54 protein-coding genes (2 of these 54 running past the window's edge) are annotated in these 57,671 nt (G+C 54.3%); 33 read left to right on the top strand and 21 right to left on the bottom strand.

The features are described 5' to 3' along the window. The 8 genes from ydfG to TU92_RS13815 form a co-directional block, all read right to left on the bottom strand. Positions 1–595: the 5' portion of a bifunctional NADP-dependent 3-hydroxy acid dehydrogenase/3-hydroxypropionate dehydrogenase YdfG gene (gene ydfG / locus TU92_RS13850; protein WP_112167803.1), read on the bottom strand. The gene continues 155 nt to the left of window position 1, outside the view; only the first 595 of its 750 coding nucleotides appear in the window; its start codon is at positions 593–595; its stop codon lies beyond the left edge, outside the window. 123 nt (positions 596–718) lie between these two features. Next, on the bottom strand, positions 719–1,774 hold the full coding sequence (locus tag TU92_RS13845; RefSeq protein WP_112167802.1) for an aldo/keto reductase: 1,056 nt from the start codon (positions 1,772–1,774) through the stop codon (positions 719–721). Positions 1,775–1,821: 47 nt separating this feature from the next. After that, the gene (locus TU92_RS13840) at positions 1,822–3,267 is read right to left on the bottom strand and encodes an MFS transporter (protein ID WP_112167801.1); all 1,446 of its coding nucleotides are present in this window, start codon (positions 3,265–3,267) and stop codon (positions 1,822–1,824) included. Between the two features lie 105 nt (positions 3,268–3,372). Next, positions 3,373–4,461 carry an ABC transporter ATP-binding protein gene (locus tag TU92_RS13835; protein ID WP_112167800.1) on the bottom strand — a complete coding sequence of 363 codons (1,089 nt, stop codon included), beginning with the start codon at positions 4,459–4,461 and terminating at the stop codon, positions 3,373–3,375. Then, positions 4,462–5,430 carry a carbohydrate kinase family protein gene (locus TU92_RS13830; RefSeq protein WP_244207791.1) on the bottom strand — a complete coding sequence of 323 codons (969 nt, stop codon included), beginning with the start codon at positions 5,428–5,430 and terminating at the stop codon, positions 4,462–4,464. Positions 5,431–5,434: 4 nt separating this feature from the next. Further along, positions 5,435–6,274, bottom strand: a complete 840-nt coding sequence (locus TU92_RS13825) for a carbohydrate ABC transporter permease (RefSeq protein ID WP_112167798.1) — start codon at positions 6,272–6,274, stop codon at positions 5,435–5,437. Beyond that, a complete protein-coding gene (locus tag TU92_RS13820; RefSeq protein WP_112167797.1) occupies positions 6,271–7,173 on the bottom strand; it encodes a carbohydrate ABC transporter permease in 903 nt (300 codons plus the stop codon). Before TU92_RS13820 ends, TU92_RS13825 begins: the two co-directional genes overlap by 4 nt. Before the next feature lie 73 nt (positions 7,174–7,246). After that, positions 7,247–8,497: an extracellular solute-binding protein gene (locus tag TU92_RS13815; RefSeq protein ID WP_112167796.1), complete on the bottom strand. Its 1,251-nt coding sequence runs from the start codon at positions 8,495–8,497 to the stop codon at positions 7,247–7,249. Between the two features lie 307 nt (positions 8,498–8,804). On the opposite strand from TU92_RS13815, the gene TU92_RS13810 reads away from it, so the two are divergent. The 10 genes from TU92_RS13810 to TU92_RS13765 all read left to right on the top strand — a co-directional run bounded on the left by TU92_RS13810 (position 8,805) and on the right by TU92_RS13765 (position 19,537). Further along, the gene (locus TU92_RS13810) at positions 8,805–9,977 is read left to right on the top strand and encodes an ROK family transcriptional regulator (protein ID WP_208640470.1); all 1,173 of its coding nucleotides are present in this window, start codon (positions 8,805–8,807) and stop codon (positions 9,975–9,977) included. A gap of 117 nt (positions 9,978–10,094) precedes the next feature. Then, positions 10,095–11,429, top strand: coding sequence for a guanine deaminase (gene guaD / locus TU92_RS13805; RefSeq protein WP_112167794.1), 1,335 nt, complete (start codon positions 10,095–10,097; stop codon positions 11,427–11,429). Then, positions 11,426–12,064: a TetR family transcriptional regulator C-terminal domain-containing protein gene (locus tag TU92_RS13800; protein WP_112167793.1), complete on the top strand. Its 639-nt coding sequence runs from the start codon at positions 11,426–11,428 to the stop codon at positions 12,062–12,064. The genes guaD and TU92_RS13800 overlap by 4 nt, the downstream gene beginning before the upstream one ends. Continuing rightward, positions 12,061–13,485: a xanthine dehydrogenase small subunit gene (gene xdhA, locus TU92_RS13795; RefSeq protein WP_112167792.1), complete on the top strand. Its 1,425-nt coding sequence runs from the start codon at positions 12,061–12,063 to the stop codon at positions 13,483–13,485. The genes TU92_RS13800 and xdhA overlap by 4 nt, the downstream gene beginning before the upstream one ends. Then, positions 13,478–15,868, top strand: coding sequence for a xanthine dehydrogenase molybdopterin binding subunit (gene xdhB / locus TU92_RS13790; protein ID WP_112167791.1), 2,391 nt, complete (start codon positions 13,478–13,480; stop codon positions 15,866–15,868). Before xdhA ends, xdhB begins: the two co-directional genes overlap by 8 nt. 11 nt (positions 15,869–15,879) lie before the next feature. Then, entirely contained in the window at positions 15,880–16,674 is a 795-nt protein-coding gene (xdhC, locus tag TU92_RS13785; RefSeq protein ID WP_112167790.1) for a xanthine dehydrogenase accessory protein XdhC, read from the top strand. Between the two features lie 126 nt (positions 16,675–16,800). Next, positions 16,801–17,451, top strand: coding sequence for an NAD(P)H-binding protein (locus TU92_RS13780; RefSeq protein ID WP_112167789.1), 651 nt, complete (start codon positions 16,801–16,803; stop codon positions 17,449–17,451). Between the two features lie 219 nt (positions 17,452–17,670). Beyond that, complete coding sequence (locus tag TU92_RS13775) at positions 17,671–18,366, top strand: GntR family transcriptional regulator (RefSeq protein ID WP_112167788.1); 696 nt, start codon at positions 17,671–17,673, stop codon at positions 18,364–18,366. Positions 18,367–18,665: 299 nt separating this feature from the next. After that, positions 18,666–19,100: a type VI secretion system tube protein TssD gene (gene tssD, locus TU92_RS13770; RefSeq protein WP_112167817.1), complete on the top strand. Its 435-nt coding sequence runs from the start codon at positions 18,666–18,668 to the stop codon at positions 19,098–19,100. Then, positions 19,097–19,537 (top strand): hypothetical protein, encoded by a 441-nt coding sequence (locus TU92_RS13765; RefSeq protein ID WP_112167787.1) that lies wholly within the window; start codon positions 19,097–19,099, stop codon positions 19,535–19,537. Before tssD ends, TU92_RS13765 begins: the two co-directional genes overlap by 4 nt. Before the next feature lie 93 nt (positions 19,538–19,630). On the opposite strand, the gene bcsG is transcribed toward TU92_RS13765, so the two are convergent. From bcsG to bcsE, 3 genes are read right to left on the bottom strand one after another with little or no spacing between them, the layout of a single operon-like run. Continuing rightward, positions 19,631–21,274, bottom strand: coding sequence for a cellulose biosynthesis protein BcsG (gene bcsG / locus TU92_RS13760; protein ID WP_112167786.1), 1,644 nt, complete (start codon positions 21,272–21,274; stop codon positions 19,631–19,633). Then, a complete protein-coding gene (bcsF, locus tag TU92_RS13755; RefSeq protein WP_112167785.1) occupies positions 21,271–21,501 on the bottom strand; it encodes a cellulose biosynthesis protein BcsF in 231 nt (76 codons plus the stop codon). Before bcsF ends, bcsG begins: the two co-directional genes overlap by 4 nt. A gap of 1 nt (position 21,502) precedes the next feature. After that, positions 21,503–23,104 (bottom strand): cellulose biosynthesis protein BcsE, encoded by a 1,602-nt coding sequence (bcsE, locus tag TU92_RS13750; RefSeq protein WP_112167784.1) that lies wholly within the window; start codon positions 23,102–23,104, stop codon positions 21,503–21,505. Positions 23,105–23,306: 202 nt separating this feature from the next. Here bcsE and bcsR point away from each other — a divergent pair, with 202 nt between their 5' ends. The 5 genes from bcsR to TU92_RS13725 are packed head-to-tail and all read left to right on the top strand — an operon-like array spanning position 23,307 to position 32,508. After that, the gene (bcsR, locus tag TU92_RS13745) at positions 23,307–23,516 is read left to right on the top strand and encodes a cellulose biosynthesis protein BcsR (RefSeq protein WP_112167783.1); all 210 of its coding nucleotides are present in this window, start codon (positions 23,307–23,309) and stop codon (positions 23,514–23,516) included. A gap of 2 nt (positions 23,517–23,518) precedes the next feature. Next, entirely contained in the window at positions 23,519–24,244 is a 726-nt protein-coding gene (gene bcsQ, locus TU92_RS13740; protein WP_112167782.1) for a cellulose biosynthesis protein BcsQ, read from the top strand. Further along, entirely contained in the window at positions 24,241–26,853 is a 2,613-nt protein-coding gene (bcsA, locus tag TU92_RS13735; protein ID WP_112167781.1) for a UDP-forming cellulose synthase catalytic subunit, read from the top strand. The genes bcsQ and bcsA overlap by 4 nt, the downstream gene beginning before the upstream one ends. Further along, positions 26,853–29,189, top strand: coding sequence for a cellulose biosynthesis cyclic di-GMP-binding regulatory protein BcsB (gene bcsB, locus TU92_RS13730; RefSeq protein ID WP_112167780.1), 2,337 nt, complete (start codon positions 26,853–26,855; stop codon positions 29,187–29,189). Before bcsA ends, bcsB begins: the two co-directional genes overlap by 1 nt. A gap of 4 nt (positions 29,190–29,193) precedes the next feature. Beyond that, complete coding sequence (locus TU92_RS13725) at positions 29,194–32,508, top strand: cellulose synthase subunit BcsC-related outer membrane protein (protein WP_425272543.1); 3,315 nt, start codon at positions 29,194–29,196, stop codon at positions 32,506–32,508. Between the two features lie 89 nt (positions 32,509–32,597). On the opposite strand, the gene TU92_RS13720 is transcribed toward TU92_RS13725, so the two are convergent. Further along, on the bottom strand, positions 32,598–34,136 hold the full coding sequence (locus TU92_RS13720) for a YdgA family protein (RefSeq protein ID WP_112167778.1): 1,539 nt from the start codon (positions 34,134–34,136) through the stop codon (positions 32,598–32,600). 134 nt (positions 34,137–34,270) lie between these two features. Beyond that, the gene (gene manA / locus TU92_RS13715) at positions 34,271–35,452 is read right to left on the bottom strand and encodes a mannose-6-phosphate isomerase (protein WP_112167777.1); all 1,182 of its coding nucleotides are present in this window, start codon (positions 35,450–35,452) and stop codon (positions 34,271–34,273) included. A 247-nt stretch (positions 35,453–35,699) separates the two neighbouring features. Here manA and fumC point away from each other — a divergent pair, with 247 nt between their 5' ends. Then, positions 35,700–37,097, top strand: a complete 1,398-nt coding sequence (gene fumC, locus TU92_RS13710) for a class II fumarate hydratase (RefSeq protein ID WP_112167776.1) — start codon at positions 35,700–35,702, stop codon at positions 37,095–37,097. Positions 37,098–37,165: 68 nt separating this feature from the next. On the opposite strand, the gene tus is transcribed toward fumC, so the two are convergent. Further along, on the bottom strand, positions 37,166–38,101 hold the full coding sequence (gene tus / locus TU92_RS13705) for a DNA replication terminus site-binding protein (protein WP_112167775.1): 936 nt from the start codon (positions 38,099–38,101) through the stop codon (positions 37,166–37,168). 249 nt (positions 38,102–38,350) lie between these two features. Between tus and TU92_RS13700 the strand changes: the two genes are divergently transcribed. After that, positions 38,351–38,920: a DNA-3-methyladenine glycosylase I gene (locus tag TU92_RS13700; RefSeq protein ID WP_112167774.1), complete on the top strand. Its 570-nt coding sequence runs from the start codon at positions 38,351–38,353 to the stop codon at positions 38,918–38,920. Between the two features lie 19 nt (positions 38,921–38,939). Here TU92_RS13700 and TU92_RS13695 read toward each other — a convergent pair whose 3' ends face one another. Then, entirely contained in the window at positions 38,940–39,896 is a 957-nt protein-coding gene (locus TU92_RS13695; protein WP_112167773.1) for a GlxA family transcriptional regulator, read from the bottom strand. A 115-nt stretch (positions 39,897–40,011) separates the two neighbouring features. Between TU92_RS13695 and TU92_RS13690 the strand changes: the two genes are divergently transcribed. Then, positions 40,012–40,653, top strand: a complete 642-nt coding sequence (locus TU92_RS13690; RefSeq protein ID WP_112167772.1) for an HD domain-containing protein — start codon at positions 40,012–40,014, stop codon at positions 40,651–40,653. 46 nt (positions 40,654–40,699) lie between these two features. Here TU92_RS13690 and yqfB read toward each other — a convergent pair whose 3' ends face one another. From yqfB to TU92_RS13675, 3 genes are all read right to left on the bottom strand, one after another. Further along, positions 40,700–41,005, bottom strand: a complete 306-nt coding sequence (gene yqfB / locus TU92_RS13685) for a N(4)-acetylcytidine aminohydrolase (protein ID WP_112167771.1) — start codon at positions 41,003–41,005, stop codon at positions 40,700–40,702. A gap of 181 nt (positions 41,006–41,186) precedes the next feature. Beyond that, on the bottom strand, positions 41,187–41,552 hold the full coding sequence (locus tag TU92_RS13680) for a cupin domain-containing protein (RefSeq protein WP_112167770.1): 366 nt from the start codon (positions 41,550–41,552) through the stop codon (positions 41,187–41,189). Positions 41,553–41,679: 127 nt separating this feature from the next. Continuing rightward, positions 41,680–42,285, bottom strand: a complete 606-nt coding sequence (locus TU92_RS13675) for a transglycosylase SLT domain-containing protein (protein ID WP_112167769.1) — start codon at positions 42,283–42,285, stop codon at positions 41,680–41,682. Positions 42,286–42,493: 208 nt separating this feature from the next. Here TU92_RS13675 and TU92_RS13670 point away from each other — a divergent pair, with 208 nt between their 5' ends. The 3 genes from TU92_RS13670 (at position 42,494) to TU92_RS13660 (ending at position 45,205) form a co-directional block, all read left to right on the top strand. Continuing rightward, positions 42,494–43,471, top strand: coding sequence for a GlxA family transcriptional regulator (locus TU92_RS13670; protein ID WP_112167768.1), 978 nt, complete (start codon positions 42,494–42,496; stop codon positions 43,469–43,471). Between the two features lie 78 nt (positions 43,472–43,549). Further along, positions 43,550–44,560 carry a type I glyceraldehyde-3-phosphate dehydrogenase gene (gene gap, locus TU92_RS13665; protein WP_112167767.1) on the top strand — a complete coding sequence of 337 codons (1,011 nt, stop codon included), beginning with the start codon at positions 43,550–43,552 and terminating at the stop codon, positions 44,558–44,560. A gap of 234 nt (positions 44,561–44,794) precedes the next feature. Then, positions 44,795–45,205, top strand: a complete 411-nt coding sequence (locus TU92_RS13660; protein WP_208640467.1) for a lysozyme inhibitor LprI family protein — start codon at positions 44,795–44,797, stop codon at positions 45,203–45,205. Positions 45,206–45,245: 40 nt separating this feature from the next. Here the strand turns inward: TU92_RS13660 and TU92_RS13655 are convergent, their stop codons facing one another. After that, positions 45,246–45,659 carry a VOC family protein gene (locus TU92_RS13655; protein ID WP_112167765.1) on the bottom strand — a complete coding sequence of 138 codons (414 nt, stop codon included), beginning with the start codon at positions 45,657–45,659 and terminating at the stop codon, positions 45,246–45,248. 118 nt (positions 45,660–45,777) lie between these two features. Here TU92_RS13655 and TU92_RS13650 point away from each other — a divergent pair, with 118 nt between their 5' ends. The 4 genes from TU92_RS13650 to TU92_RS13635 all read left to right on the top strand — a co-directional run bounded on the left by TU92_RS13650 (position 45,778) and on the right by TU92_RS13635 (position 50,456). Then, a complete protein-coding gene (locus tag TU92_RS13650; protein WP_112167816.1) occupies positions 45,778–46,842 on the top strand; it encodes an FAD-binding protein in 1,065 nt (354 codons plus the stop codon). A gap of 138 nt (positions 46,843–46,980) precedes the next feature. Beyond that, the gene (locus TU92_RS13645) at positions 46,981–47,439 is read left to right on the top strand and encodes a MarR family winged helix-turn-helix transcriptional regulator (protein ID WP_112167764.1); all 459 of its coding nucleotides are present in this window, start codon (positions 46,981–46,983) and stop codon (positions 47,437–47,439) included. A gap of 189 nt (positions 47,440–47,628) precedes the next feature. After that, positions 47,629–49,359, top strand: a complete 1,731-nt coding sequence (locus TU92_RS13640; protein ID WP_112167763.1) for an MFS transporter — start codon at positions 47,629–47,631, stop codon at positions 49,357–49,359. 47 nt (positions 49,360–49,406) lie between these two features. After that, positions 49,407–50,456, top strand: a complete 1,050-nt coding sequence (locus tag TU92_RS13635) for an HlyD family secretion protein (protein ID WP_112167762.1) — start codon at positions 49,407–49,409, stop codon at positions 50,454–50,456. Here the strand turns inward: TU92_RS13635 and TU92_RS13630 are convergent, their stop codons facing one another. Together TU92_RS13630 and TU92_RS13625 are read right to left on the bottom strand one after the other, a co-directional pair. Continuing rightward, the gene (locus tag TU92_RS13630) at positions 50,457–51,470 is read right to left on the bottom strand and encodes an isopenicillin N synthase family dioxygenase (RefSeq protein WP_112167761.1); all 1,014 of its coding nucleotides are present in this window, start codon (positions 51,468–51,470) and stop codon (positions 50,457–50,459) included. It lies immediately after the preceding gene. A gap of 197 nt (positions 51,471–51,667) precedes the next feature. Continuing rightward, positions 51,668–52,564, bottom strand: a complete 897-nt coding sequence (locus TU92_RS13625; protein WP_112167760.1) for an NAD(P)-dependent oxidoreductase — start codon at positions 52,562–52,564, stop codon at positions 51,668–51,670. 217 nt (positions 52,565–52,781) lie between these two features. Here TU92_RS13625 and TU92_RS13620 point away from each other — a divergent pair, with 217 nt between their 5' ends. The 8 genes from TU92_RS13620 to srlR form a co-directional block, all read left to right on the top strand. After that, positions 52,782–53,153 (top strand): YebF family protein, encoded by a 372-nt coding sequence (locus TU92_RS13620; protein WP_112167759.1) that lies wholly within the window; start codon positions 52,782–52,784, stop codon positions 53,151–53,153. 143 nt (positions 53,154–53,296) lie between these two features. After that, complete coding sequence (locus TU92_RS13615) at positions 53,297–53,734, top strand: VOC family protein (RefSeq protein WP_112167758.1); 438 nt, start codon at positions 53,297–53,299, stop codon at positions 53,732–53,734. Between the two features lie 642 nt (positions 53,735–54,376). Further along, a complete protein-coding gene (srlA, locus tag TU92_RS13610) occupies positions 54,377–54,925 on the top strand; it encodes a PTS glucitol/sorbitol transporter subunit IIC (protein WP_112167757.1) in 549 nt (182 codons plus the stop codon). Between the two features lie 14 nt (positions 54,926–54,939). Continuing rightward, a complete protein-coding gene (gene srlE, locus TU92_RS13605; protein WP_112167756.1) occupies positions 54,940–55,929 on the top strand; it encodes a PTS glucitol/sorbitol transporter subunit IIB in 990 nt (329 codons plus the stop codon). A gap of 9 nt (positions 55,930–55,938) precedes the next feature. Next, positions 55,939–56,301, top strand: coding sequence for a PTS glucitol/sorbitol transporter subunit IIA (srlB, locus tag TU92_RS13600; protein WP_112167755.1), 363 nt, complete (start codon positions 55,939–55,941; stop codon positions 56,299–56,301). Between the two features lie 21 nt (positions 56,302–56,322). Continuing rightward, positions 56,323–57,102, top strand: a complete 780-nt coding sequence (srlD, locus tag TU92_RS13595) for a sorbitol-6-phosphate dehydrogenase (RefSeq protein WP_112167754.1) — start codon at positions 56,323–56,325, stop codon at positions 57,100–57,102. 54 nt (positions 57,103–57,156) lie between these two features. Beyond that, positions 57,157–57,519: a transcriptional regulator GutM gene (gene gutM / locus TU92_RS13590; protein ID WP_112167753.1), complete on the top strand. Its 363-nt coding sequence runs from the start codon at positions 57,157–57,159 to the stop codon at positions 57,517–57,519. An 81-nt stretch (positions 57,520–57,600) separates the two neighbouring features. Then, positions 57,601–57,671, top strand: partial view of a glucitol operon DNA-binding transcriptional repressor SrlR gene (gene srlR / locus TU92_RS13585; protein WP_112167752.1) — the beginning only. It continues 703 nt past the right edge of the window; only the first 71 of its 774 coding nucleotides appear in the window; the start codon lies at positions 57,601–57,603; its stop codon lies beyond the right edge, outside the window.

Raw genomic sequence — 57,671 nt, 5'->3', positions numbered from 1 at the left:
TGCTGACTTTCTCATCGTCACCTTTAAAGCGCACGCTGGAGAATTCAGTGCCGCCACACAGGCCCGGCTCGATGTTGGTGACACGCACGTGGGTGCCGTGCAGGTCGGTGCGCAGGTTCAGGCTGAACTGACGCACGAACGCTTTGGTGGCACCGTACACATTGCCGCCCGCGTACGGCCAGTTACCGGCGGTGGAGCCGATGTTGATCACGTGACCGATATTACGTTCAACCATGCCCGGCAGAACGGCGCGGGTCATGTACACCAGACCTTTGGTATTGGTGTCGATCATTTTATCCCAGTCTTCCAGCGATGCTTTGTCGGCTTTTTCCAGACCGAGCGCCAGACCGGCATTGTTCACTAGCACGTCGATGTTGCGCCATTCGGCAGGCAGGCTGTCGATGGCATCCTGAATAGATGCGCGATTAGTGACGTCCAGTTCGACAGGGTATAACGCGTCTCCCAGTTCGGTTTTCAGATCATCCAGACGCTCTTTGCGGCGGCCGGTGGCAATGACTTTATGACTTTCTTTGACAAACTTACGTGCGATTTCTGCACCAAATCCGGCGGTGGCGCCGGTAACAAAAATAATCATCCCGGTATTCCTCTGTTTTAAGCAAAGTGCGCCTGTGGCACACAAAAAGACGCTGTCAGTATTAACACAAAAATAACGAGACCGGCAGGGTAAGCCGGTCTGCGTTGGTATCATTTTATTGCATTACTTTTTCAGATAAGGCGCGATCAGCGATAAATCCGCCGCAGAGAGGCGGTCTGACGCCGTCTGTGCCTGATGCCAGTAAGGATACAGTAACGGCAACTGGCTGACAGCATTGAGTTTTTCAGTCTCTTCTGTTGTGAGCGTGATGTCGGCCGCCTTCAGATTGTCTTGTAACTGGGTATCGTTGCGTGCGCCGACGATCACCGACGTCACCTGCGGTCGTGCAATCAGCCACGCCAGCGCGATTTGCGCCGCAGAGACGCCACGGGTTTCGGCGATGTCTACCAGCACATCCACCACGTCGTACAACGCATTTTCATCACGCACCGGCGGCTCGCCCCAGTCGGCCAGATGGCGGGTGCCTTCTGGCGCGGCCTGATTGCGACGATATTTGCCGGAGAGCAATCCACCGGCCAGCGGGCTCCAGACCAGCGTGCCGAGGCCCTGATCCTGCGCCGCAGGCAGTAATTCGTATTCGGCTTCGCGCGCCTGCAAGGTGTAATGGATTTGCTGGCTGACCGGGCGGATATAATGGCTGGCTTGCGCGACGCCCAGCGTTTTCATCACATGCCACGCGGAAAAGTTCGAGACACCCACGTAACGCACTTTACCGCTACTGACTAAGTCATCGAGCGCGCGCAGTGTTTCTTCCAGCGGCGTCTGGCCATCCCACTGATGCAGCTGATACAAATCAAGATAGTCAGTGTTCAGACGCTTCAGGCTGGCTTCGCAGGCGCGCAGGATGTGATGACGCGATGAGCCGCGATCGTTCGGGCCATCGCCCATCGGGAAGCGGGCTTTACTGGCGATCAGCACGTCGTTGCGTTTGCCGCCCAGCGCTTTGCCAAGAATGACTTCAGATTCACCGCCTGAATAGACGTCGGCGGTGTCGAACAGGTTGATGCCTGCGTCGAGACACAGCCCGATCTGGCGTTGTGCGGCTTCGACGTCAGTCTGGCCGGTTTTGGCGAATTTCCCCTGGCCACCAAAGGTCATGGTGCCGAGGCTGAGAACTGAAACTTTCAGGCCGGAGTGGCCTAATAAGCGGTATTCCATGGTATTTCTCCATTTTTCGGATACTGAATTTCAGTCTGGCTGCGCCTTTATTTATCCGACGTAGCCGGTTGGGGTACAGATTCTTTTTTCTGTCGCAGTTCATCACCCGCTGTCTTATCCAGCGTCAGGCTGTCGAGCGTGCCTGCCAGCGAAAACACACCGATAATGATGAAAGCAATGTGGAACGTCCCCACCTGCAGCGGGTCGCTGGCGGGTAAAAAGTGTCCGGCAATGCGCAGCGAGAGCGCACCAATAGCAATGCCGAGGCCGGTGGACAACTGTTGTGCGGTGTTAAACAGCGTGTTGGCGCCGCCCATCTGCTCACCGGGAACCTGAGAAAATGCCAGCGTATTGAGCGCCGTGAACTGCATCGACCGGGTCATGCCGCTGACGAACAGCAGTAACAACGTCAGCGCAGTGGGCACTTCGGGCGTTAACAGGGCGCAGGCAAAAATCGTCGCCGAATTTAGCAGGCCGTTAACCAGCATAATCGACTTAAAGCGGAAGCGGTGCAAAATCGCCGAAGTAAAAGGCTTCATCGCCAGATTTCCGGCAAATACTGAAAGCACCAGCAAACCCGCATCAAAGGCGCTCATGCCGTAACCCAGCTGGAACATCAGCGGCAGCAGGAATGGCAGGGCACCGATGGCGATACGAAACAGTGAACCACCGTAAATCGTGACAGCGTAACTTCTGATTTTCAGCGCCACCAGCGGCAGCAAAGGATGTGCCGTGCGCTTTGAATGCCATACCGCCAGCGCACCCGCAATCAGTGCGCCACCGACCATCACGACGGGTTTCCAGTCGATCTGACCTTCGTTGAATTTATCCAGCCCGAAGATCAACCCCAGACAGGCCATGCCGGTGAGTACAAAACCGGTGACGTCAAACGGCACGCCTTTCTGCCCCGGCGCCTGCGGGATCAGCCTGCGGGCGAACAGCAGCGCCACCATCCCTAAAGGAACGTTGAGGATAAATATCCAGTGCCACGAGGCATAAGTGGTAATAAAACCACCGAGCGGCGGTCCGAGGATCGGGGCGACCAGACCGGGCCAGGTAATGGTGGCTATCGCGCGGATCAAATCCGATTTTTGGGTATTTTTCAGCACCACCAAACGCCCGACGGGCACCATCAGTGCACCGGCAAAACCCTGCAACATGCGCGCTGCGGTAAAGGTTTCGAGGCTGACGCTGGCGGAACACAAAATCGAGGCGAGGGTGAAAAGAACAATCGCCAGCGAGAAGATATTGCGCGTGCCAAAGCGGTTAGCAATCCAGCCGCTGGCGGGAATAAACACCGTGAGCGTCAGAATATAAGCCGAGACGCCGATGTTCATGTCTACCGGATGCACGCCGAAGTCTTTCGCCATTTGCGGCAGTGCCGTGACGATCACCGTTGCATCGAGATTTTCCATGAAGAATGCCCCTGCGACCAGCAGCGGCAGCGCGGAACCCGGGGGCAGCGAGAATTTTTTGATGGGGAACAAGCTCATAGAAGGTAAGCGCGCTAATTAATCAGGCAAAGTCTGAGCATAGCGCATCGGGGAGAGGCGTCAATGACAGAAACACCTTCCCCGCATAAGGAAGGCGTTTAAAAATCACTCCTCCGCCAGCCGTTCTCCCGTAGTGGCATCAAACAGATGAATGGCGTCGCTGTTGGCTTCGAGATACAGCGGCTGATCGGCGCTGACGCGCGCCCGACCGGCAAACTGAACGTGCAGCGGGAAGCCGCTCCAGTCGATGTGCAGCAGGCTGCTTTCGCCGGTGACTTCCAGCAGGCGCAGCGTCGCGGCGGGCTGGGCGCTGTGTTGCACCGGACGGAGATCGTGCGGGCGCAGGCCGAGCGTGACCGGCAGTCCTTCGCAATGCCGCGCCTGCAATGCCCATTTCTGCGGCAGCGCGAACCACAACTGTTCGCAGGTGACACCCGGCTTTCCATCGATGCTCTGGAACACGCCGCTGAGTAAGTTCATCGGCGGAGAGCCAATGAACCGTGCCACGAAGGTGTTTACCGGTTTATCGTAAATGGACAGCGGATCGCCCTGTTGCACGATAAACCCGTCTTTCATCACCACGATATTGTCCGCCAGCGTCATCGCCTCTACCTGATCGTGCGTCACATACACCGTGGTGGTGCGAAACTGCTGATGCAGCGATTTGATTTCGGCGCGCAGCTCCATACGCAATTGTGCGTCGAGATTGGAGAGCGGTTCATCGAACAAAAACACTTTTGGATTACGCACCAGCGCGCGACCCATCGCCACACGCTGACGCTGGCCGCCGGACAGATCTTTCGGTAAGCGTTTCAGCAGATGGTCAATGCCCAGCACTTTCGCCGCCTGCTGAACTTTCGCCTGCTGTTCGGCTTTGGGCACTTTTTTTACCTGCATATGGAACGCCATATTCTCGGCCACGGTCAGGTGCGGATAAAGCGCATAGCTTTGAAATACCATTGCGATGTCACGATCGGCGGGGTCGAAATTATTAATCTGCTGTTTATCGAGCAGAATATCGCCGTCCGAAAGGGACTCCAGACCGGCCAGCAGGCGCAGCAGCGTCGATTTCCCACACCCGGACGGGCCGACCAGTACGGTGAAACTGCCGTCAGGAATGGTCAGATCCAGCGGTTTCAATACCTGCACTTTGCCATAACGTTTGGCGACTTTTACCAGTTCTACCAGAGCCATTTAGAGTTTCTCCACAAGGCCAAAAAGCGATTGCCAGTCAGGGTAACGGCGCGGGGAACTGCTGATCGCACAACCGGCGACGCGCACCCCCCATTGCAGCGCCGTGGCAGGCGGCAGGCCATAAATCAGCGCGGATAAAAATCCGGCATTAAAACTGTCTCCGGCACCGATGGTATCGACGACGTCCACCAGTTCGGCGTGCTGATACAGGGTCAGCGCGGCTGACCACAAACGCGCACCTTCAGGCCCACATTTTGCAACACAAAAGGCACCGTCTGCCATCTGCGAAAGCAGGCGGTGAGCGGCGGCGTCGAGCGTGACGTCATCTGCCAGACCGAGCGTTTCGACTTCATTGAGCAGCAGTGCATCGCAGAACGGCAGCCAGTTTGCAGCCTGTTCGCGCAGCGCGTCGCTCCAGTCCTGCGGCGGCCAGCCGCTGTCGACGGCGACGTGATAACCGCGCTGTTTAAGCGTGGACAGCAGCTGCGGATAGTCCGCGTACAGCGCGGTACACAACCAGGTGCCACAGAGCAGTACCCAGTCGCCGGGTTGTGCGGTTTCCGGTAACTGTCCGAGCACGTCCTGCATCGAAAGGCGAACGATATGCCCCTGATTGCTAAAGAATGTGCGTTCATGATCCGGATGCGTCACGCCGAAGGTCAGCGAGGTTTCGCAATCGGCGGTTGGCCAGCCGGGCGCGCTTTCTGGAAACAAACCCGCAAGCCAGCCGGTGAATTGATCGTTACCCTGATTGGCGACCAAACGGTGCGGCGTATCGAGCGCCGCCAGCGCCAGTGCACAGTTACCGGCGGATCCTCCGGGGCGCAGCGAACTGCTGTCGAGCATCGCTTCGGTGCCTTTTTTCGGCCATTCGTGCAGCGTGCTCATGATCAGATCCACGTTGATATTACCGACCACGAACAGCGTGGCGGATGAGTCAGGTTTCTTCATTCTTGTCACGTTTCCCATGGGCTTACCCCTTGCTGCCGCCAGCGGTTAACCCGCTGACCAGTGTTTTTTGCAGCCAGAGTGCAATAAAGAGCGGCGGAATGGCCGCAAGAATGCCGACGGCGGCAATCAGCCCGTCATCGGTGGCGCGCCCGGCGGTGAAACCGGCGATGGTGACCGGCAACGTCTGGGCGTCGATATTGTTGGTAAACAGCAGCGCGTAGAAGAATTCATCCCACGCCAGCAGCCAGCCGAACATCGCCGAGGCACCGAGCGCCGGTTTTGCCAGCGGCAGCGTAATGCGCAGCAGCACCTGCCAGTAACGCAGCCCGTCGAGGCGTGCGGCCTGTTCGATGTCAATCGGCAGGGCGTCGAACTGGTTTTTCAGCATCCATGTCAGAAACGGCAGAATCATCGAGCAATACACCAGGATCAGCCCGAGATGCGTATTGAGCAGCGAAAGCTGTTGCAGGATGAAGTACAGCGGCAGAACGAACGCCACCGGCGGCACCATGTAAATCGCCAGACTGCCGAACAACCAGCCGTCACGGCCAGGATAGCGCGAGAAACTGTACGCCGCCGGAATGGCCAGCAGCAGGGAGATGAGCGTTGCACCGCAGGCGACCAGCAGGCTGTTGCCGAGCGCGTGTAAGAACAGCGCGCCGGGCTGCCCGGTCTGCAAAGTCAGCAGGCTGGCGTAACGGCTGAAATCCCAGTGGCGCGGCAGCCATTCCAGTGGAATGCGGGTCAGATCGGCCGCCGAGCTGACGCTCATCAGGAACATCCACACCAGTGGCGCAAGGATCGACGCGGCCAGAACCAGCGCGGCGAGATAGCGCAGAATAAGCCGGATTTTCTGTTTCATTCGACGCTCCCTGAACGGCGCTGACGCAGCAGCATCACCATGTAAATCAAAATGAGCAGGGCACAAATCAGCGTCATGAGTATCGCGTAAGCGGCACCGCTGCCTGCGCGCAGATAACTGAAGGATTCCTGATAGACAAAGAAACTGACGGTTTTGGTGCTGTCGAGCGGGCCGCCGCGGGTCATGACATAAATGATGTCGAAGATTTTAAACGCGTCAATGGTGCGCAGAATCAGCGCCACCGCCAGCGGTGCGGCAATGGCCGGTAAAGTGATTTTACGAAAACGCCTGAACGCGGATGCGCCGTCCAGACGCGCTGCTTCAAACAAATCCTCCGGTATCGTCTGCAACGCCGCCAGCACCAGCAGGGTGATCAGCGGATAGTTCTTCCAGATATCCGCGAACATCACGGCGTTAATGGCCGATGACGGGTCACCGAGCCAGCTTCGGTAGGTGTCGATCAGGCCAAGCTGCGTGAGCAGGGCGTTGATGCTGCCGTAATCGGGATTGAAATTCAGCCGCCACATGGTGGCGTTGACGATAGTCGGCAGCGCCCACGGCAAAATCACCAGGACGCGCAGGGCGCTGCGCCCCCAAAACTGCTGATTGAGCAGCAGGGCAACCAGCACACCGATAAAGCCTTCAATGATCACCGAGACCACGGTGAAATAGAGCGTGCGCCAGAGTGCTTCGCGAAAATCCGGATCGGTCAGTGCGTAAAGAAAGTTGTCGCTGCCCACCCAGTTGGGCGCAGAGCCGTCACCGATAAGTCCGGCGTCGGTAAAGCTGAGCCACAGCGTGCGGGCCAGCGGCCAGGCGGTCAGCAGGAACATCATCAGCAGCATCGGCGCGAGGAGCACCCAGGCCTGACGACGTTCACGTTGCGGTAATGTAAGCATGCTTGATTCCCGGCCCGTCATCATGAGGAGATGACGGGCTGTAGTGTTGGCTTAAGAGTATGGTTTAAAGCAATTAACGTAAACGGTCGGCGGCTTTGGTTGCGGCTTCCATACCGTCTTGCGCCGGGGTTTTCCCCTGCAATACCGCCTGAATGTTTTGCTGCAAAATGTTCGACAAACGGGAGTAATCCGCCGTCACCGGACGCGACAACATCACATTTAGCGACGTTTTAGCGGCGGCGATCAGCTGTTCCTGATCTTTCTGCACGGCCGGATCGTCATAAGAGGATTTCCAGATTGGCAGGCTCAGTTTGGCGTATTTGTTCTGCACCGGCTGGGAAGTCATGTAGCTGATAAATTCCCACGCCTGATCCGGATGCGCACTGGCTTTAGCGATGCCCAGCCCCATCGAACCGTTGACGCCGGATGCGCCACCCGCTTCACCCCCCGGAGCCGGAACTACGCCAACGTCACCCGCCACTTTGCTTTGTTTCGGGTCATTGGCCATGTTGTACATGTACGTCCAGTTCAGCGCGAACGCCGCATCGCCGTTGGAGAAGGATTTACGCACGTCCTCTTCCAGATACTCGCGGGAGTTCGGGTTGGTCAGCCCTTTATCCAGCGTCTCTTTCATGTAGTTGATGGCTTTCATGGCGCCGGAATTCGTGAAGTTAAGCTTACCGTCTTTATAGAAATCGCCTTTGAAGGCGGAGACCAGCGTGGTGTAGTCGCACAGCAGCGCTTCAGACTGCGACCAGCTCCACACCAGCGGATACTTGACGATGCCTTTTTCTTTCAGGATAGCCGACTGCTTCTCAACATCAGCCCAGGTTGCCGGTGGCGTCGTGATCCCGGCTTTTGCCAGCATGGCTTTGTTGTAATAGAGATATTTGGTGTCGAGGATCCACGGCATACCCCAGCGTTTATCTTTGTAGGTCACGGTGGAAATGGCACCGTCGAAGATCTTGTTGCTTTCCTCTGCAGGAATACGCGCAGTGACGTCCTGCAACAGGCCATATTTGTTGAATTCGGCAGGCCAGATAGCATCGAACAGCACCACGTCATACCCTTTGTCACCTGCACCGCGTGCGGCGACGATTTTGTCGTGCAACGCTTCGTACGGCACAAACTCCAGATTCACTTTGATGTCCGGATGCAGCCTGGTGAAATCAGCAGTCATCGCGCGGATATCCGCTTCGCTGTACGCCGCCTGAGTCATAAACAAGGCGCTGAGGGTGGTGTCCGCCAAAACGCTGGCCGAATAACCGAAAGTAAGGGCAGAAAGGGCGCACAGGGTCGCCGCTGGGGTAAGTCGCAGGCTCATCGTCATTCTCCGAAACAGGGTTAAATTTATTAAATCAATTTGATTGCTTTAATCGGCTAAAAAAAATGGGAAGGCATATTTCTGCCAGTCCCTGCGTCCCTGCCGGATTGTGCTACTGGGTCTGAAGGTGAATCTCAAAAACGTCTGCAAGTGAATAGTGACTGGCGATTATTATTAACATGCCAATAACATTCAAAGCTGTGATGACACCGTCAAATTCATATACTGATATTTATAAAATCAATTTGATTGCTGTAATCACTCTCCGCATACTGCCCGCAAGGTCTTCACCGTGGAGAGGGATGTGATTACAACGTCGGGTACCAATCTTGAGCACGCCCGTGCTCACAATCGTCGGGTCGTGATTGAAGCTATTCGCCTCAACGGTGAGCTGACCCGCGCCGAAATTGCCCGGCTGACGTCGCTCACGCCACAAACCGTGTCCAACATCGCCACCGAGCTCGAACAGGCGGGGATCCTCTCCTCCCACCTGCCGCGCCGCGCGGGCGGACGTGGTCAACCAGCAACGCCACTGACACTCAATCCTGACAGCGCCTATTCCATCGGCATCCATCTTGATCATCAGTCGCTGCTGATTGTGCTGGTCGATCTCACCGGAACGGTCCGCTTTCGCAGTCTGATCCGGGTACAGAAACCGCAGCCAGAGCCCACGCTGGCTCTGATTGATCAGGTACTGCAAGAAATGCGCCAACAGGTAAAAATTGACTGGCGGAAAATGTTGGGCATAGGCGTGGTGATGCCGGGACCGTTCGGCGTGGAGGGGATTTCCTCACAGGGCCCGACCACGCTGCACGGTTGGGACGACGTCGATATCGAAGCCCATCTGAGCGCGGCAACGGGGTGGCCCGTGACCCTTGAAAATGATGCCACCGTGGCAGCCATCGGCGAGCGTTTTCACGGCGTGGCCAAGCAATTATCGTCCTTTGTCTATTTGTATATCGGTACCGGTCTGGGCGCAGGCATCTTCACAGACGGTCGAATTTACACCGGTCATGCACACAATGCGGGCGAGGTCGGCCACATTGTGGTGCAACCGGGCGGTCGCGAATGCTATTGCGGCAACAAAGGTTGCCTCGAACGTTACCTTTCTTTGCAGGCGGCTTACGAAGCTTGCGGCCTGGATCCGGCTTCAGCGATGCCGGAAGACCTGCTGAATGTTGATGAAAAACGCTTCGGTCAATGGCTGGATACTGCCGTTGAACCCGCCTGTCAGGCCATCAATATCATGGAATGTGTGTTCGACGCGCAGTGCGTGATCATCGGCGGCACCATGCCGAAACCGCTGGTGGAGAAGCTGATTCAGCGCCTGACGCCGCTCTACAACTCGGTGCGCAGCCGTTATCCGCAGAACGCGCGTATCCGCCTTGGGATGTCCGGCAGTGACACCGCCGCACTCGGCGCCGCCGCGTTGCCCATCTTCGATGAATTCAATCCGCAGTACGAGGTATTGCTGAAGTAAAACTCCCCGCCGTAAAAAACATCCAAACGGTCTGACCGATTGGTCAGATTTGGCATAAGCTTTGCAAATGTTCTGTTATCAGTCATCAATCAGAATGTTGCAGAAAAGGGCTATGCCATGAGTCAAATCATCACCCGCGCGGTTCGCGGAAACTTCTTTGATATCCGTGAACCGGTGTTAAATCCGCACGAACTCGAGGCGCAGGTGCGCTATATCGAAGACGGACTGATGCTGCTGAGCGGCGGGCATATCGTCTGGCTGGGCGACTGGCGGGAAGGCGAGGGGAAGCTGGCGCAGGCGCGGCAGACTGCCGGTCTGGAAATAGATGATTATCGCGATAAGCTGATCGTGCCGGGCTTTGTCGATACCCATATCCACTATCCGCAAACCGAAATGATCGGTGCTTACGGCGAGCAATTGCTCGAATGGCTGCAGCGCTATACGTTCCCCACTGAACAGCAATATCACTGCGCGGATTACGCCAGGCGCATGTCGAAATTCTTCATCGAACAGTTATTACTTAACGGCACCACCACCGCGCTGGTGTTCGGCACCGTGCACCCGCAGTCGGTCGATGCGCTGTTTAAAGAGGCGTCCGACATCAACATGCGGCTGGTGGCGGGCAAAGTGATGATGGATAAAAACGCTCCCGACGGGCTGCTGGAAACGCCGGAACAGAGCGAAGCCGATACGCGTGAGCTCATCGCGCGCTGGCACAACCGTCAGCGGCTGAGTTACGCGCTGACGCCGCGCTTTGCGCCGACATCCTCACCAGAGTTGCTGCAAAAAGTCCGCCTGCTGAAAGAGGAATTCCCGGACGTTTATCTGCATACCCATCTGAGCGAAAACGTCGCAGAGCTGTCTTGGGTGAAGGAGATGCACCCGGCGCATCAGCACTATCTGGATGTCTACCATCAGTACGGCCTTACCGGTGAACGTTGCGTGTTTGCGCACTGTCTGCATCTGGATGACAGCGAGTGGGATTGCCTGCACGACACCGATTCCACCATCGCCTTCTGCCCGACCTCCAACCTGTTTCTTGGCAGCGGCTTGTTCAATTTGCAGAAATCCTGGGAGAAACAGATCCGCGTCGGTATGGGCACTGACGTCGGCGCAGGCACCACCTTCAACATGCTGGAAACGCTGTCGGAAGCTTATAAGGTCGGGCAACTGCAACGTTATCGCTTATCCGCCTTTGAAGCGTTTTATCACGCCACGCTCGGCGGCGCGCGGGCGCTGCACCTCGATGACAAAATCGGGAATTTCAACGCCGGTAAAGAGGCGGATTTCGTGGTGCTCGAGCCGGGCGTCAGCGCACTGCAAAAACTGCGCGCCGCTAACAGCGAAACGCTGGCCGAAAAATTGTTTGTGCTGATGACCCTTGGTGACGACCGCAACGTGTTCTGCACCTATATCGACGGCGAACTGGCCTACGCGAGGGAACGTTCATGATGAATAACGAATCGGGCGGCAAAATCCGCCTGGCACGCGAGCGTACGCTGGAAAATATTCACGCGGCAGCGATTGCGGAATTCAGTGAAAAGGGCTTTCAGGGGGCGACCACGCAGGCCATCGCCCGGCGGGCCGGGCTTAAAAAAGCTCAGCTGCATTATTACATCGCCGGTAAAGAGGAATTGTACGAAGAGCTGCTGCAAAAGGTGCTGAAAGTCTGGGGTGACATCATCCAGTTCGACCCGACACTCAGCGAACCGGACGCGGTGCTTAGCCGGTATATCCGCAACAAGCTGAACTTCTCCTTTGACCAGCCTGAGCTTTCGCGCATTTTCACCAGCGAGGTGCTGGGCGGCGGGCACTATTTGCACAAATACTGGCCGCAGGCGACGGCAAACATTACCGGCAAGGAAAACCTGATCCAGGGATGGATCGCCCAGCAGAAAATCCGTCCGCTGGATGCGCGACTGTTCATCATGCACATCTGGGCGGTGACGCAGTATTACGCGGATTTTGCGGTGCAGGTGAAGCATATGTACGGAGATTTTGAAGGCGATAACGCAGCGCGCGAGCACATCATTGCAGAAGTCACCACGCTGATTTTGAACGGCTGTAAAAAGGGAGAAGGCGCATGATCCAATTTTTAATGAACGGCAGGATCCACACCGAAAACAGTCTTCCGGCCGATACCACGGTATTGCAGTACCTGCGGCAGAACGCCGGTCGCTGCGGCACCAAGGAAGGTTGTGCATCCGGTGATTGCGGCGCGTGCACGGTAGTGCTTGCTGAACCGCAAGGCGATGCGCTCAACTACCGCACGGTCAACGCCTGCCTGACGTTTATGCCTGCGGTCCATGGAAAACAGCTGATCACCGTGGAAGATTTGAAACATCGCGGCGAACTGCATCACGTCCAGCAGGCGATGGTGGAAAATCACGCCTCGCAGTGCGGTTTTTGCACGCCGGGTTTTGTCATGTCGTTGTTCGCTTTAGAAAAAAAAGTTGCGCTGGAAAATCAACGCCCGGTATTTGATGTTGAACACACGCAGCAGGCGCTTTCCGGCAATCTTTGTCGCTGCACCGGCTATCGCCCGATCATGGCGGCGGCGAAAGACATCTGCCAGCAGCCGCAGGCCGATCAGTTTGATGCGGATGCGCTGAATACGCTGCAAAAACTGCGCGCGATGTCTGCCAGTGAAGAACCGACTGATATCGAACAGCTGGCGCAGTTATTTTGCGCAGAGCCGGATGCGCGTCTGGTGGCTGGCGGCACCGACCTGGCGCTGGAGGTCACACAACGCTTCCAGCGGCTGCCGAAACTGATTTCCCTCAGCCATATCGATGCCCTCAAAGAGATTACGCTGACCGGTCAGGCTATTCATATTGGCGCAGCGGCCCCCCTCAGCCAGTGTTTGCCGGTGCTGCGCGAAGAGTTTCCCGAATTCGGCCATCTGCTCGAACGCTTTGCATCGGAGCAGATCCGCAATCAGGGCACATTCGGTGGAAATATTGCCAATGCGTCTCCTGTCGGTGACGGCGGCCCGGTCTTGCTGGCACTGGGTGCTACGCTGCTGCTGCGGCTTGGCTCGCAGCAACGCGAATTGCCGCTGGATCAGTTTTTCCTCGGTTACCGCAAAACGGCATTGCAGCCTGGTGAGTTTATCGAGCAAATCCGCATTCCGCGTGCGACCTCAGCGGCGCGTCAGCTGCGGGTGTATAAAGTCTCGAAACGGCTTGAAGACGATATTTCAGCGGTGTGCGCCGCGCTGCACATCGAAGTGCAAAACGGCGTGGTCATCCATGCCCGTATCGCTTTTGGCGGAATGGCGGAAGTGGCTAAGCGCGCGTCCGGCTGTGAGGCACAACTGCTCGGTCAGCCGTGGCAGACCGCGACAATTGAGCGTGCGTGTCAGGCGCTGGAACGGGATTTCACGCCGATCAGCGATTTTCGTGCCAGCCGCGAATACCGCATACAGGTGGCAAAAAATCTGCTGCGCCGCTGTCACATCGAAATGACCTCTCCTGAAACGCTGATGCGGGTAACTCACTATGTCTGAATCCAAACCTGAACTTTCGCAACAGCAGATGGAAGCGCTGTTCCGCGCCGGTTTACAAAGCGGTGTCGGAAAAAGTCAGCGTCACGAAAGCGCCGATAAACACGTCAGCGGCGAGGCCGTATACGTGGATGATCGTCTGGAATTTCCCAATCAGTTACATCTTGTGCCGCTGCTCAGCCCGCATGCACACGCCGATATTGTGCATATCGATACCGAACCTTGTTATGCCGTGCCCGGCGTGGTGCGGGTGATGACGGCAGAAGATGTGCCGGGCAATCTGGATATCGCACCTCTGACCCATGGCGATCCGCTGATGGCTCTGGGCCGCGTGGAGTACGTGGGGCAGATAGTGCTGGTGGTTGCTGCCACGTCGATGGAGGCTGCCCGCGCCGCCGTCGCGCTGGCGAAAGTGGAGTATCAGGTGCGTGATGCTGTGCTGACCATTAAACAGGCGCTGTCGCTTGAACATTACGTCGAGGAACCCCATCAGCATAAACGCGGCGACGCGCAGATGGCGCTGGCCTCAGCGAAACATCGTTTGCAGGGCGAGCTGGAAATCGGTGGTCAGGAGCACTTTTATCTGGAAACGCAGATTGCCTCGGTGATGCCTGGTGAAGACGGATCGATGCTGGTGTACAGCTCGACGCAGCACCCGACCGAAGTGCAAAAGCTGGTCGCGTCGGTGCTGGGTTTGCCCATGCACAAAGTGGTGGTGGATATGCGCCGCATGGGCGGTGGGTTTGGCGGTAAAGAAACCCAGGCGGCGGGCACGGCCTGTCTGGCAGCGCTGGCGGCACATCTCACCGGACGTCCGGCGAAAATGCGGCTGGCGCGGCAGGACGACATGCTGATCACCGGTAAACGCCATCCGTTTCACGTCAGCTACGATGTGGGTTTTGATGACGACGGCGTGATCCACGGCATCGACATCAAACTGGCCGCCAACTGTGGCTATTCGCTGGATTTGTCCGGTTCTATCGTCGATCGCGCTATGTTCCATTCCGACAACGCCTATTACCTGGGCGATGCGCTGATCACCGGCTATCGCTGTAAAACCAATATGGCGTCGAACACCGCTTACCGCGGATTTGGCGGCCCACAGGGGATTGTGGCGATCGAGCATATCGTCGATCACATTGCCCGCGAGCTGGCGTTAGATCCGCTGACAGTACGCAAGAACAACTACTACGGACAGGAAACCCGCAACGTCACACATTATCATCAGCCCATCGGGCAAAACCTGTTGCAGGAAATGACGCAGCAGCTGGAAGAGAGTGCGGAATACGCCGCCAGACGTGACGCTGTCACTGAATTTAATCGTGTAAATCCGTATCTGAAGAAAGGTCTGGCGCTGACGCCGGTGAAATTCGGCATCTCATTCACCGCCAGCTTTCTTAACCAGGCCGGGGCGCTGGTGCTGGTCTACACCGACGGCAGTATCCAGCTCAACCACGGCGGCACCGAAATGGGTCAGGGGCTGAATACCAAAGTGGCACAGGTTGTCGCCGAGGTCTTTCAGGTGGATATCAGCCGTATCCAGATAACCGCCACCGACACCGGCAAAGTGCCGAATACCTCGCCGACCGCCGCGTCATCGGGTGCCGATCTCAACGGCAAAGCCGCGCAAAATGCTGCTGAAATCATCAAAGGGCGGATGGTGGAGATGCTGATGCGCGTCCACGATGCGGCTGAAACTGACGTGAAATTCAGCAACGGCCAGGTAAGAGTGAAAGATCTGTATTTCAGTTTTGAGCAGGTCGCCACTCAGTGCTGGCTCAATCAGGTGCCGCTTTCCAGCACCGGCTATTACAAAACGCCGAAAATTTTCTACGATCGCAACAAAGCGGCCGGGCATCCGTTCTATTACTTCTCCTACGGGGCGGCCTGCGCCGAAGTCCTGGTGGATACGCTGACCGGTGAATACAAACTGCTGCGTGCCGATATCCTGCACGATGTCGGAGATTCGCTGAATCCGGCCATTGATATCGGGCAGGTTGAGGGCGGATTCGTGCAAGGCATGGGCTGGCTGACCACCGAAGAACTGGTGTGGAATGATAAAGGGCGGCTGATGACCAGCGGTCCGGCGGCTTACAAAATTCCGGCAATCGGTGACATTCCGCAGGATCTGCGCGTGAAGCTGGTGGAGAACCGCAAGAACCCGGAAGACACGGTGTTCCATTCCAAAGCCGTCGGGGAACCGCCGTTTATGCTCGGCGTTTCGGTCTGGTGTGCGATCAAAGACGCAGTGGCCAGTCTTGCCGATTATCGCGTCCACCCGCACATCGATGCGCCCGCCACGCCTGAACGGGTGCTCAGCGGGGTGAATCAGCTGCGATTCTCAGGTGACGTTGTCACGAATATCGTTGATAAAATGGTCAGCTAACGGAGGTTCTCATGCGTACTGATGACTGGGTGACCCGTTTACACGATCTGCAAACCCGTGGCGAACCCTGCGTAGTAGCAACGCTGGTCGATCAGCAGGGTTCGACGCCGCGGGATGCGGGATGCAAAATACTGATCACCGCTGACCAGCTTTTTTACACGCTGGGCGGCGGCAATCTGGAATTTCAGGTCACGGCGATTGCCCGCGAGATGCTGCAAAAGGGCGAACAGAACAGCCGTTTTGAACGCTTTTCGCTGGGCGCACGACTGGGACAGTGCTGCGGCGGAATGGCTTCGGTGCTGCTTGAACCGCTGGGACATCCGCAACCACAGGTGGTGGTGTACGGCGCAGGCCACGTCGGCAGGGCGCTGGTGAATATTCTCAGCACACTGCCGTGCCGCATCACCTGGGTGGATGCCCGCGCCAGCGAATTCCCCGCGCAGGTCGATGCACAGATTACCTGCATCGTAGACGAAGAACCTGAAGGCACGGTGGCGCAGATGCCCGCGGGCAGCTATTTCATGGTTCTGACTCACGATCATCAGCTGGATTTTGCACTGAGCGAGCGGATCCTCAAACGCGGCGATTTTCGCTACTTCGGCCTGATCGGCTCCGAAACCAAGCGAAAACGCTTCGACTATCGTTTATCCGGTAAAGGGATTTCAGCAGAGCAACTGATCCGCATGCGTTGTCCGATTGGGTTGCCTGACGTGCGTGGCAAACTTCCGGCAGAAATCGCCGTGGCGATCGCCGGGGAGTTTATTGCAGCCTATGGGGCGCACGCGCAAATCAATGGCGTTTTTTAAACTCCAAAGTGCCAAAGCACCGGCGAAAGAAGTCACAGTGGCGGCTCCGCTCGCTTACAAAGCGTGAAATTCGATGTGCTACAGTTAAAGGGAAATAAACTGGAATGAAAAACGTCAGGAGGCGTAATGACTAAAGTTGCAATCGTGGGAGCACACGGTCAGATAGGCAAACTGATCATTAAACATTTGCGGGCGCAGGGGCTGGAAGCAATCGGCATCGTGCGTAAACCTGAACAGTTATCGCAGATGGAAGCGCTGGGTGCAGACCCTGTGCTTGTAGATATCGAAAATGCCAGCGCGCAAGAACTGGCGAACGGGCTCAAAGGCGCGGATGCCGTTGTGTTTGCCGCCGGCGCCGGAGGCGGTTCTACAGCTGAACGCAAACATACCGTCGATTACGCGGGCTCTGTCCTTCTGGCGCAGGCTGCGCAGTTGGCAGGGATACGCCGTTATGTGCAGATTTCAGCGATAGGTGTGGATGACCCGCTAAAGCCGGATACCGACCCGGTCTGGAAAGCCTATGTTGAAGCCAAACGCGATGCCGATATCGAACTGCGCAAAAGCGGGCTGGACTGGACGATCATCCGTCCTGGGCCGTTAACCGATGATGCCGCCACCGGGCTTGTCACCTTAAACGAACATGCCGGCAGAGGCGAAGTGACCCGTGAGGATGTGGCGCTGGTGGTGGTCGCCGTACTGCAAACGCCGTCAAGCACCGGCAAACAGTGGGAGTTACGCGGCGGAGATACGCCGGTCAGAGATGCAGTCACCCTTTAACTCTCGTATTCATTTCCCTCCGTTCTGACACTGTCTTCCCGGAAAATCGGGGAGGCAGTGTTTTGATATGTCTCAACGATAAGTTTGGTGAGAGATATGTGCGGGCTTTGTAACAATCCTGTGCATGATTTACGACTGAAATCCTCCCTAAAGAGTGCTAATTTAGGCGCAAATAAAGCGTTGATGTAAAGACCGGCATAAGAGGTTATATCGCATTCCATGAGCACTAACACCACCACTGCTAAACAGCTGGAAGTTCAGCGAATCGCCGAAATTTTATCGAAAGCCATCGCTCAGCAAAGGCTGCGCCCCGGAACACGTCTGGTGGAGTCTCAGCTGGTTGACGCGCTGGGGGCAAATCGCAACCACGTTCAGGTGGCGCTTCAGCGTCTGGCCATGCAGCGCATTGTGACCATCGAACCCAACCGCGGCGCGATGGTGTCTCAGCCTACCGCAAAAGAAGCCCGTGAAGTGTTTATCGCCCGCCGCGCCATCGAGCGGGCAATTGTTGAGAGCATTACACCGGACGTCATGCGCACTCATCGTCAGCGGATCAGTAGTCATATGCGTAACGAACGTGTTGCCACCGCTTCAGAAGACCGCCGCGCCATCGTGCGTGAGCTCAGCGAGTTTCATCTGATCCTCGGTGAGATTTGTGGCAATAGCGTGCTGAGTGAAATCCTGTCGAATCTGATGGTGCGCAGTTCGCTTATCGTGGCGCTTTATCAGCGTAACGAAGTGCCTTCCTGCCAGTGCGATGAACACGAAGCGATCATCAACGCGCTGGAAGCGGGAGACACCGTGCAGGCGGCGGAAATCATGCAGGAGCATCTCGACGATCTGGAAGGTGTGTTAGACCTTGATGATGCGGATGCGGGAGAAATCAACCTGCGGCAGGTCTTGTCCGATTTGTAGCGGTGAGAAGACAAATGCGCCCGCAGGGCCGGGCGCAAATCAGTTTTTAGCCGTTATTGACCTTTAACTCGATTGTTTAGGTTTTATCGAAATAACGTTTAGTCAAAATTTTATACAACAAAGGCCGGATTATTCCGGCCTTTGTTTATTTAAATCAATAACCTCCCCGTTACCGAATTTTCAGGCTGTACAAAAATTGACGCCAATTTGACTTAGGCATAATTTAATTCCACTGCGAAAGCGGCAGGTTAGCCAGCATGTTTCGCGCTGGCTCTCTCTTTAAAATGGAGTTTAAAACTATGGCTATTCCAGCTTATCTATGGCTCAAAGACGACAGCGGCGCGGATATTCGCGGCTCTGTCGACGTTGCGGGCCGTGAAGGCAGTATCGAGATCCTCGGCCTGAATCACGGCGTCACTCTCCCCACAGACAACGCAACAGGCAAACCCACCGCCACCCGCGAACATTCCCCCTACAGTTTTGACAAGGAGATCGACGCTTCCAGTCCCTATCTGTACAAGGCTGTGACCTCCGGGCAGAAGCTCCAATCAGCAGAAGTGAAGTTTTATCGAATCAATGACGCCGGTCAGGAAACTGAATATTTCAGCGCCGTAATGGAAGGCGTGACGGTTGTCAGCGTGGGGCCGATCATGTACGACGTCAAATCTCAGTACGGGGAAAAGCGGAACCACCTGGAAGTGGTGGAGCTGAGGACGGTTGAGGTCGTGCGATGAGGCGGCTCCTACTTCTGAGCCTGTTCCCATGTCTGGTCTGGGCGGGTGGAAATCTTGCAGACTGGCCAGCCACCCTGAAGGGCGTCGAGTCGGGCGAAAAAGCCTGGCTTGCGAAGGTCCCGGAACTTGCGGCCACGGCGGACGTTAAGCAGGCCGCTGGTCTCGAAGATGCACTTTCTAAGGCGTTGCCAAAGAACACCACGGGCGTTCTGGACGCACTCGGCACCATCGACGCAAAAACATGGCCCCATATGATTGGGACCGACATCGTCTGTGGCGTTCCCGTTGAGCTATACACCAGTGACACTATGGTTGAAGATTATTACCAACGAACCCGTCTGGCCCTGCTGGAAACAGACAAAGGAGCAACCTGTCTGTGGATCCTTGAAGCGACATACGAGGAATGGAAAGCAGACAACGCCCGTAAGGTTAAGTAATGTTACCTCCTAAAGTACAAAGCTCGGTCGTCTGACCGGGCTTTCCTCACCACTGTGCTCATTACGGCGATTGTGCAGCGCCATCCCGCACAATCAACTCGGATACGGTACCCAGCCTCCGCCATTCAACCGGATGTAGACTTTCCCCTGATATTCCATCACCACGGCGTTTTCATTTTCTGAAACCAGTGGTGTCTGCGGCAGGTTGGCGCTGAAGGTTTTCCAGTCCATTGACGGGCTGGTAAAGACTTTGCCGTCCACGGCGCGGGACACCATTTCGGCGATGGCCAGATAGCTGCTTGGCGCGTCGATCTTCATCGGTGAGGCACTGTGCGGCGCCTGCATGCCAAAGAATTTCACGCCGACCGGGATGTGCGTGATGCCAGGGCTTGGGATATCGCGCAGGCCGGAAATCTGCATTTTATCGCCAACCAGCGCCGCGCCGTGCTCCGGAACCACCACCAGCATCACTTTACGGCCTGATTTTTCCAGCTGATCCATAAAGGTATTCAGATTGTTGAGCAGGGTTGTGGCACGGCTGCGGTAGTCGGCGCTTTTGTTGCTGCCGACGTAACGGTTGCCGTCATGTAAAGGGATCAGGTTGAAGAACGTCGCAGTGCGCGCGGTACCGGCTTTTTCCTGATTCTCCAGCCAGCGGGTGAATAACTGCCCGTCGTTGAAGATAGGCGAACCGTCAAAAGAGGTCAGCTCATGGCCGAGACCTGCCTGCGACATCAGCGGGGATTTCATGTCGGCGTCGTCGCGCAGGTTGCCGATGTAGTTACCGAACTCGCCGGTGTGATCCATTGCCAGCTGGGAAGTGAAGCCCAGACGCGCCAGATCGTCGAACAGATAGCATTGCTGTCCGGCGGACTGATACAAATTGTGATGCGATGGCTGGCCACAGCTGGCGCGCAGCAGGCGGATGGACGCCGGGCCACTGTAGGCGGTCGCCGAGTTGAAATTGCTGAACACATAATCAAAACGCGACCACAGCGGAGAAGTGGAAAGATTAACCGCGTCCAGATCCGCCCAGGCCAGTGAACAGATATTTATCACCAGCAGATCAAACGGCTGCGCGTCAGCAGGCAGGGCGTCCGGGAAACGCACCGTCCGGCGGCTTTCGTTCTGGTAGAACTGCTCTAAATAGGCGCTGAGATTGGCATCCGTCGGCGGGCCGTTGACTTTATTGTCCGTGCCGGACGCGGCAACGGGCTGTGCGGTTACCGTCGGTTGCACTGCTGCCGTTACCGGCTTTGATGCGAAAAACGGGGTGACGAGGAAGCTCAAATTCACCCACAGCAGCGCGGCGACGGTGAAGGTCGTCAGGCGGATCCACTGTGAGACGAACAGATACCCCACCAGCAGGGCGAAACCGACGCCGATCCACTGCCAGTTGATGAAGCGATCAGCCAGCTCCAGCAAATAGCCCATACTGAAACCGGTAACGTCCGCGCCCTGACTGACAATCGAGCGCCAGCCCGGCAGCCAGGTGTCGTGATACAACAATGCCAGCCCGAATGGCAGGGCAATCCACTGACGCCAGCGGTGCACTCGTAAGGAAGGCAGCGGGAATAACAGCACGGCGGCGAAAATCAGGTTACTTAGCGCATCAAAATTCAGATAACCCTGCCAAAGCAGTACAAATTTGAGCAAAAAATAGTAGTTCCAGGCGCCGAGGCCGCGCCAGGATTGCCAGACCCGCAAACGCGGTGCAGAAGGTTGTGATGCTTTCATAGTGACGTTTTGGATTTCCCTGTAGCAGGAGACGCTTCTGCCTGCGCGGCGCGCTGGCGGTGCTTATTGACCATGCTGATGGTGATGGGTGTTAAATAGCGCGGTTTGAAAAAACGTGCAGCCAGCTGGTTCTTCCAGCGCGGCACACGGCTGCGCAGCGCATAACCCAGCGGGATAAAAAGGATCGCCGCCAGGATAAAAATCTCAATGATGTCGCTGATATTCATGTCAGAGTTCCGGTGTCTTTATCACGGGCGCATCACTGATGGCCAGCGTAATGGGAACGGGCTGATGCACCGGGGCGCGTTTCAGCGGTTCGATTTTGTGAGCGGTATAAGCTTCGGCTGGCAGAACCGGCTGCGGCATTGGCGGTTTGGCAACCAGACGGCGGACCTCGGACTGGATATCCAGTTCCTGACTCCAGAAGGTCTGGCTGGTAAAAACGTCTTTAACCGGCAGATTGAAGAGAAATGCCAGCACGCTGTCGACATCACTGACCAGGCAATTGGACAGGAACAGATAAAGATGTTTTTCCGTGACGGTCAGGATATCCCCGTCGCGGCGCAAAGAACACAGTGTTACCGCCTGCTGCGGGCTGATGCCGATGGCCGGTCGCAGGGAGATAAGGATCCCGCGTGATTCGGTGGCGAGAGAGGCGTGCGTCCAGATATCTTTCATCACACTGCAAAATACCGGCAGTGGCAGATAGCCTTTATGGTGCGTGGGTAAACGGCTGTCGAGCAGCACCTCAATATCTTCCGGAACATGGCGGGTGAAGCTGAGGTTTTGCAGATCGTCGAGCAAAGTCAGAAAGTTGGAGAGGCGCGCTGCGTGTGGAACCACCAGGTTTGCCCCGCAGGCCTGCAACAAACGTTGATCGACATAACGCAGCGAGGAGTTCATTTCGCGAATAACGATTTTCAAACCGTTACCGCGCTGCATGCGCAGGCGATGGATCTGCCGCGCCATAACTTCCACCTCATCGTTTCCGGCCAGGGCAAATATAACCGTTGCGGCACGGGCATGCGCCGCTCTTTCTGCCAGCGCTGCGTTATCCTCAAACAAAAACCAGCGTTCGGAAAGCGAGGGAGCGCCTTCCAGCACGGAGCGTTCAGCCAGTAACATCCACTGGTCATCACCGGTTTGTTCAGCCACTGACGCCGGGGTGTTTTTCAGAATTTCCCAGCCGGTTTTGCGCGCGCTCAGCGGGTAAAGAGTATTGGCTTCTGACACCACATTGTCATGCCACCACGACACGCCCCACTGATTGGGTTCCACATCTGTTTTAAGTTCGGCTAACCCACATATTTGGCGATGGTATAAATGCAGCTGGGTTTTAATCGCATTAATACCCGCGCCATAGCAGAGAATAAGACAGGTGCTGTTTTTGTTATCAGTGGTATCGCTGATTTCACGTACCCAACGGGTAAGTTGTTTATCGTTTAACGTGAGCCATGAACTGGCGGGGAGCAATAAAATCATCAATGAGGATTGCGTATGACGTAAACGGTTAATATCTGCCGGCAATGCCAGAAAGGGTTTCTTTCCATTGGTCAGCTGATAATAAGCAATCTGTTTAGGCGTTTCTTTCAAAGAGGTTAAAAGAACATCATCTTCAGCTAGTCTTTTTTGTGGATCATTGCAAACTAAATTGTGTTCCGAAAAAAGAACATTCACTCGTGCAATGCCTTGCTGTGCCTCAATAACTTGCCCGCACAACCGATACGCGGCCTCCTGACTGTCCGCATTGACCCAGTAAAGACCCCGATTTTGCATTTCCGCTAATCCATTCCAGAATTGCTTCATGCCCAATGAAAAGGAGAGTGCCATAGAGTTAATCTGCTTATATTCGTTTTCGATGGAAACCCACTTGGGACACGTTGATAAATGTGAGTATAATAAATTCTATCATTGCTACATTAAATAATCATAAATCTTCACAATAATGTTTGATACTAAAAAGCCTACAGGGTCGCTGAATTCTGGCCGGAGAAGGGTGTGAGTTTTTGAGTGAATGCAGGAAGGGGAAAGAATGAACGCCAATATTATAGACTCAGACGAATCCGAACCGGGTAAAGACGATGATTTCTTTGCACTGAGTCACCTTTTTTCTGTATCAGAATTAAATTATGTCGATATAGCCCGTAAAGAGAAAATTCCGCAGCTGATGTCACGCTGGCCGTTGCTCGCAGAGCTGGCAAAATTTGACGAACGTTCCCCACCCGACGCGGAGAAAAAATAAGTATGGCAGTTATCGCGTTACAGGGTTTTCGCGGGGGGAGCGGCACGACGTCTGTCACCGCCGCACTGGCCTGGGCTCTTGCGAAGTTGAATGAAAAAGTTCTGGTGATCGACTTCTCACCGGAGAATATGTTGCGTTTGCATTTTGGTATGCCCTTTGACGAGGGGCGCGGGTGGCAGTCTGCTCATCATGCTGACGAGCCATGGCACGCCGCGGCCATGCGTTATCACTCCCATCTTGATTTTTTGCCTTACGGTCACGTTTCGCCTTCAGGCGATCGGGTGGCTGATTTCGACTGGTCACGGGCCATCACACAGCTTAAGAATACCGGTGTGTATGATTGGATCCTCATCGACTCACCGTCTGCGGATCCACTCCCCGCACAATCGGTGGCTGACAGTGCGCTGATTTTGCTGCACGCGGACACGCAGTCGCACGTCCGTTTGCACCAGCAGCCGCTGCCAAAAAATGGCCGCTATCTGGTCAATCAGTTCATCACCTCAAGCCAGTTACAACAGGATATTTTGCTGTTGTGGCAGGAGACACTCGCGCCACTGATTCCGACGATTTTGCACCGTGACGAAGCGATGGCCGAATCCCTTGCGGCCAAACAACCAGTGGGCGAGTGGAATGCGAACAGCAAAATCAGCCGCGAATTAAATACGCTGGCGAACTGGTGCTTACTGCATTTGCGCAGCAAAAACGATCCGCGGAGCGCCAGAGTATGAGCCGCCTGCTGAACCTGTTGCTGTTGCCACCGGTGATATCAGGATTGCAGGCGCGTTATCGTCAGTACCGCAGCCATCACGCATCACGCAGCGCTGCCGCCGTCATGGTGTTTTGCGTTGCTGTGGGCTGGTTATTCTTGCGTTTTGAATCTCCGTCATGGCAGCGCGTGAATTCACAACGCACGCGCTGGTATCCGCAGATTTCTGCCGAACACCCGAAGTTCGCTGACCCGTTGCGCTATATGCTGCAAAGCCTGTGGCTGCTGATCATCCTTCCTTCCAACGGTGTGCGTGAACGTTTTACCTACGTGCGCTGGCCGCAGCAGTTGCGTGACAAAGTCTATGGCTGGCTGGAAGCGCTGCCGGTTAAAGTGGAGCAGAATCCGCTGGAGGCTCGCGTCATCCGCCGTCTGAGTACGCTCAATCGCGCAGTGAAACGAGTGCTGATGCTGCTGGCCGGTATTGTGGCGCTGGTTCTGGCGATGTTTTGTATTTCACAGCCGTTCGGCTACACGGCGCAGTTTGTTTTTGTGGTGTTGCTGTGGAGCATCGCGATGCTTATCCGCCGCATTCCCGGCCGTTTTCCGGCGCTGATGATGATCGTTTTGTCGCTGACCATTTCCTGCCGCTATCTGTGGTGGCGCTATACCTCGACCCTCAACTGGGACGATCCTCTGAGCCTGACCTGCGGCTTGTTGCTGTTGTTCGCTGAAACCTATTCATGGACGGTGCTGGTGCTCGGTTACATCCAGACCATCTGGCCGCTGAACCGTAAACCTGTGCCGATGCCGGTGGATGTGTCGACGTGGCCCACCGTTGACCTGATGATCCCCACTTATAACGAAGATCTCAGCGTAGTGAAACCGACGCTGTATGCCGCACTGGGGTTGGACTGGCCTCGGGACAAGCTGACAATTTATCTGCTTGATGACGGCAACCGGCAGGAGTTTGCCGATTTCGCCCATGAGATTGGAATTAAATACATCGCCCGCGAAACCCACGAGCATGCCAAAGCGGGGAATATCAATCATGCCCTGAAACAGGCGAAGGGTGAGCTGGTGGCGATTTTTGACTGCGACCACGTGCCGACCCGTTCTTTCCTGCAACTGACCGTCGGCTGGTTCTTCAAAGACAAAAAACTCAGCATGTTGCAGACGCCGCATCACTTCTTCTCGCCGGATCCGTTTGAACGTAACCTCGGGCGCATGCGTCGCACGCCCAATGAAGGTGAGCTGTTTTACGGACTGGTGCAGGACGGCAACGATCTTTGGGACGCCAGCTTCTTTTGCGGTTCCTGTGCCATGCTGCGTCGCGATGTGCTCAATGAGATCGGCGGCATTGCGGTAGAAACGGTGACCGAGGATGCGCACACCTCGCTGCGAATGCATCGCCACGGTTACAGTTCGGCGTATATCCGCATTCCACAGGCGGCCGGGTTGGCGACAGAAAGCCTGGCGGCGCACGTCAGTCAGCGGATCCGCTGGGCGCGCGGTATGGTGCAGATCTTCCGTCTGGATAATCCGCTGTTTGGTAAGGGGCTGAAACTGGCGCAGCGGCTGTGTTATGCCAACGCCATGATGCACTTTTTGGCCGGTATTCCTCGTCTTATCTTCCTCACCGCGCCGCTGGCGTTTCTGCTGATGCATGCCTACGTGATATACGCGCCGGCCTTTGCTATCGCGCTGTACGTGCTGCCGCATATGATCCACGCCAGCCTGACGAACTCCCGCGTGCAGGGGAAATACCGTCACTCCTTCTGGAATGAAATTTATGAAACGGTGCTGGCCTGGTATATCGCCAGGCCGACGACCGTGGCGCTGTTTAATCCTCATGCCGGTACCTTTAACGTCACCGCCAAAGGGGGGCTGAATAAGCATGCTTACGTGGACTGGAAAATCAGCCGGCCTTATCAGGTGCTGATGCTTCTCAATCTGGCCGGGCTGTTCTTCGGTATTTATCGCATGATTTACGGCCAGGCAGATGAAGTGCTGACTGTGCTGGTGAGCATGGCGTGGGTGATTTACAACATGATTATTCTGGGCGGCGCGATTGCTGTGGCGTTTGAGTCCAAGCAGGTGCGTCAGGCCCACCGCGTCGAAGCCAAAATGCCCGCATCCTTACTGCGCCCGGACGGCCACCTGTATGTGTGTACCGTTCAGGACTACTCCGACAACGGCGTCGGGCTGGAAACCGACAGTGCCAGCTATTTTAATGCCGGTGACAACGTCACTTTAATTCTGCATCGTGGTTTACAGGAATATGCTTTCCCGGTTCAGGTCAGCCGCGTGTTTGGCAAAAGCATGGGCATGCAGTTGCAACCGTTAACCACACAACAACACATCGATTTCATTCAATGTACGTTTGCCCGGGCAGACAGCTGGGTATTGCGTGAGGACAGTTTCCCGGAAGACAAGCCAATGGAAAGTCTGCGCGAAGTGCTGGGGCTGGGTATTCGCGGTTATTTGCGCATGCTGGATATCGCCCCGCAACGCTACCGTCCGCTGGCCGCCAAAACCCAGTCAGTTGGCAGCTGGCTATTGTCTTTCGCCCCACGTAATCCGCCGCTGTCCGTTCAGCCTGATGAATCAACCCTGATGATGACAAAATAATGAAAAGACTTCCTTTGACGACTTTAGTGGCCTCCGCGCTGATGACGCTGGCTTTGGGTTCTGTGGCGCCCGCGTTCAGTGAGCAGGCTGCGGCCATCGCACCTCAGGCGGACACAAGCGCACCTCAGGTAGCGTTGCCGATGGTTGCGCCTGCGGTCAATCCGATGATTATCCCCGGCGCACCGGTGCGCAGCCTGACGCTGCCGTTTGCCGATGTGGCGCCGACGCCAGGCGCGATTACCTTGCGCGGCATTCAGCCCAACGGGCAGATTGAGTTCGGTGTGCGCAGTGATGAAGTGGTGACGCAGGCCACGCTGAATCTGGAATTCACGCCGTCGCCGTCGCTTATCCCGGTACAGTCGCACCTCAAGGTGTATCTCAACGACCAGCTGATGGGCGTGGAAGTCATCGATAAAGACCAGCTTGGTAAGAAAAACCACCTGCAAATGACGATTGATCCGCGCTACGTCACCGACTTCAACCGCATCCGTCTGGAGTTCATCGGCCATTATCAAAACGTCTGTGAGAACCCGGCCAACAGCACGCTGTGGCTGGAGCTCGGCAAGGGCAGTTCGCTCAGCCTGCAATACCAGAAGCTGCCGCTGAGTAACGATCTGGCGCATTTCCCGGTGCCGTTCTTCGATGCGCGTGACAGCCGTCCGCTGGATCTGCCGATGGTCTTTGCGGCGTCCCCTGATGCCACGCAACAACAGGCGGCGGCCATTCTGGCCTCATGGTTCGGCACCAAAGCGCAGTGGCGCGGTCAGTCGTTCCCTGCGCTTTATAACCAGTTGCCGGACAGCCACGGGGTGATTTTCGCCACCAACGATAAGCGCCCGGATTTCCTCAAAGATCTGCCGCCGGTGAAAGGACCGGTAGTGGAGATGATGAGTCATCCGGATAATCCGTACGTTAAAATGCTGCTGGTTCTCGGTCGCGACGATCAGGATTTGCTGACCGCCGTGAAAGGGATTGCGCAGGGGAATATCCTGTTCCGCGGGCAGACCGTGGGCGTGGATAAAGTCGAACAGATTCAGGCTCGTCAGCCTTACGATGCGCCAAACTGGGTGCGTACCGACCGCCCGATGAATTTCGGGGAATTGAAACAGTACGCCGAACAGTTACAGTCGGACGGAATTCAGCCGAACCCGATCACCCTGAATATTAATTTGCCGCCGGATCTGTTCCTCATCAGCAGTTCAGGCATTGATATGCGGCTTAAGTACCGCTACACCTCGCCGCAGCTGAAAAACACCTCGCGGTTGAGCATCAGCCTGAATAACCAGTTTATGCAGGATCTGACCCTCAAAACCGGTCACGATGAAGATTCACAATTGTTGCATCTGTCGCTGTTGCAGGGGCTGCTCGATGGCAGCAAAGACCTGAATATTCCGGCGCTGAAACTCGGCGCGGTAAACCAGATGCGTTTTGATTTTGATTACACCTCGCTGCTGGCGAGCGGAACGGAAGGTCGCTGCGAAACCTATACGACAGTGCCCAATCATGTGGTGATCGACGACAGCTCGACCATTGATTTCTCCGGTTACCGTCACTTCATGGCGATGCCGGATCTGCGGGCATTTGCCAACGCCGGTTTCCCGTTCAGCCGGATGGCGGATTTGTCTCAGACGCTGGTAGTCGTTCAGCCACAGCCGCAGCCGGTGCAGCTGACCACGTTGCTGAATGCAATGGGGAATATCGGCGCGCTGACCGGTTATCCGGCGCTGGGTGTCGGCCTTACGGAAGATGCAGCGAAAGCTAAAACGACCGATGCCGATTTGCTGGTGATCGGCGCATTGCCTGCCGATTTACGTGATGACAGTATGCGGGATGACAAGAAAGCCAACCTGCTGATTAACGCCGCACGGGATGCAATCAATACGCCAATCCGCCAGACGCCGTTGCCGGATAATACCGCTCCGGCCAGCGACGCCCGCGTCGATGCCAGCGCGCAAATTACCGCGCAGGGGCCTATTGCTGCTGTCGTCGGTTTGCAGTCGCCGTATTTCGATCAGCGCAGCGTGGTGGCCCTGATGGCAAACGGTCAGCAGGGCTTCGACATGCTGAACACGTCATTGCAGGATACCAAACAGCGCGCGCTGATTTATGGCTCCGTGGCGGTAGTGCGTGATTCCGGTACCAGCAGCCTGCGGGTCGGCGATACCTATTACGTCGGGCATCTGCCGTGGTGGGAGCGCGTCTGGAATGCGCTGGCCACCCATCCGGTTTTATTGGCCTTTATGGCAGTGATCGTGGTGATTCTGGCGACTATTCTGCTGTGGACCGGTCTGCGTACGTTAAGCCGTCGTCGTCTGCATGAAGACGATCAGGAATAAGCGCGTGAAAACTTGTCGTAATACGCCGCTCACCTTTAACCGACTGGCCCTGACACTGGGGCTGGTACTTTTGCACACCCCGGCGGGCGCTGCGCCGGTAGTGTCGCCAGAGCAATGGTTGCTGGAGCAGGTGCGGGTCGGCGAGGCCAGCCATCAGGAAGATCTGGTGCGTCAGTCGCTGTTCCGACTCGAACTGATGGATCCGCAAAATCCGCAGGTACTTTCCGCCCGTTTGCGTCTTTTCCTGCGCGAAGGGAATCAGGCACAGGCGAAACAGCAGCTGGAGAAAATTCAGCAGGTTGCGCCGGGCTCTGCCGAATACCGTCAGGCGCAACTGAGCCTGCACATCGCCTCACCGGAAATGCAGCAAAAACTGCAACAGACGCGTTTACTGGCAACGGCCGGACGTCTCGATGAAGCCAAAGCGCAGTACGACACGCTGTTTCAGGGGCAACCGCCGACGCTGGATTTAGCGGTGGAATACTGGCAGTTAGTCGCGCGTCTTCCGGGGCAGAAAGCCCGTGCGCAAGCGCAGCTTCAGACACTGAATAATCAGTATCCCGGTGACGTTCAGCTGCGCCTGCAACTGGCGCAAATGGCCTTTGATGCCGGAGACAATGCCCAGGCGGTCGGTCTGGTCAAACAGGTAGCCACCACCAATGAAGGGCGATCACCGGCGGCGGATCTTTGGCTGGCGCGCATCAAGGCGCAGCCGGTCGGCAATGCCAGCGTCGATGCGTTGCAGCAGTTTATCACCACCTTTGATACCGGCCCGCAGGTGATTGCTGCGCAGCAGGAACTGCAGCGTCAGCAGGCCATGCTGGCAGATCCTCATTATCAGGCGCGCGTCAAAGGGCTGGCGCAGATAGAGAAAGGCGGTTCGACGGCGGCGATTGCACCGCTCAGGCAAGCCTTGCAGGAACAACCGAATGACGCCGAAGTTCTGGGCGCAATGGGACTGGCGTATTCCCGCTCGGGTAACCGTCAGCAGGCGCTCGCGATGTTTCAGCGTGCCAAAGCTGCCGAACAGAATGGCTACAACGCCGACAAATGGAACAGTCTGATCCAGACCAACAGTTACTGGCTCAAAATCGAGCAGGGTGATAAAGCACTGAAAGCCGGGCAGCCTGAGCAGGCAGAGGCTGCCTATAAACAGGCACAACGTACCGATACCCGCGATCCCTGGGCGCAGATTGGCCTCGGTGACGTCGCTGTAATGCGCAAAAACGACCCGCTCGCCGAACAGGCATACCGCCGCGCACTGTCTCTCGAACCCAACAACGGCAGCGCCGAGCGCGGGCTGGTGAATATCTATCAGCGTCAGTCACCGCAAAAGGCGCTCGATTATCTCAATACCCTGTCTGCGACGTCACGAGCCAGACTCAGCGATCGTCAGAAGAGTTTGCAAAGCGATATGCTGACCGCGCAGGCAGAGAAATATGTGTCGGAGCGCCAGTGGCATCAGGCGGCCAACCGATATGCTGAGGTATTGAAACTCAATCCTGATGATGTCTGGAGCACTTACCATTACGCCAATGCGCTGCGCGAAGCGGGGGAACCGGCGAAAGCCGACGCGGCGTTTGCACATCTGGCTGCTAAGAAGCCGGCGGATCCGCAGCAGGTCTACGCTTATGCGCTGTATCTCTCCGGTTCAGATCGCGACGATGCCGCTTTACGCCATTTACACACCCTGCCGGAAACGACGTGGGACGCCAATATGCGCGAAATGGCGCAGCGTATCGGGCTCGATAAAACGTTCACCGGCATTGATACCGCACTGGCATCGGGCAATACGGCGCTGGCGAAACAGCGCTTGCAGCAGGCAAATCTTTCCGCTGAAAGCCTCAGCTTTAATCAGCAACGCCGCATCGCCACCGCCTGGCTGGACGTCGGTGAAACGACCAAAGCCTATGCGTTATTACAGCCACTGAAGATATCTGCACGTTCGCAACCGGCCGGTCAGGACAAGGCGCTGATTTACCGCAATGCGGCGAATGTCGAGCAGCAGCTCGGTCAGCCGGATCTCGCGCGTCAGGATTACGGACAGGCGATGGTGGCCAGCGGGATAACCGACAGCGTGCCGCAAGACAACGACGGCTATACCCGTCTGACCCGTAATAACGCCGCGGACGACTGGTTGAAACGCGGGATACGCGCCGATGCCCATGACTTATACCGTCAGCAGGATGTGAATTTCACGGTGGATAACGATTCCTGGACATCAAGCGGCACGCCGGGAAAATCCGATCTGACGGCCAACACCATGATGTTCCAGGCGGATATGCCGGTCTATCATGGACGCGGATTCCTGCGCGCCGACTGGGTGCGGATGGATGCGGGCACGTTTGACGGTCAGAACGGCAATTATGATGAAAGCTTCGGCACCTGTGGCGACATCAGATCTGAATGCCGCCGTTACCGCAGCCAGAATGCTAACGGCCTGAGCCTGGCAGCAGGCTGGGAAAACGAAACATGGAAAGGGGATTTAGGCACCACGCCGCTCGGATTTGAAGTAGTGGACTGGGTCGGCGGGCTGGCGTACAGCGGTGACTGGCATCAAATCGGCTGGACGACCACCGTTTCACGCCGTCCGATTTCCAGCTCATTACTGTCTTTTGCCGGTGCGAAAGACCCCGGTACGAATACCACCTGGGGTGGCGTTCGCGCAACCGGTGCCAGTCTCGGCCTGAGTTACGACCAGGGTGAGGCCAACGGCGTGTGGGCCGATCTCAGCGCGCATCAGTTGACCGGCGAGAACGTGGCGGATAACACCCGCGAAAGGCTGATGGGCGGCTATTACTACAAAGTCATCAATGAAGATAACCGGCGGGCGACCGTCGGCCTGAGTTCGATGGTCTGGCATTACCAGAAAGATCTCAGCGGCTATACGCTGGGACAGGGCGGTTATTACAGCCCGCAGCAATATTTTTCTCTGGCGGTACCGGTGAATTATCGTCAGCGCACCGAAAACTGGTCATGGCAGCTGGGCGGTTCGGTCTCCTGGTCGCGTTCTTCCACCCGCGATCAGACGCGTTATCCGATCCAAAGTCTGGTGGCGGATACGGTGATGAACAATGAAACGGATAAAACGGCGGTTGATTCAGGCAGCAGCGGTTCCGGTTTCGGTTATACCGTGCAGGCGCTGCTGGAAAGAAGGGTGAGTTCGCACTGGACGGTCGGGGCAGGCGTGGACATTCAGCAGGCGAAAGATTACACGCCGAGTCACTATCTGCTTTACGCCCGATATTCGCTGGGCGGATGGCAGGGCGATCTGGATATGCCTCCGCAGCCTTTAACACCTTACGCTGACTTTAAATAAGACGTAAAAATGAAATAAAAAAGAGGGGGATCGGATGATCCCCCTCTTTCATTTGCAGCTCAGAACGCCTTTTAACAGCGTTGCGTCAGTTACTGAGCCGGAACCGGTGCAACCGGCGGTGCCAGAGGCGCCGGGGCTTCTGTCTGTGGCTGAGCAACAGAACCGCCGAAGATGCCAAACAGACCGGCAAATTCCTGCAACGTCATTTTCTGACCGTTCAGATCAACCTGATTGTCGGCATAGCTGAAGCTGCTGGAAATGGTGTCATCTTTGACCGTGGTCAGTTTAAACATCTGGCCCATGGCTGCGATACCCTGAACCTGCTGCTGTGCCAGTTTGGTGGCATCATCGCCGGTGTAACCTTCCAGTTTCGCGACCTGCGTGGTGACCTCAGTCGCCATTGGCAGCGGTATGGACAGTTTAGCGTCGATCTTGCTGACCAGCTGAGACAGCATCTGGTCCTGAGTTTGTGCAGGCGTTGCGGACGGATCTTTCAGATCCAGCTGCAGGTTGAAGGTACTTTCGCCTTTGCTGTTTTTCCAGCTCAGCGGAGCAATGCTGATGCTCGGGTTACCTTTAAGCAGTAATGGCAGGTTTGCCAGCACCAGGTCAGCAGCTTGTTGTTGATACACCTGCGGATCCAGTTCACCTTGCTGCATCAGCAGGGCGCGCGATTGCTGGTTGTAGTTATCAGCAAACTGTTTCAGAGCCGCACCGTCCAGCTTATCCAGCTTCAGGGACAGTTTTGCAGAACCGAAATCAGCACCCTGAATTTTCAGTGCATCAAGGGTGTAATCCTGCTGGCCGCCAATGTTATTGCCGTTCTCAGAGAATTTGCTCACCAGCTTGAAGTTTTCCAACGAGACGGCGTCTTTACCGTCAACGTTAACCAGGATCTGTTTCACGTTCAGGTTTTGATCGCCCACACCGACCTGGAATTTACCCTGTTGGGTATCGCTGTCCATGTCAAAACCGCTAAGCGTCACTTTCTCAAGCTGGCCCCACTGGTTTTTAGACGTGATCGCTACGCTGTCGATGTTACTTTTCAGCTTCATCGCCGTCAGTTCTTTATCTACATCCACATTCACCGTACCGCCGGAGAATTGCAGCTGGCTGTCTTCTTTCTGGTAAGTCACCGGAATGATGTCGATAGCCGAAGAACTTGCACCGCTGTAGGACACACGGCTGTCTGCGGTGATTAGCGAACGGCCTTTGGTCACGTCAAACAGTGGTTTCAGCGTTGGCGTGTTTTGCAGTTCGGAATGCACCGACGCCATGCTTGGGATCAGGTTGAATTTCTTCAACTGAGCCGCAGGGAAAGGGCCGTGATCGATGGTTTCGATAAACGCGATTTCATCGCCAGTTTTCAACGCGCTGGTACCCGCGGTAGCCGCAGCGGCGTCAGGTTGCAGAACGATGCGCAGTTTGCTGCTGAACAGCCCGCGATGATAATCCTGATAGCTGACTTTCAGACCGGCTTTCGGGAAGGCAGTCTGCAACTGGGTGTTGGCCGCGGCGACTTCCTCATCCATATGCTGCTCAATGAGTTTACCCGTGTACCACGAGACGCCTGTCCAGGCTGCGCCAAGGACCACAATGACGCTTACAGCGACTAACGACTTCTTCATATCTCTGTTTATCCTTATGAAATGTCTCGAAAACAAAAAACGCCTTGCGGCGTTAATAGTCCCCTGAGTGTAGCTCAATCAGTAAATAATTCATCAAATTGAGGCCATTAGCCTCAATTTGTTTAAGTAATTGATCATTTACTGAGGATATTGAACACCCGTGCAATGCGTCCGTTACCGCTGACCGTAACGGGCGACTCGCTGGCAGACAGATAACCGGATTCTCCCGGATTGAGCACCAGCGTTTCATCGCCTTTCACCAGCACGCTCTGGCCTTCAATACAGAAGACGATGGCGGCGCTGTTCTGCTCCAGCGTTTGCGGTTCCGCAGACAGGCTGTGAACCGAGAACGCAAAATCTTCGACCGGGATCGGGAAGTTGAGCTCCGCGCCTTTCTCCACCGGCGTGGTCAGCAACTCGCTGGCCGGTTTGGCGTTGAACTTCAGATTCGCCAGCAGTTCCGGGATATCGATGTATTTCGGCGTCAGACCGGCGCGCAGAACGTTATCGGAGTTCGCCATCACTTCCAGCGACACGCCTTTCAGATACGCATGCGGGGTTTCCGCATACAGGAACATGCCTTCGCCCGGTTGCAGCGTGATGACGTTCAGCAACAGCGGAGAGAAGAGGCCGGTATCCTCAGGATAAAATTCAGAAATACTGCGAATGGTGTCCCAGGGCTCGCCGTGCTGATTGCTCAGCACGGATTTCAGCACGTCCAGCGCGCGAGATTTGTCTTCGCCTTCCAGACTCAGTAAGCCGGCAAACAGCGTACGCAGGTGATCGACATCAGGATAAGAGAGGAAACTGGCAATCAGCGCATGCGCACCGGCAACCGGTTGCAATAAAGAAACAATCTCACGCAGTTCGCGGAAACCGTTCATTGCCTGGAATGGCGTCAGGGCATAAACCAGTTCCGGCTTGTGATTGGGATCTTTGTAGTTACGTTCAGCGGCATCAAGAGGAATGCCATTGGCGTTCTCCTTGGCGTAACCCAGTTCGGCAGCGCCTTTACTTGGGTGAACCTGAATGGACAGCGGCTGATCGGCACACAATACTTTGAACAGGAAAGGCAACTCACCAAAACGTTTGGCGACTTTTTTACCTAACTGCTCGTCAAGATTGGCGCTGATTTGCTCGCGCAGTGAAATTTTCTCACCGGCGTCATTCTCAACCTGCGAACTGCTTTTCGGGTGAGCGCCCATCCACAGTTCTGCCATCGGACGACCTTGAGGATCCGTAATACCATAAAGTTCGGTCAGCGCGTCTTTACTGCCCCAGGCGTAATTTTGTACACCGTTATGCATCTTTTGCATTGCTTCATCCTGAATGGAAAATTCTACCCGCTAGTAAACAATGACGGCGCGGCCTTTACAACTGCGAAGGGTCAAAAAGTGCGGTGAATGACAATTCTTCTCATTTACAGCGGGCGCAGTGATACGTTAGCCTTATATGTCACTATACTCGACTGGCCGCTGATGAAAGCCTGTAAGCGCCAACGGCTTTTGAAAACCCTGCAAAAACCTGACACTCATTCGAAAATAAGTATCTAAGGAGACAACAATGACAGCGACTCGCATTGAAAAAGACTCAATGGGGCCTATCGATGTTCCGGCAGATAAGCTTTGGGGCGCACAGACGCAACGTTCGCTTGAACACTTTCGTATTTCCTCGGAAAAAATGCCTCCGGCGCTGATCCACGCGCTGGCCCTGACCAAGCGTGCGGCCGCCAGCGTCAATATGGATCTGGGATTGCTGCCCGCCGAACGGGGCGATGCCATTATTGCTGCCGCCGATGAAGTGCTGGCCGGTAAACATCCGACTGAATTTCCGCTTTCGATCTGGCAAACCGGTTCCGGTACCCAGACCAACATGAACATGAACGAAGTGCTGGCCAACCGGGCGAGTGAAATCCTTGGCGGTGAGCGCGGAGAAGCGCGGAAAGTGCATCCGAATGATGACGTGAATAAGAGTCAGAGTTCTAATGACGTTTTCCCGACTGCGATGCACGTCGCCGCCGTTCTGGAGCTGCGCGAGACGCTGCTGCCAGAGCTGAAGGTTCTTCACAAGACGCTGGAAGCGAAAGCCGAAGCGTATCGCGATATCGTTAAAATTGGCCGTACGCATTTGCAGGACGCGACGCCGCTGACGCTTGGCCAGGAAATCTCTGGCTGGGTGGCGATGCTGGCGCACAGCGTTAAGCATATTGAAAACAGTATTCCGCACATCGCGGAGCTGGCGCTGGGCGGCACGGCGGTAGGGACGGGGCTGAATACTCATCCCGAATACGCGGTGCGCGTGGCTAAAGCACTGGCCGAACTGACGAAGCAGCCGTTCGTCACGTCACCCAATAAATTTGAAGCGCTGGCCACCTGCGATGCGCTGGTACATGGGCACGGTGCACTGAAGGGGTTGGCCGCGTCACTGATGAAAATCGCCAACGACGTCCGCTGGTTATCTTCGGGCCCACGCTGCGGCATCGGCGAGATTTCCATCCCTGAGAACGAGCCGGGCAGCTCGATCATGCCAGGTAAAGTCAATCCTACGCAGTGTGAAGCCATGACTATGCTCTGCGCGCAGGTGCTGGGAAATGACGTTGCGGTCAATATCGGCGGCGCTTCCGGCAATTTCGAGCTGAACGTGTTCCGTCCGCTGGTGATCCACAACTTCCTGCAATCCGTCCGCCTGCTGGCTGATGGTTTGCGCGGTTTCAACGAGCACTGTGCCGTGGGCATCGAACCGAATCGTGACCGCATCACGCAGCTGCTGAATGAATCGCTGATGCTGGTGACGGCGCTGAATACGCACATCGGTTACGATAAAGCGGCCGAAATCGCCAAGAAAGCCCATAAAGAAGGGCTGACTCTGAAGGCGTCGGCGCTAAAACTCGGTTACCTGACCGAAGCTCAGTTCGACGAATGGGTTCGCCCGGAAGCCATGGTCGGCAGCATGAAGGGGTAGTGTCCTTCTGATGTCACTCCCCTTAAGAGGTCCGGCTTGCCGGGCCTTTTTTCATTTATAGCGGCGTATCACAGAGGATAATCGGTATATAAATGCAGCCGTTTAATCAACAAACTCAGCGGCTGAGACTGCGGCTTGTATTTATGTTTGATGGCGGTTACATCGTAATCTGGCAGTTCACCTAACTTTGGGACCTGCATCATCGGCATTTTCTGGCACAGCGCGATCAGCGGCAGCGGGCAGGGGTGCTGCACCTGTTTCTGACTGTTGCGATACCACACGCGGGCGATTGGCTGTACCTTCACAGGGCGTTTAAACTTCAGCGCGGCATGCTCCGGTAATCGTTTAACATCAATCATTTCCCGGTTAATGTTTTCCATCCACTGCTCGCGGGTATACGGTGAGACCGCCCGGCCAGCGTTGAGGCTTTTTTCGAGCATCGCCAGCACTTCGCCCCGGCTGACGTTCTTGATAATGTGCTTGTTCGCCCATCCAAACCGCACCGAATCAGGATCGTTGAGGAAAGTAACCGAGCGGTAGGCGTTAAGCGTAATCAGGCCGCGCAAATGGGTATGGACAAACTCGAATCGCTGCTCGCGGGCAAGACCTGATTCCACGGTAACAATGTGCTCGAGTTCAGCTTTCAGTTTATTCACTTCTTCGATGAGCAGCAGGGCAGACTGATGTTCAGCAGCATCAACGGCATAGCACAGCACGCCGGGCAGGCGGACAGCGGATTTACTGCTGATATTCTCGTTATTATGATGAATGAACAGCCGTTGAAAATGCTGCAAAGCCATCTCCTGGGCGGCTTCGCCGATATAAGGGGTCACCGCGATTTTATCGGCAGGATTATGCTCCTCGCCTTTGGCGATTTCCGGCAATGCAAATACCCGCGCCTGCAATAATTCCAGCTTACTCAGGAAGTTCCCGAGGTCGTGCAACGCCATTTCCAGCTCATTGAAACAACCGTTCATTCGAGCAATTAAATCATAATCTGCCATACCGCCTCCAATTAGTTACAACATACAGTTTAAGGTAAGATTAAAAAAAGTGCACACTTTAACTTTTGTAATGTCATCATTGTTTAGCAGGGCAAAGAGGCTGCGTTTACGCGTCCTTTGGGCCTGTTTGGGCGGAAAGCCCAAGGTTTTGACCTTAATGCCAGTACGGGACGCAACCCAGGGTCTTAATTTGTTTTTAACAAACCCGGTCGGGTAGACTACCTCAAACCCATTCCCCCGAGCCCTGTCATGACTGATGATCTCATCCGTTGCCCCTGGAACCTTCAGGACACCCTAATGATCAATTACCACGATACAGAATGGGGTAAACCCGTACGAGACAGCCGCGCGCTGTGGGAAAAACTCATGCTCGATGGCTTTCAGGCAGGGTTATCCTGGCGCATTGTGCTGAAAAAGCGGGATGCGCTACGCCTGGCGTTTTGCAATTTCGAACCACAGAAAGTCGCCGAATTTACCGAAGAAGACATCGAAAGGCTGGTGAAAAACGCCGATATTATCCGTTCTCGCAGCAAGATAATGGCGGTAATTAACAACGCGAAAATGTATCTGGCCATGCAACAGGCGGGGGAAGATTTCGGTGAGTGGATTTGGGCGCAGATCGGCGGTAAAGCTATCCAACATCAGGGGCCGGTTCCAACCAAAGATGCGCTGTCTGAACGTATATCGAAAGATCTGAAAAAGCGCGGTTTTAAGTTTGTCGGCCCGACGATAGTGTATGCGTGGATGGAAGCCACCGGGCTTATCAATACCCATCATCCGGATTGTTTTCGCCGGGCACAGGTGGCGAAAGAAGCCTGATTTGACGCACTATTATCTGTCAGGAGAACTGTTTTTGATACTGTGACGGTGTCACGTTTAACTGCCGTAAAAAGGCTCTTCGAAGAATATCCACGCTGGAAAACCCGCATTGTGCGGCGATTTGCTTTATCGCCAGGCCGCCGGTTTCCAGCAACTCCCGTGCATGAAAAACCCGCTGTTGTTCCAGCCATTGCGCCGGTGACTGGTTTATTTCCTGATTGAATAAGCGTGTGACGTGTCGGGCGCTCAGCCCCATATGCATTGCAAGACTTTGCACGTTATGCGGCTTTTCGAGGGAATTTAGCACCCAGCGTTGCACATCCTGTAACGCAGAACGGCCACTCAGCGAGGCTTGTCCGTGACGGATAAACTGAAGCTGGCCGCCGGGGCGTTTAAAGAACATCACCAGCTGCGCCGCCACATCCAATGCCGTTTCCCGGCCAAGATCTTCCTCCACCATATTTAGCGCTAAATCCAGCCCGGAGGTCACGCCCGCAGCGGTTCGCAGTTCACCGTCGGCAATAAAAATGGCGTCAGCTTCTACGAAAACCTGCGGATAATCCAGCCTCAGTTTTTCAACCACCGACCAGTGGGTAGTGACACGTCGGTTATCCAGCAGTCCCGCGGCGGCAAGCAGCAATGCGCCGCTGCAAACGGAACCGAAGCGTTGTGCGTGATGGCTCCAACGACAGATTTGTTCCTTTAACATTTCGTCATGGATAAAGGGAGTAAGCGCTGGTGCACCGGCCACCAAAAAAGTGTCCAGATTGGCGGGAAGCGGGGCGGCCAGCGTTAAATCAGCCAGCAGGCGGGTGCCGGACGAGGATGTAATAATAGGATCGGTCATCGCCATCACGCTGAGTTTATAAACTTCACGACCACGCTGCTGATTAGCTTCGGCAAAGACATCCAGCGGACCGGAAACGTCGAGCAACTGCACGCCAGGCACGGCCAGAATCACAATGTGTTTAAGCATGAATAGATTTCCTGTCGCAGAACAACGCAATGTCTTAAATCGTAATATTACGTCGATTGATGACATTCATCCTGCGGCTTAAGCTGGTTTTAATCAACCCGACAGGAGAACTATCATGAGTCTTAACATACAGGGCATCCGCATTCCCGACAGCAAAATGGCACGCGAAGCGACCGAATTAGTTCGCGATACCGAATCAGATTTATTGTTTCATCATTCCAGCCGCGTGTATTACTGGGCGGCATTGGCCGGGCAGCAACGTGAACTGAAGGTCGATCACGAACTGCTTTATATTGGCTGTATGTTTCACGACATGGGGCTGACTCATGAAAATTGCAGCTGCGATAAACGTTTCGAAGTTGACGGCGCCAATGCCGCACGGGAATTTATGCAGCAATACGGCGTCAGCGCCGGGGATATGGATAAAGTCTGGACGGCTATCGCGTTACACACCACACCTGGAATTCCCGAGTTTATGGATCCGGTGATTGCACTGGTGACAGCAGGTGTAGAAATGGATGTGCTGGGGCTAAATTATCAGGTATATCAGGATGATGTACGTGAAGCTGTGGTTGATGCACATCCGCGAACGGCGGCGTTTAAAGAAGATATTATTCAGGCATTTTATGACGGCATCAAAAACAAACCGCAAACGACGTTCGGTAACGTCAAAGCAGACGTGATTGCAGATAAAGAACCGGCGTTTATTAAAGGGGATTTCTGTTCGATTATTCGCAATTCGCGCTGGCAGGGTTGAAGAAGAAAAGGGCGCGCCAATGTTGAAGCGGCGCGCTTTATGGCAGTTAAATCAGGCGAAACTCAATCATAAACAGTTCTTTCAGCCCCGGATAAATTTCGCTGATGACCTGTTTCAGTTCCGGTAATGTCATGTTTTCTTGTACCGCGTGGGTATCGTTGAGATCGTCAAACTGCACCGGCGTCACGCCAGTCACTTCAATATTGCAGAAATAGACATCATCTTCATAACGACTGACCCGTACCTGGTCTCCCGCAACAAAATCTGCATCGCTGGCTTCACGCAGGGTAATTGTTTTACGACCGGCAAGGATGTCGGTTTCAAAACGGCGATAAAAAGTGATGTTTTTCATAAATGTTCCTGCATTTCCAAAAGACAAATCGTTTGAGAGAATCTGAGAGCACATTTCAACACAATAACTGTAGTAGCGACAGTAAAGCGAATATCCCGGTTTAGTTACTACAATCAAAGTACGTATAATGTATATTATGTTAAATACGATATCTAACTACGTACCGCCAATCCTGACTTCCTTAATCCAACTTCCCTGCCTCATCTTCAGTCCTTTCTTCTCCGTAATGCACAGCCAGCCAGACCGTGGTTTCTTTAGCGTCTGTCCATTCCACGCGGTGTTTACAGAATGCAGGAATATTCACGAAGTCACCGGCTTTCATGACCCGCGCTTCGGTTTCATCTTTCAGCCACAAACCTGCTGAACCTTGCAGCACTAACACCCACTCGCTTTGTGGCTGGCAGTACCAAAAATCAGGTGGGCTCGATTGTCCGGTGGAAATGATTCTCTCGATACGCACACCCGGCTGAGTTAATAACATTTCAAAGGTTTCGGCTTGTCTGTTGGATGCCTCGTCTGGAAAATCCGTGAACATATTATCCGGCATTGAAAACGACCTTTCTCGCTAATAAAACGGGGTTGAAATTGATCGCGCTACGTGAATTCTGAGATTTCATCAGTACCATAATGCTGCAGAATTTACGTAGCGAACTCTCCGCTGTGAGTGTTTTGCACTATAAACCAGCATAGACCTTTTCGACTTTTGCCATATATCTCGGAGCCTGAGCTGCCGGATGATACTGGCGGACGTGCCAGTGAAACGCTTCGGGCGACAACTGATTAATCATGCTGATGGCTGTCTGGCGATTGCTGGAAAATGTCCGAAGCAAGGCACCGGCACCGTTGGCATAAGCAACTTCGGTGGCGTAACGACGCGTCACCGGATTGTTGATCCAGTTTAGTTGCTGATGCTGCAACGCGCTGATATAAGCCGTTCCTAAATCAATATTGGTTTCCGGATCATATAAATCGCTTTTGTCCGGGCAACCGCGTTTACCTTTATATCGGTATGCATCACAACCGCTGGTTGAGGCTTTCAGCTGCATCAGACCAATGGCGTTTGAAGGACTGACGGCTTTCGGATTGTAGCTGGATTCAACCTGAATGATGGCTTTCACAAGTTTCCGGTCGACTTTGTATTTATCAGCAGCATCTTCGATTTCGTCGTCAAAGGCGTGCGAATCGTATTTTTTATAATGGGGTTTGCTGGAACAGCCAGCCAAAATCATCAGCATCAGAATCATGCAAAAACGAGATGGATTTTTGAGTAATGAATTCATGTATTACCAGGAATAAAATTAAGGATTATTGGCGAAAACAAGATACCGTTATCGTCTCTGAAGGTCATGTATTAATTGGTGTTTTTGCCTACTTAACCTCTTTTAAAAATACGAATCCTCAGAGGTTTAGGATTGCCGCGCCCTGCTCCTTCATTCATCTTTCGCACCTCCTATTGACTTATTTCGTACAAAACGTACCTTTAACGCCATGCATACATTTTTGATTATCGTCCCCGACGGGGGCATGTTGTTCGAAGCGGCTGGTATCGCCGATATCCTCATGCAGGCAAATCGCCTGATGTCTAAGGACGCCCGCACGCCAGCTTATCAGGTTACCCTGGCCACGACGCAACAGCACCGTGTCGTTCACGGCGCGTCCGGGCTGAACCTGCTGGCTGACCACCGCTTGTGCGATCTCGATCCAAACACTCCACGCGATACCATTCTTATCACTGGTAAAGGCCTGACCAAAGAAGAAGGCTCAGACGTAGTCCAGTGGATAAAAAAGGCTGCGCCCCATGCTGGCCGCATTGTTTCCATTTGCGGCGGTGCAATGCTGCTGGCGGAAACTGGCCTGCTCGACGGACGGCATGCCACCACACACTGGCGTTTACTCGATGCGCTGCAATCAGAATTTCCACAAATCCTGGTCGAACGTGGCCCGATCTATGTTCAGGACGGGTCCGTCTGGACCTCAGGCGGTGTCAGTTCAGGGTTTGATCTCACGCTCGCCTTGGTTGAGGACGACCATGGTTTCAATCTGGCCCGCGACGTGGCACAGGATTTAGTGATGTTCCTGCGCAGGCCCGGCAGTCAGGCGCAGTTCAGCCGCTATCTGTTAAATCAGGCGGCAGAAGGACCGATCCGAGACCTTCAGATCTGGCTGCCCGATAACATCACGGCAGACCTTTCAGTGGAACAACTGGCAGAGCATGTCGCGATGAGTCCGCGCAATTTCACCCGCGTCTTTACTCGTGAAACCGGAATGACACCGGCGAAGTATGTCGAGGAAGTCCGTCTGAATGCGGCCAGACAGCGGCTTGAACAAACCACTCTCGGCGTTGAACAAATCGCGGTCATGACAGGCTTTGGTACTGGCCTGAATCTGCGCCGCGTTTTCGAGCGTAATTTGCAGCTCACCCCTACTGAATACCGTGAACGTTTCTGCTCACGCATGTTGGCGTAAATTGATTCTTTCTTGTCATTTACGCCACGCCAGCTTAAGACTACATTGAATGCAGTTCCGCTAACTAAGGAGTGCATCATGGTCAAAGTTGGTATTAACGGATTCGGCAGAATCGGACGAAACGTCCTGCGCGCTGCTCTCGGTCGCGATGACTTTCAGGTGGTGGCGATCAATGATCTCACTGACAGTAAAACTCTCGCCCATCTTCTTAAATATGATTCCCTTTCCGGCACGCTGAACGCCACCGTCGAAGCAGGTGAAGGCCAGCTTTTGGTCGATGGCAAAAGCATCCGCGTATTCTCTGAAAGAGATCCGGCCGCTATTCCTTGGAGCAGTACCGGCGTCGATATCGTTATCGAAGCCACCGGTTTCTTCACGGATAAAGCTAAGGCTGAAGTCCATATCACTCACGGCGGTGCGAAACGCGTCATTATTTCCGCGCCGGGGAAAGATGACGATATCACCATCGTGCTGGGTGTGAATGATGACCAGTATGATCCCGCAAAACATAAAGTGGTGAGTAACGGCAGTTGCACAACAAACGGTTTAGCACCGGCCGCGAAGGTTCTTCATCAAACCTTCGGGATTGAACATGGCCTGATGAACACCACCCATGCTTATACCAATAGCCAGGCATTGCATGACCAGCCGGAAAAAGATTTGCGCGGCGCCCGTGCAGCGGCAGTGTCGATTGTTCCGTATTCCAGCGGAGCGGCGAAAGCCATCGGGAAAGTCATCCCTGAACTTGCCGGACGCATGACCGGTTATTCCCTGCGTGTCCCGGTACCCGTGGTTTCTATCGTCGACCTGACTGTGAATTTGAAACGTGAAGCCACGGTTGAAGAAATCAACGCGGCATTCCGACAGGCGGCGGAGTCCGGCCCGCTGAAAGGCATTCTGGGCTATAGCGATGAACCCCTTGTCTCGAGTGATTATCGTGGTGATCCACGCTCGTCCATTATCGACGGCCTTTCTACCTTAGTTATTGGCGGAAAACTGGTGAAGATTCTGGCCTGGTATGACAACGAATGGGGATTCTCCAACCGTCTGGTTGATCTGGCGGTGTTAATGGAAAAACGCGGATTATAAGCCCCCTTTTCCTGCCAGACATTATAAGAAGACACCGCCGTTTTGCGGTGTTTATCTAACTCACAGACGTCGGTTTTATTAAAGCAAATGGACTGTATGTTGTAACTAATAATGAAGATTGCCCCAATGTTCTGCCCCCGTCGTCCCATCAATTGCGTGAGTACCGCAGTTGCGGGAGAGATCGCATTTCAGTAAAGTCCTGATATCTCAACTTTTATGAAGAGTCATCTGCCCATGCACGTGAATATACGTTTTCGCCCCCTGCTGATTGCCGCCGGATTGCTATTCTCACCGGTTATCGCACTGGCTGAGGACTGCCCAAAAGACGATCTCTCGCCAATGTGCGAAGACATGCGCGCGCAGGCCGTGTTTGAGCAGACCGATCACCAATTGAACGTTTCCTATCAGCAGTTGATTAAGAAAATGTCACAGCCGAAAGATGAATATTTAGATTACCCGGCGCTAAAAACCAGGTTTGTTGAAGCGCAGCGGCAATGGGTGCGTTTTCGCGATAAGGAATGCAATGCGTGGTATTTAATCAATCAGGCTGGCGCGCAGCGTAATACCGATCAAATGGCCTGCCTGATACAGCGAACGAAGGATCGCACCGCTCAGTTGAACGAATGGATTATAGCCCTGCCGTAAGCAAACCCTCCCCGGTATCATTATCCGGGGAGGAACCTTATTACGCTTCCTGTGGCCCGATTTTCATAAACGGGTTATAGGCGATTTCCCAAAGATGTCCGTCCGGATCGGCGAAGTAACCAGAATATCCGCCCCAGAATACTTTCTGGCCTGGCTTAATCAGCGTCCCGCCCGCTTTCACCGCCTGTTTAAGAATCGCGTCCACTTTTGCTTCACTGGCAACGGTTTGCGCCAGAGACATCCCGCGGAAACCTTCCCCCTGAGCACTGACCTGCGCGTCCTTAGCCAGCTCGTCCCACGGGAATAAAGACAACCATGCGCCCGCCAGCTCAAAGAAGCTGACGCTGTCTGAATCAATCACCACTTTCGGAAATCCTAATCCATTCTGATAAAACTCGGTGGCGATGGCTAAATCCTTAACGCCCAGCGTGATCATATTAACGACAGGTTGCATGCTATTTTCTCCAGAATATTGATGAGTTAAGGGTTTTCTTATTCTGTAAATTACATCTTCTCGTAGTCTCTCAATACGGACTATACTCTCGCCTTTGTCAGGGAAGATGGATTCACAGATGGACTACGATATTGCGATTATTGGTCTGGGCCCGGCGGGCGCAACGCTTGCCAGATTACTGAATCCTGACCTCAGAATTCTGGCTCTCGATAAAAAGCAGGAATGCGGCGAAGACGGTTTTCAGAAACCCTGCGGTGGCCTGCTGGCGACCGATGCACAACGATCTTTTGTGCGTTTCGGCGTGAATCTGCCTACCTCCGTGCTGGCCGATCCGCAAATTTTCAGCGTCAAAACTTACGATTTACAAACCAGCCTGATTAGAAATTACCAGCGGACTTACGTCAATATCAACCGCCACCGTTTCGATTTGTGGCTTAAAACACTGATCCCCGCGAACGTTGATGTGCGCCATGACAGCCTGTGCCGCAAAATCATCCGCCAGGACGACGGATATCAAATCCAGTTCACCGATGAAGGCGTTCATCATCTGGCGACAGCGAAATACGTGGTCGGCGCGGACGGCGCAAACTCCATGGTCAGGAGAATGTTGTATCCTGAACATGAAATCCGTAAATATCTGAGTATTCAGCAATGGTTTACCGATAAACATCCGGTGCCGTTCTACTCTTGTATTTTCGATAATACCGTCACCGATTGTTACGCCTGGAGTATGTCCAAAGACGGGTATTTTATTGTCGGCGGCGCCTTCCCGATGAAGAATGGCAATCAGCATTTTGAAAATCTAAAAACACGTCTTCTGCCCTATTCCTTCACTTTTGGCGATGTGGTGAAGACCGAAAAATGCATCGTGCTGTGCCCGTCGAAAATGAGCGATTTCCGCTGTGGCCAAGATAACGCTTTCCTAATCGGCGAGGCCGCCGGATTCATCAGCGCCAGCTCGCTGGAAGGTATCAGTTACGCCTTCGACAGCGCGGAAATCCTTAGCAAGATCTTCAACGACAACGTGAGTCATCCGAACCGCGCTTATCACAAAAACACGCTGAAGCTGCGATTGAAATTGTTCAGCAAAATCGTAAAAGCCGCCATTTTGACCTCGCCGTTCCTGCGCAAGCTGATCATGAAAAGCAACATCTCTCACGTGGATATTATCACCCCAAAATAGCGCCGGGCGGTCTGGCTCTTCACTGCCAGAAAGTGACTTCCGGTTGTCTCAAAATGTTAACAGCGGCCTCACTTTTGTGGCAAATATCACATACCGTGCTAACCTGACGCCATCAAAAGCACCATCTGTGAGGATCCTTTGACTACATTACGCCGCCGACCGGAGGCCGCTTCGCCTACCCTGCGCTTCCTCCCGGAAACCATCCATATTGGCCGTCAGTTACGGACTTACTGCGATGCCCGTTTCAAAACCATCGGGCTGACACTTGCCCGTGGTCAGGTTCTGTTGCATCTGGAAGCGGCCAATGGCCGTCTTCCGCAGGGAGAACTTACCGCCTTGCTGGAAGTCGAACACCCGACCGCGATCCGCCTGTTTGACAGCCTCGCACAGCTTGGGCTGTTGGAGCGTTGCCCTGGTGAAAACGACCGTCGGTCAAAAGATATTGTGCTGACCGAAGCCGGTAACGATCTGGCGAATCAGGTACGCAGCATGACCGACGACATATTGATCCGTGTGATGGAAGGCATCCCGGAAGAAAACATTGCCGTTGCCCGTGGCGTTCTTGCCGCCATCACTGCCAATATCGCCGCACTTTGAGTGGCGATTTTTTCTCCTTATCCCCCCTTTCATTCCTGCAATAGTCACCGTTGTAATTGATTGATTATTCCCTATTTGCGTTTGTAAATATCACTGATATGAATAATTGAACTAGACACATTTGAAATGCCTCACTACATTATGTAGCAAGCTACAAGCTAGTTGGGTAATGACTTATAAGGCATAACGATGACGACGCGTTCTGATTCAGATGTCCGGCAGGATGCCGGTGAATTAACAACACGGGATGCATCAACCGTAAAAGAGCCCCCCGCGCCAGCAACCGAAGCCGGATCGGTTCCTCCCTCAACGCATCACCCGTTTGCCGTTCAGGTGAATACCTGGCTCTCCCGTTACCCGCGATTACGTATCGGTGTTTACGTCATGGCGTCGTTGATTATTGGTATGACGCAAGGGCTGGGGATCAATCTGGTGGGATCAAACCTGCCGGGGATCCAGGGATCTCTTGGAATTTCTAACGTAGAAAGCTACTGGCTGATTGCCGCGTATACCGCCACCAGCGTGACCGGTACGATCCTGCTGTATAAAATCCGTACCCAGTTTGGGTTTCGTCGCTTCGGGGAATACGGCCTGCTGTTTTTTGCCGTCGCCTCCATGGCGCAAATGTTTACCCATGATTTTCAGACCGCCGTGGCGGTTCGCGCAGTCATGGGTTTTGCGATGGCATCGCTTGGGCCGCTGGCGTTGTTCTATATGTTCGAGATTTTCCCGCCGGCGAAAAAGCTGACGGCAGGATTGTGCTTTGGGCTGGCAGGCAGCCAGATTTCGTTGCCGATTTCTCGCATCATTTCGCCGCACCTGTTAGATCTCGGGCACTGGCACCAGCTGACGATGCTGGAATCCGGTCTGTCGCTGATCTGTCTGGCCATCATCTGGATATTGCCGCTGACTCATCCACCACGCGTGAAAGTTTTCGAGCGAACCGACTGGATAAGTTACCCGCTGATCGCCACTGCCGTAGCCTGTATGTCGATCGTGCTGACCATGGGCCGCTACTACTGGTGGCAGGAAAAGGACTGGATTGGTGAAGTTCTGGTCGTCGGGATTATCGCACTGACGCTGTCATTTATGGTCGAGTTGCGGCGCAAGAATCCGATTATTGACTTACGCTGGCTGATGACTCCGGAAATGCTGCTGTTTACGGGTTCAATGCTGTTCGTGCGAATGCTGCTCTCTGAGCAAACCACCGGCATGGTGGGCTTTCTGAATCTGGTTGGATTGCTCAACGAGCAGCTGATTACCTTGTTTTGCATCATTCTGGCCGCGACCTTCGCCGGGCTGGTGTTCGTCAGCATTATTCATAAAGCCAATCGGATTGTTTACATCCATTTATTCTCTATCGCGCTGATTGCCGTGGCGGCTTGGATGGACGCGCATTCAACCGTGGATACGCGCCCCGAGCAGTTTTACCTGACGCAGGGAATGGTTGCCTTTGGTGGCGCAATATTCCTGCCTACCTCCCTGTGGCTCGGATTTATCCGCGCTCTGCAATACGGCCAGAGCCAGATCATCAGTTTTGTGCTGGTGTTTCTCTCAACCCAAAATGTCGGCGCGCAGGTCGGCGGCGCGTTCCTCGGGACAATTCAAATTTTGCGTGAGAAGTTTCACTCGAGTGTACTGGTTGAAGGGATTTCGCTGCAAAATCCGCTGGTGGTTGAGCGGCTCGCTCAGTACAGCCATTTGCTGAAACCGGTATTAAACGATGGCACTCAGCTAAATGCCGAGGCGGTTGCGCAACTGAGTCTGAAAGTGACACAACAGGCGGGATTGCTGGCGTACAACGATGTTTTCATGGTGGTGTTTTATATGTCGCTGGGCTGCTTTGCCGTCCTTTGCGCGCACATTATTGTCGGACGGATCCAGACCAAAAAGCGCGAAGCCGCTGAGGCTGTTGCGTAAGTCATTCGTTTCTATCATCGAACTAAAAGAGTAATGCAGGAAAAGTGATGAAAAATCTATTTCGTTATCCGTCAATCATAGTGGTGCTTTGCCTGGGTGTGGTCGGCGTGATGTTGGTTTTATACAGCTGGCAGTTATTTCCGTTTAATTCGCAGGTGGAATCAACCGATAACGCCTACGTACGTGGCAATGTCACCCTGCTTAGCCCCCAGGTATCGGGATACATCACCGACGTCAAAGTACAGGATTTTATGCCGGTAAAAAAAGGTGACGTGCTGTTTCTGATCGACGACAGCACTTACCGCCAGGAATTGTTACAGGCACAAGCCGCTGCCGCACAGCAGCAGGTGACACTGCAAAACTTTGAGCAAAATCGTGCGTCCAGCGCCGCCAGCCTGCAACTTGCCGAAGCAGAACTGCAAAGTGCGCAGGCCGCCGAAAGTAAAGCCTCGCTCGATACTGGCCGTAACAGTTCCTTGTTGGCAAAGGGTCTGGTGTCGAAAACCATCGGGGATGAATTACACGCCGCCTTGCTGACGGCCAAAGCCAACGTGGCCAAAGCGCGGGCCTCGGTGAATATCGCCCGTCAGGATCTGGCTCTGGTGGATGCCAATAAAGCGTCGCTGGCCGCAGCCTTAAAGGCCGCGCAGGCGAAGGTTGAGGTCGCACAAATTAATCTGCAACATACGCGAATTGTCGCGCCCTCCGACGGACAACTCGGCGAGGTCAGCGCCCGCATGGGGCAATATGTGACGGCAGGCACGCAGATGACGTCCATCACGCCAAAAATCGTCTGGGTGACGGCCAACTTCAAAGAGCGCCAGCTGGCGAAAATGAACGTCGGCACACCGGCAACGTTTACGGTCGATGCCCTCGACGATCGCACTTTCAAAGGCCACGTGGTGCGAATTTCTCCGGCAGCAGGTTCTGAATTCAGCGTGCTGAAAGCTGATAATGCCACCGGTAACTTCACTAAAATCTCACAACGAATTGCGGTGCGCATTGAGCTGGAACCGAATCAGCCGCAAAGCGATCGTCTGCGACCTGGGATGTCGGCGGTGGTCAGTATCGATACCGCTAACTCACCACAAAACTGATCAACGCGTGACGTCCGCATAATAACGCTGCGCCACGTCAGGATGTGAGCGCAGCCGCCCTTTCAGATAATTGAAACCGACATCGCGGAACAGCGGATTCAGCGGATCGCTGGCCTCGCCCCGCGCTTCTTTCGCAAGCTCCGGCGGTAACGGGAACAGCGGCACCACGGCGTCGAGTTGCGCGCCGAGGAAAAATGCCAGCGACAGGCGCTCACCGGCCGCAGGCGGAGATACCACGCGGTGAACGGTGGCACGCAGATAACCGTTGGTCGCCAGCTCCAGCAACTCACCGATATTCACCACCAGCGTATCCGGCACAGGCAACGCTTCCACCCACTGGTCCTTTTCCACTTCAACCTGTAATCCGCGCTGTTCGTCCTGCAACAAGAAACTGAGGAAACCGGAATCTTTGTGCGCCCCGACGCCCTGATTCCCCTCACCTTCAGGCCGTCCTGGATAGCGGATCAGTTTGATATGTTCATTGGGCTTTTCGCCATACAGCGGATCAAACGCCTCTTCCGGCAGTTTCAGCGCCAGTGCAAACGCACGCAGCAGGCGCAACGACATGGCGGTCATCTCGCGCTGCCAGCGCAACAGCAATGGCCGTAGCTCCGGTAACGTCTCCGGCCACTGATTTGGACCCTGCAATCTGGCCCACGCGGGGGTGTTGTCATCTATTGGTAGTTTCGCCCGCTCAGCCCCGAGATCAAATTGTTCACGCCAGTCAGGCTGACCGCGCGTAATTTCTGAGGCCGCGCGGTTGTAACCGCGAAAATGGGATGAGTTGATCATCGCCACGGCCAGTTTTTCTTCCTCCGGCAAGGCAAAGAACTGGCGCGATGCATTCTGCACATCGCTCAGTAAGGTTTTATCAATGCCGTGATTTTTAAGATAGAAGAAGCCGATCTCGCGTGCGGCGTAACGCAACTCGGACAGAAACGCTTCGCGCTGTTGCGGCGACGCTGAAAACTGGCTGAAGTCGATTAATGGGATATTGGTGGAAGGCTGGCTCATCGCTCACTCCGCTATGAATGAAAAGAGGTGTTCTTATCCCGACGCTATCACAGCCCCCGAACGGATAACCAATAGCCAGATGCTCTGATTTATACTACGAAGTTATGAATGACAGGTGATGAATGACAGGTGACGAGTAATGAATGTGATGATCTGTCATTCGCCAGTCATCACATTCAGCGGAGGATTTGGGGTAATTAAGATTGTTTATCGCCGAGGTAACGGTACACCACGGCCAGATCCTGATCGCCATAACCGGCACCCACCGCGCCCTGCCAGGTTTCGCTGATGCGTTTCATCACCGGCAGCTCCAGTTTACTTCCCGCTTCCAGCGCCAGGTTGATATCCTTCAGCGCCCACGTCAGCTGCATCTGTGGTGTATAATCGCCGCTTTTGAACATCTCCATTTTGCCTTTAATATAAGGTGCCGCCAGCGGTCCGCCGTCGAGCACGCTCCACAGGTCATCTGTGGTGAAACCGAGTTCTTCAGCCAGCTGCGTGGTTTCGGCGATGCCTTCCATCATGGCAATCAGCCAGGCGTTTACCACGAGTTTCATCCTGGACGCGCGCCCTGCCTCACCCAGCCATTTAGTCGCTTTGGAGATCGCCGCAAATACCGTTTCCACGGCAGCACCCGCTTCCCGATCGCCGCTGGCCAGAACCACAATCTGCGCCTGCTCAGCCGGCGCTTTCGTGCCGGACACTGGCGCATCGAAGAACACCACATCCGGGCGCTGCGCTTTGATCAGGGCGATCAGGCTTTCGGTTGCTTCGACACCCAGCGTCCCCATCTGCGCGATGATCCCGCCTTGTTTCAGCCCCGCCAGCAAACCGTTATCCCCCTGATAAACTTCCAGCGACGTTTTGCCATCGGACAGCATAGTGATCACCACATCGGCACCTTCAACGGTTTCCCGCGGTGTCGTACCACGCGTCGCCCCGGCGCTGACAAGATCATCTCCGCGGGAGGTCGTACGGTTCCAGACGCGGGTGGTAAACCCTTTTTTGATCAGGTTTGCGGCAAAGGCATGCCCCATCGCGCCGAGGCCCAGTACGGCAACGACCGGCTGTTGAAGTTCGGATTGCTGACTCATGTGTGACTCCTTGTGCAAATAATGATTGTGGTAAAAGGCTAACACCGCTGAGTTTCCTGCGGGACTGGCTTCTGTAACCGAATGCAACAGAACGGCTGATAGTACTTAACCTCTGCTGACCAACTGGCGTAACATACGCGCTTTCTTATCGTTAAATAACATTGAATATTCTGCGCAGGCTATGATTTTGCGAAGATTTTCAGGAGTAGCAAGCACTATGAGTAAAGTCGTTTTGATCGGAATTATTTCATTCATTTTCCTGATGATGGTGGTGATGCTGGGCTCGGTCTACATCTACCCATGGTGGATGCAACGTTCAACCGAAGGCGCCTGTGCGCAGATAACCAAGAGTGATGCGATAGATACCGTCACCCGTGACTACATGGAAAACCGTATCCCTAACTGGGGCAACGACAAAGACAATATGGGCACGTCGGTCCCGGTGTTGAGCTTCATCAGTGATGATGCGAAGGAAGATAAAGGCACTTACCACATTCCTTTCAGTGCCAAAGGCCCGAATGGGAAGCTGGGATATGTGGCGCATTTTAACTGCTCGAATCATTATGTTAAGTATTCGACGGTAGAGTGAGATATGCGGCTTTTCACCGCTGACCAGAAAGTTTCGGTTTCTTAATTGCAGTGATCACTTAACGCGCTGCGCCGAAACCGCCAAAGAGGGAGGAAAGCGCCTTCCTCTTTGATCTCCCTTTTCAAAACCCAGCAGGTAATCTCATGATCTTAAGTGTTAATCACGTCGGTTTTTCAGTTAAAAATATTGAAGACTCATTATTTTTCTGGACTCATATTCTTGGAGGGGAGTTATTACGCGAAGGGAAAATGTCTGGACCTATTATTGATGAAGTGACAGGCGCAAGGGGAGCTGATGTACAAATGGCTTTGCTTGAACTGGCTGGTATTAAAATTGAATTACTGCAATACAATAACATTGAACAGCCAGAAGAGCCTTCAGCACCCTACATCCCAGGCTACGCTCACCTTGCGTTTATAGTCGAGGATCTTGATACGCTCTTGAGCAAAGTATCGGACTATGGCTGGAAGACGCCAGGGAAACCTCAGACAGTCTTGTCAGGACCCATGCAGGGAACCAGAGTAATATATTTACAAAGCCCCGATGGTCAGACGCTTGAGTTGATGGAACGCAGTCAATGAAGTCCACATGTTATGACCCGTTACCTTCTTAATAAAACAGTGATGTTTGCAAAGTCCGCTGTTGGCACACAGCGGACTATCATGGCTGCTTAAGAAAAACGCTTAACGTATGATATTTTCCCTTTTCCAAGCGGACCCCTAGAACGCCATTCCTGCTTTGTTATGCTGGCGAAAATCAGTGACAACAAGACCATAACCGTTATATCTGCACTCATCAAACAAGCCCGGGAATATGCGGTTTCGGTGCCGGTTTTTCGATGTCCGATCTTGTCGATGCTGATTAAAGACATGACATAAAATCCTACCCAGGCTTTTTCGGCTCGCGGCCTGCGGCCGGTCGTCGAGCCCGACTGCGCTAACCGGCAAGCCGCTAAGCTTCGCGGATTTCCCCTCCCCAGATTAGTGACAATTACGATAGCATTTCAGCGCGTTGAAAACTCCCCCGACAGGGTCACATCCCGGCTTCTCAGCCACCTTTCTCCTTCTGCCATGACGCCTCACACTCTCAGAATTTCATTCTGAAAGATAAATCTTTCAGAATGTGATCAATGCAAGGTATTTATAAATTCATAATGATTATATTTTAGGTGTGGCGAGATAAAAAATGAAAGCGTAGACCCACGTATCCTACAGGAGAGCGACATGATCGAAGTAATTACGCACGGTGCCGAGTGGTTCATCGGCCTGTTTCAGAAAGGGGGGGAGGTATTTGTCAGTATGGTCACTGGCATTTTGCCTCTGTTAATCAGTTTGCTGGTGGTGATGAACGCGTTGATCGTCTTCGTCGGCCAGAAAAGAATCGAGCGGCTGGCGCAGCGTTGTGCAGGGAATCCGATAGCGCGTTACCTGTTGCTGCCGGTGATTGGGACGTTTGTGTTTTGCAATCCCATGACACTGAGCCTCGGGCGTTTTATGCCTGAAATTTACAAACCCAGTTATTACGCGGCCAGCTCTTACAGTTGCCATTCAATGAATGGTTTATTCCCGCACATTAACCCCGGCGAACTGTTTGTTTATCTGGGCGTCGCCAGCGGTCTGACAACGCTGGGATTACCTCTTGGCCCGCTGGCGGTCAGTTACTTCCTGGTCGGCATGGTGACCAATTTCTTCCGTGGCTGGATAACCGATCTCACAACGCGCATTTTCGAACGCAAGATGGGTATCCAGCTTGATCGTCAGGTTCAACTTTAAACGCGGAGCAGAAAATGAGCGTGATTATTCGTATTAACCGGGGAGAAGGTGGCTGGGGTGGCCCGTTACTGATTGAGGCTATTCCCGGTAAAAAAGTGGTGTACATCACGGCGGGCACCCGCCCGGCGATCGTCGATAAACTGGCGGAACTGACTGGCTGGGAAACCGTCGATGGATTCAAAGAAGGCGAACCACCGCTCGAAGACATTGGCGTGATGGTGATCGACTGCGGCGGCACGCTGCGCTGCGGCCTGTACCCTAAACGCCGGATCCCGACGGTGAATATCCATTCGACTGGGAAATCCGGTCCGCTGGCGCAGTTTATCACAGAAGACATTTATGTGTCGGCAGTGCGTGTGGACGATATCGTCATCGACGCACCGGCAAGTGCAGAACCTCTTTCTGCGGCGGTGGCAAGGACGTCACCGAAGGGCGGGCGGGACTATGACACCACCAAAAAGATCACCGAACAAAGCGACGGCCTGCTGGCTAAAGTCGGGATGGGCATGGGCTCCGGGGTTGCCGTGCTGTTTCAGGCCGGTCGCGACACCATTGATACCGTGCTCAAAACTATTCTGCCGTTTATGGCATTTGTCGCAGCACTTATCGGCATCATCATGGCCTCCGGTTTAGGGGATTTGGTGGCTCATGGCCTGACGCCACTGGCAAAAAGCCCGGTCGGACTGGTGATGCTGGCGCTGATTTGTTCCTTCCCGCTGCTTTCTCCTTTTCTCGGCCCTGGCGCGGTGATTGCGCAAGTGATTGGCGTACTGGTGGGCGTGCAGATCGGGCTGGGAAATATTCCGCCGCATCTGGCGTTACCTGCACTTTTCGCCATCAATGCTCAGGCAGCCTGTGATTTTATCCCGGTCGGATTATCGCTGGCAGAGGCCAAACAGGACACGGTTAGGGTGGGTGTGCCTTCTGTTCTGGTTAGCCGTTTCCTCACCGGCGCGCCAACTGTGCTTATCGCATGGGCCGCATCAGCCTTCATCTATCAGTAAGGAGCCATCATGCAAACCATTTATCAAACCACCATTACCCGGATCGGTGACTTTGCCAGAGAAGCGCTTTCCGACCAGATGTTGATCACGTTTCGTGAAGGTGCGCCGCAAGATATTCAGGATTACTGCTTCATTCATCAGCATGGCGTCACAGAAGGCGAATTACACCGTGGTGCCTGCATGGAGCTGGCCAATGTCCGCTATCCGGTCACCGCGGTCGGTGAAGTGGCGATGCAGAATTTACGCGAGCTGGGCCACATCACTCTACGTTTTGATGGCTGCGAGCACGCCGAGTTTCCCGGAAGTGTGCATGTTAAAGGCATAACGCCTGACGACATTCCTCTGGGCAGTATATTGAAATTTATCGATTAATCTTAGGATCAGGAGTCAATTATGGAACAGGTAGCAGTAGTGATCGGCGGTGGTCAGACGCTGGGCGCATTTCTCTGTCAGGGACTGGCTGAATCCGGTTACCGGGTTGCGGTTGCGGATCTCAACGAAAAGAACGCCATGGAAACCGCAGCGCAAATCAACACGCAATATGGTGAAGGGAGGGCTTTTGGTTTTGCAGTTGATGCCACCAGTGAAAGCAGCGTCGGTCAGCTGGCGAAAGCCGTTGACCAGACATTCGGCCAGATCAATTTGCTGGTCTATAGCGCCGGAATGGCCAAGGCATCGCCTATCACCGACTTTGCTCTCAATGATTTCGACCTCTCGTTACAAGTTAATCTGGTCGGTTACTTCCTTTGCGCCCGCGAGTTCTCACGGCTGATGATCCGCGACCGGATCCCGGGACGTATTATTCAAATCAATTCTAAATCGGGCAAAGTGGGCAGCAAACACAATGCAGGGTACAGCGCCGCGAAATTCGGGGGGGTTGGGCTCACTCAGTCTCTGGCGCTGGATTTAGCAGAGTACGGTATTACGGTGCATTCGCTGATGTTGGGCAATTTGCTCAAATCGCCGATGTTCCAGTCATTATTGCCGCAATACGCCAACAAACTGGGAATCGATGCGGATCAGGTTGAGCAGTATTACATCGATAAAGTGCCACTGAAACGGGGCTGCGACTATCAGGATGTGCTGGATATGCTGTTGTTCTATGCCAGTGATAAAGCATCGTATTGCACCGGTCAGTCCATCAATATCACCGGCGGGCAAGTGATGTTCTGAACCTGTACCGCCCCGGTTGCTCCGGGGCGGTTGCTTTTATAAAGGAGAGAATCCATGACATCAGCTTCTGCACTAATACTTTGTGCCATGTTCGCCTGGGTCGCTCAAATCGCGCTGGGGTGGTGGCAGCTACAACGCTTTAACCGGGCATTTGACCGATTGTGCCAGTTGGGCGCCGTCGGTGTCGGTCGGTCAGGCGGACGCTTTAAAGCGCGTGTTGTGCTGGCGCTGGCATTCGACAAGGAAGAAAGAGTACAGGGAGGTTTCCTGCTGCGCGGCCTGACGATTTTTGCCTCGCCGCAGCCGCTGACCGTGCTGAATGGCCTGAGCCGGCAACAATTAATGACAGGTGTGATCTTCCCGAAAGATCCGAATATTCAAACTGCACTATCATTAGCGATTGAAACGAAATCATGATATTTTCACTTTAAAAGCTATTACCTTTCAAAAGAAATCGTAGCGCGTGAATATTATCTGAAAATTTGAACGGAAATCGTGATGAAACCTAAACAGCGTCAGGTGGCAATACTGGAATATTTGCAACAATTTGGTAAAACGACTGTCGATGA

The sequence above is a fragment of the Rahnella inusitata genome, assembly GCF_003263515.1.
Lineage (GTDB): Bacteria > Pseudomonadota > Gammaproteobacteria > Enterobacterales > Enterobacteriaceae > Rahnella > Rahnella inusitata.
Note: the sequence above shows the minus strand (reverse complement) of the source record. Positions and strands in the feature narration are given on the sequence as shown.

Excerpts from the sequence above, each read along its gene's own strand:
- TU92_RS13845 (WP_112167802.1), bottom strand. The coding sequence starts at position 1,774 with ATGGAATACCGCTTATTAGGCCACTCCGGCCTGAAAGTTTCAGTTCTC.
- TU92_RS13840 (WP_112167801.1), bottom strand. The coding sequence starts at position 3,267 with ATGAGCTTGTTCCCCATCAAAAAATTCTCGCTGCCCCCGGGTTCCGCG.
- TU92_RS13835 (WP_112167800.1), bottom strand. The coding sequence starts at position 4,461 with ATGGCTCTGGTAGAACTGGTAAAAGTCGCCAAACGTTATGGCAAAGTG.
- TU92_RS13830 (WP_244207791.1), bottom strand. The coding sequence starts at position 5,430 with ATGGGAAACGTGACAAGAATGAAGAAACCTGACTCATCCGCCACGCTG.
- TU92_RS13825 (WP_112167798.1), bottom strand. The coding sequence starts at position 6,274 with ATGAAACAGAAAATCCGGCTTATTCTGCGCTATCTCGCCGCGCTGGTT.
- TU92_RS13820 (WP_112167797.1), bottom strand. The coding sequence starts at position 7,173 with ATGCTTACATTACCGCAACGTGAACGTCGTCAGGCCTGGGTGCTCCTC.
- TU92_RS13815 (WP_112167796.1), bottom strand. The coding sequence starts at position 8,497 with ATGAGCCTGCGACTTACCCCAGCGGCGACCCTGTGCGCCCTTTCTGCC.
- guaD (WP_112167794.1), top strand. The coding sequence starts at position 10,095 with ATGAGTCAAATCATCACCCGCGCGGTTCGCGGAAACTTCTTTGATATC.
- TU92_RS13800 (WP_112167793.1), top strand. The coding sequence starts at position 11,426 with ATGATGAATAACGAATCGGGCGGCAAAATCCGCCTGGCACGCGAGCGT.
- xdhA (WP_112167792.1), top strand. The coding sequence starts at position 12,061 with ATGATCCAATTTTTAATGAACGGCAGGATCCACACCGAAAACAGTCTT.
- xdhB (WP_112167791.1), top strand. The coding sequence starts at position 13,478 with ATGTCTGAATCCAAACCTGAACTTTCGCAACAGCAGATGGAAGCGCTG.
- xdhC (WP_112167790.1), top strand. The coding sequence starts at position 15,880 with ATGCGTACTGATGACTGGGTGACCCGTTTACACGATCTGCAAACCCGT.
- TU92_RS13780 (WP_112167789.1), top strand. The coding sequence starts at position 16,801 with ATGACTAAAGTTGCAATCGTGGGAGCACACGGTCAGATAGGCAAACTG.
- TU92_RS13775 (WP_112167788.1), top strand. The coding sequence starts at position 17,671 with ATGAGCACTAACACCACCACTGCTAAACAGCTGGAAGTTCAGCGAATC.
- tssD (WP_112167817.1), top strand. The coding sequence starts at position 18,666 with ATGGCTATTCCAGCTTATCTATGGCTCAAAGACGACAGCGGCGCGGAT.
- TU92_RS13765 (WP_112167787.1), top strand. The coding sequence starts at position 19,097 with ATGAGGCGGCTCCTACTTCTGAGCCTGTTCCCATGTCTGGTCTGGGCG.
- bcsG (WP_112167786.1), bottom strand. The coding sequence starts at position 21,274 with ATGAAAGCATCACAACCTTCTGCACCGCGTTTGCGGGTCTGGCAATCC.
- bcsF (WP_112167785.1), bottom strand. The coding sequence starts at position 21,501 with ATGAATATCAGCGACATCATTGAGATTTTTATCCTGGCGGCGATCCTT.
- bcsE (WP_112167784.1), bottom strand. The coding sequence starts at position 23,104 with ATGGCACTCTCCTTTTCATTGGGCATGAAGCAATTCTGGAATGGATTA.
- bcsR (WP_112167783.1), top strand. The coding sequence starts at position 23,307 with ATGAACGCCAATATTATAGACTCAGACGAATCCGAACCGGGTAAAGAC.
- bcsQ (WP_112167782.1), top strand. The coding sequence starts at position 23,519 with ATGGCAGTTATCGCGTTACAGGGTTTTCGCGGGGGGAGCGGCACGACG.
- bcsA (WP_112167781.1), top strand. The coding sequence starts at position 24,241 with ATGAGCCGCCTGCTGAACCTGTTGCTGTTGCCACCGGTGATATCAGGA.
- bcsB (WP_112167780.1), top strand. The coding sequence starts at position 26,853 with ATGAAAAGACTTCCTTTGACGACTTTAGTGGCCTCCGCGCTGATGACG.
- TU92_RS13720 (WP_112167778.1), bottom strand. The coding sequence starts at position 34,136 with ATGAAGAAGTCGTTAGTCGCTGTAAGCGTCATTGTGGTCCTTGGCGCA.
- manA (WP_112167777.1), bottom strand. The coding sequence starts at position 35,452 with ATGCAAAAGATGCATAACGGTGTACAAAATTACGCCTGGGGCAGTAAA.
- fumC (WP_112167776.1), top strand. The coding sequence starts at position 35,700 with ATGACAGCGACTCGCATTGAAAAAGACTCAATGGGGCCTATCGATGTT.
- tus (WP_112167775.1), bottom strand. The coding sequence starts at position 38,101 with ATGGCAGATTATGATTTAATTGCTCGAATGAACGGTTGTTTCAATGAG.
- TU92_RS13700 (WP_112167774.1), top strand. The coding sequence starts at position 38,351 with ATGACTGATGATCTCATCCGTTGCCCCTGGAACCTTCAGGACACCCTA.
- TU92_RS13695 (WP_112167773.1), bottom strand. The coding sequence starts at position 39,896 with ATGCTTAAACACATTGTGATTCTGGCCGTGCCTGGCGTGCAGTTGCTC.
- TU92_RS13690 (WP_112167772.1), top strand. The coding sequence starts at position 40,012 with ATGAGTCTTAACATACAGGGCATCCGCATTCCCGACAGCAAAATGGCA.
- yqfB (WP_112167771.1), bottom strand. The coding sequence starts at position 41,005 with ATGAAAAACATCACTTTTTATCGCCGTTTTGAAACCGACATCCTTGCC.
- TU92_RS13680 (WP_112167770.1), bottom strand. The coding sequence starts at position 41,552 with ATGCCGGATAATATGTTCACGGATTTTCCAGACGAGGCATCCAACAGA.
- TU92_RS13675 (WP_112167769.1), bottom strand. The coding sequence starts at position 42,285 with ATGAATTCATTACTCAAAAATCCATCTCGTTTTTGCATGATTCTGATG.
- TU92_RS13670 (WP_112167768.1), top strand. The coding sequence starts at position 42,494 with ATGCATACATTTTTGATTATCGTCCCCGACGGGGGCATGTTGTTCGAA.
- gap (WP_112167767.1), top strand. The coding sequence starts at position 43,550 with ATGGTCAAAGTTGGTATTAACGGATTCGGCAGAATCGGACGAAACGTC.
- TU92_RS13660 (WP_208640467.1), top strand. The coding sequence starts at position 44,795 with ATGCACGTGAATATACGTTTTCGCCCCCTGCTGATTGCCGCCGGATTG.
- TU92_RS13655 (WP_112167765.1), bottom strand. The coding sequence starts at position 45,659 with ATGCAACCTGTCGTTAATATGATCACGCTGGGCGTTAAGGATTTAGCC.
- TU92_RS13650 (WP_112167816.1), top strand. The coding sequence starts at position 45,778 with ATGGACTACGATATTGCGATTATTGGTCTGGGCCCGGCGGGCGCAACG.
- TU92_RS13640 (WP_112167763.1), top strand. The coding sequence starts at position 47,629 with ATGACGACGCGTTCTGATTCAGATGTCCGGCAGGATGCCGGTGAATTA.
- TU92_RS13635 (WP_112167762.1), top strand. The coding sequence starts at position 49,407 with ATGAAAAATCTATTTCGTTATCCGTCAATCATAGTGGTGCTTTGCCTG.
- TU92_RS13630 (WP_112167761.1), bottom strand. The coding sequence starts at position 51,470 with ATGAGCCAGCCTTCCACCAATATCCCATTAATCGACTTCAGCCAGTTT.
- TU92_RS13625 (WP_112167760.1), bottom strand. The coding sequence starts at position 52,564 with ATGAGTCAGCAATCCGAACTTCAACAGCCGGTCGTTGCCGTACTGGGC.
- TU92_RS13620 (WP_112167759.1), top strand. The coding sequence starts at position 52,782 with ATGAGTAAAGTCGTTTTGATCGGAATTATTTCATTCATTTTCCTGATG.
- TU92_RS13615 (WP_112167758.1), top strand. The coding sequence starts at position 53,297 with ATGATCTTAAGTGTTAATCACGTCGGTTTTTCAGTTAAAAATATTGAA.
- srlA (WP_112167757.1), top strand. The coding sequence starts at position 54,377 with ATGATCGAAGTAATTACGCACGGTGCCGAGTGGTTCATCGGCCTGTTT.
- srlE (WP_112167756.1), top strand. The coding sequence starts at position 54,940 with ATGAGCGTGATTATTCGTATTAACCGGGGAGAAGGTGGCTGGGGTGGC.
- srlB (WP_112167755.1), top strand. The coding sequence starts at position 55,939 with ATGCAAACCATTTATCAAACCACCATTACCCGGATCGGTGACTTTGCC.
- srlD (WP_112167754.1), top strand. The coding sequence starts at position 56,323 with ATGGAACAGGTAGCAGTAGTGATCGGCGGTGGTCAGACGCTGGGCGCA.
- gutM (WP_112167753.1), top strand. The coding sequence starts at position 57,157 with ATGACATCAGCTTCTGCACTAATACTTTGTGCCATGTTCGCCTGGGTC.